Genomic DNA, 57,671 nt, shown 5'->3' on the forward strand with positions numbered 1-57,671 from the left:
ATAAACCTGATTTAAAAGGTGAAATCATCGGCCATAAACGCTTAAAAGTTTGCGAGGTTGAGAAATCTTTATCTTGCATAGTTTGTTCTTGCATCACATTGTCTTAATAAAAATTGGCTGCATTGTACCTGTTATTTCGGGGATAATCCAATTACACGGGCAAACCAAGGTGAAAAATCCCCTCTTGCCTTTTCAATTTCAATGCTTTTTTCAGTAAAATTTAACCTTATATGACCTGAAATAGCGGTATTTTCGACTGCACTTTGATAACGATTTAATCGTTCAATGACTGTTGGATGAGGGAAATTCCACGGATTCCATCGTCCGCTTGAAATTAAGGCAAGATCAGGTTTTGTCTGTGCCAGTAAAATCTCGCCTGTTGAAGTTTTACTACCATGATGCCCCACCTGCAACACATTAATTTTGCCTAGGTTTTCAGCAAAAGATCTTTCTGTTGCCACATCCGCATCACCGGTTAAAAGAATTTGATACTGTCTATCCGTGAATAAAATCACGCAAGATTGCGGATTCTCCGCCCTATCTGTTATTTGCGTTGGTGAAAGAACTTTAAAATCAAGCCCTCGCCACTGCCATTGTTTCCCCTGAAGACAAAAAGTGCGGTGCATTTCGCCATAGTTTTTACGAGAAGGTGTAATCAGTTCAATCTCTGGATATGCGGCTAAAATCGCTTTAGCACCGCCTGAATGATCGTTATCATCATGGCTTAAAATCAAGGTTTCAAGTTCAATGCCTTCTCGTTGAAGATAAGGTAATATCTCTAATTCCGCCATAGAAGAACCACCTATTCCACTCTGCCAAGCAGGCCCCGTGTCATACAACACACCTTTCCCCTCTTTCACAATTAAGGTTGCTAAACCTTGTCCAACATCTAACGTATCTAACTGCCATTTGGGTTTCGTGAAATATCGATATCCTAACGTACTCATACACATACTAAAAATAAGAATTACACCCAATAGATCTTGTTTATAATCTTTTGCTGATAAGATTTTTGTATGATTTAACGTGAAAAATCGACTCGATTTTAACGGTGTATTTTTTGTTTTCCCTTGAGATGCAAAATACAATCCATATAACACTCCGCCAAAAACAAGGCTTAAAAGTGCGGTCAGAATAAGAGATAAATTAATCGAAATCGGCACATACAAGCCTTGGAAAAAACTGAGGCATTGTGTAATACCTTGAGCAATCACATTTGCAAGATGCCAAGAAGAAAATGCACCATGGGTTAATACAGCAAAGAGAATCAATGGCACAAGTAAGAAACTATACAAGGGCACTGCGATTAAATTTGCTAAGAATCCATTTAATGCCAAGCCATTAAAAAAGAAAAGCTGAATGGGCGTGAATAAAACCAGCAGCCCAAGCTGCAAATGAAACAAACCAAAAATCCACCGCACTTTGCTGGATAATTTTTTATGTTGCCACTCTATTATTGATAAGGGAACATATCGGTACCATACAATCAAACAGGTAACAGCACCAACTGAAAGCCAAAAGCTGACCGAAAGTGGCATAAGCGGATCGCAAAACAACAAAAATGCCACTACCAAACACAGCATTTGCGAAGGCGCGTAGTATCGTCGAGAACATTGAAGGATTGCAATAAAAAGCAATGCCATCATTGCACGAAAGGTCGGTAAACTAAATCCAGCTAAATAGGCATAACCTAAAGCAATCAACACACCAAAGCAAAGCGGAAACCAGGGTGAAATAAAGCGTGTAGGCAGTGCAAGTTGCAAGAATCGAACAAAGAAAAAGCCTATCCCCATTGCTAAACCAATATGGAGCCCTGAAATGGCAATTAAATGTGCTGTATTCGTTTGTTGGTAAATCAGCCACGTTTTATTATCCAGCCAAGCCCGCTCACCAAATGCCAATGCAATAAGTAAACCTTGTAAAGAAATCCCTTCCGTCTGTTTGAGGCTATTTTGCAGAAAATGTGTGCGGAAAGAAAAATCGTCTCCAATTTTAACCGCACTTTTCACATTCCCTACGGCAATAATTCTTTTAGAAAAATACCATTGTTGTCGATCAAATCCTCCATGATTTAATCTCGCCGAAATAGGGCGAAGCTTTACATCCGCCCGCCAAACTTCACCTACTTGTGGCTTTTCTAGCGCTTTCCAATTAATAAAAATTTGTTGTTCTTTCCCATCAAATAAAGACGTCGTAGCAACCAACGTTTGATAATCTTGCTGATGAAGAATTTCTGAGATGTGAAGATCTAACGTGATTTTATTCGGTAAACTGGAGATTTTTTCTGCTTGTCCCAATAACGATAAAGCTGGTGAATGCGCATAAGCCAAAGTAATCAAAAACAAGATAGCGCTCATGCAAAAATTTCTGGCTTTAAAATAATTGAACCAATGGAAACAAAATACGGTCATAACCAACAATAAAATGCTCAGCCCCGCTCGTTGCCAGGTCAACAGTAAAAAATCAGGCACGATAAGCAAAGAAAAGGCTGAAATGATGAGCATGATACACAGTTGAAATAGCGTGAGTTTCATTTGGAGTGTGATTTATAGCGAGAAAATAAGGCAACCTAGCCTTAACCTCATAAATAAACAAATAATTACGCCATTTTTTGCGATCTCGATCTCAAAATTTAAATTTCCAGGCTAAATTTATTTGCTAAATAGATGAAGTTCTGCTATTTATATCGCCCTTAAAATAACTAGGTTCTTATGTCAGCTATTTTTAGTAATAAGAACTAATCACAAAAACAAGACAGGACGTCATTAAATTCTGTACTATTATTAGGAGTTATCAATGTCTAAGGCATCTCTAAGTTTGCTGGATTTAGCCGGTGTTACACCTTATCAACCTAAGAAAGATGAGGAATACATGAATGAAGATCAAATTCTTCATTTCAGAAAAATTTTAACTGCATGGCATGAGCAAATTGTGGAAGAAGCATCAAGAACTGTTGCTCATATGCAAGATGAAGCGTCAAACTTCCCAGATCCAGCTGACCGTGCGACCCAAGAAGAAGAATTCAGTCTTGAATTACGCAACCGCGATCGCGAGCGTAAATTAATGAAAAAGATTGAATATACATTGAAAAAATTGGACACCGATGATTTTGGTTATTGCGATTCTTGTGGGGAAGAAATTGGCATTCGTCGTTTAGAAGCTCGCCCTACTGCTGATCTTTGTATCGATTGTAAAACCCTTGCTGAAATTCGTGAAAAACAAGTCGCAGGTTAATTGATTCAAATAACCCAATGAAAAAGTGCGGTCAAAAACAACCGCACTTTTCGTGTTTTTATCAAATGTGCATTTAACACAGAGAATGGAGTAAATTATTCTTACTTATATAAAAAATTTATTTGGTAAAAAAACTAAAAAAGAAACTGAAACCAATATAAATTCGCCTGTCCCAAAAACGGCGCCAAAAACTGAAAAACCAAGCGTTTCAAAAGCAGAGCGTTCACAACCAAAGATCGCCCCGTCCTCTTCTCACCATAAAAAAACGAACACCCAAGCGCATCGTCACGACAAACATACCGTTAAAGCCTCTCATTTTGGTATTACCCCACGTATGTTTAGCCGTAATGCCATTACCGTGGTAGAAAAATTGCAACGTCAAGGTTATGACGCTTATATCGTTGGTGGTTGTTTGCGTGATTTATTGTTAGGTAAACACCCAAAAGATTTTGATGTAGCAACGAATGCGCGTCCCGACCAAATTCAAGCGGTATTCCAACGTCAATGCCGTTTAGTTGGTCGTCGTTTCCGTCTTGCGCACATTATGTTTGGTCGCGATGTGATCGAAGTGGCCACATTCCGTGCTAGCCATTCGGATGCGCGCAGCGAAAATCAAGCCAAACAAAGCGATGAGGGAATGTTACTGCGTGATAACGTGTATGGCACCATTGAACAAGATGCGGAGCGTCGTGACTTTACCGTAAACGCCCTTTACTACAATCCGCAAGATAATACGCTGCGTGATTACTTCAACGGAATTGATGACCTGAAAAACGGAAAATTACGTCTGATTGGCGATCCTGTAACCCGTTATCAAGAAGATCCTGTGCGTATGCTACGCTCTGTGCGCTTTATGGCGAAATTGGATATGTTCTTGGAAAAACCAAGTGAACAGCCCATTCGTGAGCTTGCACCATTGCTGAAAAATATTCCACCCGCACGTTTATTCGATGAAAGCTTAAAATTATTGCAGTCTGGCAATGGCGTAAAAACCTATAAATTACTGCGTCAATATGGCTTATTTGAACAGCTTTTCCCAAGCTTAACGCCTTATTTCACCGAAAAAGAAGACAGCCTTGCGGAACGCATGATTTTAACTTCGTTAAATTCAACGGATGAACGCATTGCCGATAAATTACGCATTAATCCAGCCTTCTTATTTGCGGCATTCTTCTGGTATCCATTGCGCGAAAAAGTGGATGTGTTGAAAAATGAAGGTGGCTTAAACAATCACGATGCTTATGCCCTTGCAGGCAATGAAGTGCTTGATCAATTATGCCGATCATTAGCCGCACCTCGTCGTCACACCTCTGTCATTCGTGATATTTGGATGTTGCAATTACAATTGCTTAAACGCACTGGTTCTCACCCTGCTCGCACAATGGAACATCAAAAATTCCGAGCAGCCTTTGATTTATTGGCGATGCGTGCTGAAGTGGAAGGCGGTGAAACCGTTGAACTCGCAAAATGGTGGCATGAGTACCAACTCAGCAATCAAGAACAACGTCGCCAGTTGGTTCAAGAGCAACAAAAATTGCATCCAGCGCCGAAGAAAAAATATTACCGCAGACGTAAACCTAAGGCGGCTAACTAATGGTTCAAGTGTATATCGCCCTTGGCAGCAATTTAAATACGCCTACAGAACAATTAAATTCGGCATTAGAGGCAATTTCTGCGCTTCCTAATACCGAATTAAAATCGGTCAGCGGATTTTATCAAAGCAAACCATTAGGTCCGCAAGATCAACCGGATTATGTGAACGCAGTGGCAATGATCGAAACCACTCGCCCACCTTTAGCTTTGCTCGATGAATTGCAACGCATTGAAAATGAACAAGGTCGCGTACGTTTACGTCGTTGGGGTGAGCGTACACTGGATTTGGATATTCTACTTTATGGCGATCAAATCATTCAAAATGAACGCTTAACCGTGCCTCATTACGATATGAAAAATCGCGAATTCGTGATTGTGCCGCTTAATGATATCGCACAAGATTTGGTTTTACCGGAAGGCGAGAAAGTCGCAGATTTGGTGAAAGCGTTTGAAAATCATCAAATGCATAAAATCAAAAACAGCGAGAAAATTGACCGCACTTAACTCAAAACAAAAGGGTTGATATTCACTATCAGCCCTTCTTTTTAATCTAAATAACGCTGCCAGAAGAAGTGTGCTACAGCAATCCCTAAAATCACAAAAATCGAAACTGGCAATGCGGTGCCAAAGGTAAACTCACCTTAAGGATTTTGGAGAGAAAGTGAGGTTGGTTTTTGGGATGTTTTTGGAGGTAGCAAATTTGATAGTCTCCTAAAGCATGTGCTCATTATTATAAGGAAACGTGTAGTATCTAGAAATCATTTATAATAATTTTTCAATAAAAATTTAGTATTTCTTAATAGTTTTCCCATTTTGTTCTGCCAATTTGAAAGCATGATGCAAAAGTGTTTATCTGTTAAACCAATAAATTTTAAAACTTGAATTAATAATATCACTTCTAATAATGAGCTTAATGCGATTAATTTCTTCGCCCTATCTATGTTTGTCTTTTTCATTGATGGATCATAATGAGTATAATAATTTCGATATCGAACAATATCACTAACAAACTTTCCAAATTCTTTATCCGAAAAATCGAGTTTTATCGAATGATAATCGTATGAGTGATTATTTAATATATTTCTTGTATCATCCAGCAAATCAGTTAATCTCGCTTTAAAACTTATTTCATTACCATACATTAGTCTTGGTTCTAACCAGGCCAGATACTCTTTAGGACAACACGCCCTTAGCCCCTTACACATCGTCTCATAATCAACCTCCGGATATTCCTTACGCTCATTTATTCGTCTATGTAACGCTTCTACGCTTTGAGCCATCCATAAAAAATTAATTTCAGAATATTTACTATTAATTATTTTATAAGTTCCATATAACTCAATACTAGGAGCAATTTTCTCAAATCTAGCCATCCAATTTGAGAAAAGTTTAACTTCTTCATTTAGTTTAATTACATCATTTAGACTAAAATTAATATCATGTCAACTTAAAGAAACCTGCTCTTTTAACAGAAAATCTCCTTGAAAAATAAAACGAGAATAACTACGTTTTTCCTTATTAACATGTATTGCATTCATTGAATTAATACATGTTTGTTCACCCAATAAGAGTGTCATTAATGATAAAAACTTGTGCAAATAGCTCCATAACTCATCTATGCTAAATATGCCTGCTTTTTTATTTATTTCTACATAAGGAGATTCTGATACTTTAGCATTTACAATAACAGGCCAACTTGTCCAACTATAAGAAAATACAACTGAAATAATTACAATATCGTCTTGATATAAAATAATATCATCCCTCATATTACAAATTATAGAAACTTTATTACTTTCTCGACATCGTTCTATGTTAAAAATATCGTTAGTGATTACCCATAAATCAAGATTATCAATACCAAAACGAATTCCATTAATTGCTATATCCTTTCCGCTTTGTAAGGCTTTTATCTCATTATCAAAAATATCATCGTCTACTTTTAATAAAGAGTAATTAAAAACTATGCTCACATCGCCATAACCAAATCCAGGCTGTGAAACAATAAAACAATCAGTAAAAATACAATTATTATTTGTATGAAGATTTCCAATCAGATTAAATTGTTCTCCTAAGTTGCAAGGCAATAACGAGGGATTAACCATAGAGAGAATAATTTTTCCTTTTCCTCCATCAAGAATCTCTAGCTGACCAAAGAAATCTGAAGATAGACCATCTTTAGTTATAAATCTAAATCTGCCAGATTCTGTAATTTCTTCTAATCTCATTGCTTATCTACCCCAATTGTGAAATCAAATTCAAAATCCGTTTATCCGACACCTGATACTTCGTGCCTAATTGCTGCGCAAATAAGCTCACACGTAATTCCTCAATCATATAGCGAATTTCTGCCACTTCATCGGAAATTGGTTTGGATTTTGGTAGTTTAGCCAGTAATTGTTGGTAAGCCTGTTGCACCTGTTCCACGCGTAGCATTGCGGCACGATCACGGTTCACATCTTGAGCTAATTTATCAATACGTTTATCAACGGCTTGCAGATAACGCTGTAAATCCGGTAGGCGATCATAACCGCTCTTTTGCACAAAACCTGGATAAATCAGCCCGCTTAATTGCGCCTTAATATCGGAAAAGGCAAAAGCCATGGTGAAATCCATTTTGCCTTTTAAACGTTGGTTTAAGGTATGGTTGAGGGAGAGAATTTGCTCCACTTTTTGCGCAATATCCACGGTCACGTCGTTAAGGTTTTCTCGAACGAAATCACGCAATTTTTCAAAGCCTACTTCATCCCAAACAAAACCGCCAAAATCGGCAATCAGTTTATCTACGGCACAAGCAATACAGTCGTCAATCAAATCCAACACACGACCGAACGGGGTAAAATACAGCCCCAATTTGGCTTTATTCGGCAATTTTTCATGCAGATATTTAATCGGTGACGGTACATTGAGTAACAACAAACGACGTAAACCTTGTTGCATCGCCACCGCTTGCTCAAATTCTGTTTCAAATAGTTTAATACCAACCGCATCTTTTTCATCTACGATGGCTGGGAACGCTTTGACGCTAAAACCACGTTGTTTTTGTTCGTAACATTGTGGTAAATCGGCAAAGCTCCAAATATGCAGCCCGCTTTGTTCAATACCATCATCTGCCACAGCAGAAATACTTTCCTGCACACGATCTTTTAAGTTAAATTTCAGCTCATCCAAATTCATAGATTCAGCAATTTTCTTGTCGTTTTCATCCACCACACGGAATGTCATTTTCAAATGACTTGGAATTTGTTCCCAATTCCAATGTTCCACTTCTACGGTGACGCCCGTCATACGACGTAATTCATAAATCAGCGTATCTAATAACGGTTTTTCCAACGGCACAGCACGACTTAAAAAAGCTTGAGCATAATTAGGTGCAGGTACGAAATTACGGCGATAAGATTTCGGCAGAGATTTAATCAATGCAATCACCAATTCTTCACGCAAGCCTGGAATTTGCCAGTCAAACCCGGTCATTTCCACTTGGTTAAGCAATGGCAACGGGATATGCACGGTCACCCCGTCCGCATCGGTACCCGGTTCAAATTGATAAGTTAATTTAAGTTTTAAATTGCCTTGATGCCAGAAATTCGGGAAATCCAACTTGCTCACTTGTTCCGCATCATCATTAATCAAGAATGAACGTTCAAAATTAAGTAATTCCGGATCTTTTTGCTGCGCCTTTTTCCACCAGGTATCAAAATGTTTTTGGGAAACCACTTCCGTACCAATACGCTGATCGTAAAATTCAAAAAGCGTGCGATCATCCACCAAAATATCGCGGCGGCGGCTTTTGTGTTCCAACTCTTCTACTTCTCGAACGAGTCGTTGATTTTCTTTGAAGAATTTATGCTTGGTATTCCAATCCCCTTCCACTAAGGCAGATTGAATAAAGATCTCACGGCTTACCGTTGGATCAATAGTACCGTAATTCACTGGCCGTACAGCCACAATCGGCACACCATAAAGCGTGACTTTTTCATCAGCAATCACAGCGCCACGAGATTTTGACCAACGCGGTTCTGAATAGGATTTTTTAATTAGATGCTCGGCAAGTGGCTCGATCCATTCAGGCTCGATTTCCGCCACCATACGCCCCCAAAGCTTGGAGGTTTCCACTAACTCTGCCGCCATCACCCATTTCGGTTGTTTTTTGAAAAGTACAGAATTGGGGAAAATTACAAAATGGGCATTACGTGCACTAAGATATTGTTGTTTCTCTGCTTCTTTTAAACCGATATGAGAAAGCAAACCGCTTAAAAGTGCGGTATGAATTTGCTGATATTCTGCTTTTTCGGAATTAATCGGCAAGCCAATTTCACGGACGGTTAAACGAATTTGATGATAAATATCTTGCCATTCACGAATACGTAAATAATTTAAGAAATCCTTTTGGCATTGACGGCGGAATTGGTTTTTACTCAATTCTTTTTGTTGTTCTTGTAGATAACGCCAAAGATTTAAAAACGCCAAGAAATCTGATTTTTTATCGGCAAAACGACGATGTTTTTCATCGGAAGCTTGTTGTTTTTCTTGTGGACGCTCGCGCGGATCTTGAATAGACAATGCAGCGACAATAATCATCACTTCATGCAACGCACCTTGTGCCATGGCACTGAGCAGCATTTTCGCTAAACGTGGATCCACAGGGAGTTGCGATAATTGACGACCTGCAGCCGTTAATTGACGCTTCTCTCCAGATTTGGTGCGAACGATTTCAAATGCACCCAATTCTTCCAACAGTTTTATACCATCTTGAATATGGCGTTTATCTGGAGCATCAACAAATGGGAACGCTTCAATATCATCCAAACCCAATGCCGTCATTTGCAAAATAACGGAGGCTAAATTGGTGCGTAAAATTTCAGGATCGGTAAACTCTGGACGAGAATTAAAATCCTCTTCCGAATATAAACGAATACAAATCCCTTCACTCACACGACCACAACGACCTTTACGCTGATTAGCAGATGCCTGTGAAATGGGTTCAATCGGTAAACGTTGTACTTTGGTGCGATAGCTATAACGGGAAATTCGCGCAGTACCTGGGTCAATCACATATTTAATGCCTGGCACGGTCAATGAAGTTTCCGCGACGTTGGTCGCCAACACGATGCGATTTAATCCGCTCGGATGGAAAATTTTATTTTGTTCTTGCGAAGACAAGCGTGCAAAGAGCGGTAGAATTTCCGTGTGTTTTAGATTTTGTTTTTGTAAAGCTTCGGCGGTATCACGAATTTCTCGCTCACCGTTCATAAAGATCAAAATATCGCCTCGACCTTCCGCTTGCAGTTCATTCACCGCGTTAAGAATGCCTTGTAGCTGATCTTGATCGTCTTCTTCCACTACGGGACGATAACGCACTTCAACAGGATAGGTTCTGCCCGAGACTTCAATAATCGGGGCATTGTTAAAGTGTTTAGAAAAACGTTCCACATCAATAGTCGCGGATGTGATGATAAGTTTTAAATCACGACGACGTGGTAAAAGCTGTTTCAGATAACCGAGAATAAAATCGTTATTTAGGCTTCGTTCGTGGGCTTCATCGATAATCAAACAAGAATATTGATTGAGAAAACGATCGTTTTGAATTTCTGCTAACAGGATCCCGTCAGTCATCAATTTGATTTGTGTATCATCACTGATTTGATCGTTAAAACGAACCTTATAACCGACTAAACCGCCAAGCTCCGTTTCCAGTTCTTCCGCAATACGTGCAGCCACCGAACGAGCGGCAATACGGCGTGGTTGAGTATGACCAATCATGCCCAAATTGCCGAAACCTAATTCCAAACACATTTTCGGCAATTGGGTGGTTTTACCCGAACCAGTTTCCCCTGCCACCACAATGACCTGATGTTCAGAAAGCAGTTTTTGAATTTCTGCTTTGCGTTGACTAACCGGCAAACTCTCAGGAAAAATAATCGGATTTTTGACCGCACTTTTCCGTTGTTCTACACGTAATTGAGCCTGTTCAATCTGCAACTGGATTTCTGCGGCAACGGCTTGTTGGGCCTCTTGGCTTTTAATTTTTCCAATACCATGAATGCGGGCGGATAAACGACGTTGATCCACCAGCATAATATCCTTGAATTTCGAAAAGAGAGATTGTTGTATCGGATTTAATTCACGTTTGACTGATTTGTTCTTCATACTGATTTACTTTTAAAACCACCGTAGGCCAAGCAAAGCCAACCAATTAAAAATAACGTGCCTCCAATCGGTGTCACCCAAACGAGGAATTTGCCTGCACCAAGCGCAAGTGCATAAAGACTACCGCTAAAGAGAAGAATACCGTATGCCCAAGTCCCTGCAGCAAGATTAACTATTTTGTTTGCAACCAATGCTTCACGGCATAATTGCAAAATGCCAATCGCTAAAATCGCAATGGTGTGAAACATTTGATATTTCACACCCGTTTCAATCCACGCTAATTCTTTAGGTTCTAAAACCTTGCTTAATCCATGTGCCGCAAAAGCACCAATCGCCACACACAAAAAACCACTCAATCCCGCGATAAATAACCATTTGTTTTTCATTTAAAATTTTCCTATTAATACCGCTAAAATCCCTGCAGCGATTAGAGGTCCCACCGGAATACCGCCTAAGAAAGACACACCAATAATCGTACCAATTAATAATCCTGTCACCAAAACAGGTTGTTCACTCATTAATGGCACGCCTTTCCCTGCGAGCCATGCGACGAATATTCCCGTTGCAATCGACACGCCCATTTTCCAGTTTAAAAATGAACTAAGATCGGGAAGTTGGATTTTTCCCGACACTAATGGAGCTAGGACACCAATCGTTAAAATGATGATCCCGATTTTGACACCGTATTGTTCGAGTATAGGAATGTATTTGGATAATAAGGTTTGCTGCATAATTAACAGCACGGCGGCTGAGATGGTAATCGCGCTATTTTGGCTAATTAAACCTAAAACAATTAAGAAAACCAATAACAACGCGACCATATTGAATTGTAATGTCATAATACCTCTAAAGTGCGGTCAAAAAAAACGTAGGTTTTTCAACGTTGGCTTTGCCAACGACCCCACAAGGGGTGAACAAGCGAACGAGTGAGCTTATGAATAAAAAACTGACCATTTTTATGCGTGTAAAGTTTTTGTAAATTATACCAATTTCTTGCTTTTCTGTGTTTTTTATTTAGTGAAAAAAGGCTAGAATACATGTCAACTTTCTTCTCATACTCCCTGTTTTTACTAAGGTTTTTTGCCCTATGTCGAATGTCGTCAGCCCTGAATTAATTAAAACTGTTGTCCTGCTTGCTACCAGTGTCACTATCGTGCCACTTTTTAAGCGTATTGGCTTGGGTAGCGTGTTGGGTTATTTAGTGGCAGGCTGTTTAATTGGTCCTTCCGTGTTCGGCGTAGTGAAAGATGCAGAATCGATTCTGCACATGGCTGAACTGGGCGTGGTGATGTTCTTATTCATTATCGGTTTAGAGATGCATCCAGAACGTTTATGGGCCATGAGAAAAGCGATCTTCGGACGGGGATTTCTGCAAGTCGGGCTATGTGGTGTTCTGCTTACCTTTGCGGGTATCTATATTTTAAATCTTCCGAAAGAAGTCGCATTTATTGCGGGTATGGGCTTTACACTCTCCTCTACTGCTATTGTGATGCAGGTATTAGAAGAACGCGGGATTACGAACACACCAAAAGGCCAACGAGTTATTTCTACCCTAATTTTTGAAGATTTATCCATTGTGCCATTATTGGCTTCGATTGCCTTTTTAACGCCTGAAACCAAACATATTGAACATCAAACCAACTGGACATCTATTGCTATTGCACTCGGCGCTGTTGTCGGTTTAGTCGTTGCGGGTAAATGGTTAATGAACCCAATTTTCCGTTTGATTTCCAAAGCTCATATTCGCGAAATGATGACAGCTGCCGCCTTACTTGTGGTGTTAGGTGCGGCATTGGCCATGGAAGCGAGTGGACTTTCAATGGCGATGGGCGCATTCGTTGCGGGTGTAATGCTTTCAGAATCCGCATTCCGCCACCAATTAGAAGCCGATATTGAACCATTCCGTGGTTTATTGCTCGGTCTCTTCTTTATGGGTGTAGGAATGTCGCTTGACCTCAGTTTAGTCTTCAATGATGCGGTTTGGTTGTTAGGTATCGTATGCCTTTACATCGTTGGCAAAGCCTTAGCCGTTTATACCGTGGCTCGTATTACGAAACTAGACCGTACCGAATCGGTTGGACGAATGACCATCATGGCACACGGTGGTGAATTTGCATTCGTACTCTTCTCTGCAGCGACTACTGCAGGCGTGATGACAAAAGATCAAAATGCGACCTTTACTGCCGCAGTCATTATCTCGATGTTATTCTCACCATTGATTGGCTTATTAATGCGTAAAATCAACCAACGCAAATCAGCGAATCAAGAGGAAAAAGTCGATACTAGCGATCTTGATCCAATTGTGGATTTAGAAGATAGCGTGCTCGTAATTGGTTTTGGTCGTTTCAGTCAAATCGTATGTCAATCGCTTCTTGTTCGTGGCATTAACGTCTCGGTGATTGACCGCAATATCGAAAACATTCGTGCGGCAGCTAAATTTGGTTTTAAAGTTTATTACGGTGACGGTATTCGCCTTGATGTTTTACGTGCAGCGGGTATCGAAAAAGCCAAATGTGTGGTCATCGGGATTAACGATACACAACGTATTGAAAACATCGTTCAGAATTTGAAAGATGCTTATCCGAAACTCCCAATTTTGGCGCGAACTTATGACCGCAAAACAACCGTGAGTCTTATTAAGCAAGATGTAGACTTTATTGTGCGCGAAACCTTTGAATCAGCCCTCACGCTCAGTCGTGCAACACTAATGCAATTAGGTATCAATAAAATTGAAGCTGATGAGGTCATTGCAGAAGTTCGTTACTTAGATCAAGAACGATTGAATGAAGAAGTTTTACATGGTTTTTCTACAGACATCATCCGAAAATATTGGATGCCAAAACCTTTCATTAAACCACATTCTGATGCTGAAGCACTCAATGAAGAAACGGCTGAGATCTTAGAAAAAGAAGATGACGACAATGACGAAGCAGCGGTTGAAACCCTTCTTCATGATGATTCAGAAACAGAGAAACAAAAAGAAGTCGAATAATAAAAAAGCCCGATAAATCATTATGGGGCTTTTTTGTTAGGCTTTCAGTGTTACAATCCAGCAATTATGAATTTGTTTATTACGCTCAAAATCAAGCGGTAAAGTTTTCGCTGAAATTTCGACCGCACTTAATCCCAATTCATCTAACGCCTCAAAATCCATTTTAAAACCACGTTTATTGTTCGAGAACACGATAGTACCGTTAGGACGTAAAATACGCTTAAGATTACGCATTAATTTGATGTGATCACGTTGTACATCCCAACTGTCTTCCATACGTTTAGAATTTGAGAATGTTGGCGGATCCACGAAAATCAAATCAAACTGACGATCACATTTCTCTAACCACTGCAAACAATCTGCCTGGATGAGCTTGTGCTGCTTGCCTTCAATATCATTTAAAATCAGGTTTTGTTCTGCCCAGTTTAAATAGGTGTTCGACATATCCACGGTCGTCGTCGATTTTGCCCCACCTAATGCCGCATGCACTGTTGCGGAACCGGTATAAGCAAAAAGATTAAGGAAATCTTTGCCTTTTGCCATCTCACCAACCATTTTACGGGTTAAGCGATGATCTAAGAATAATCCTGTATCCAAGTAATCCGTTAGATTCACCCAAAGCTGCGCACCGTATTCATTTACATAGAAATATTCGCCTTTATTGGCCAATTTTTCATATTGATTCGTGCCTTTTTGTTTTTGACGCACTTTCAAAATCAGTTTATTGGTTTCAATACCAGTGACTTGTAAGGTTGCTGTCACTGCATCTAATAAACGTTGACGCGCTTTGTTTTCATCAATATTTTTCGGTGCGGCATACTCTTGCACCACAATATGATCACCATAACGATCTACAGCCACGTTATATTCCGGTAAATCGGCATCATATAAACGATAAGCATCAAGGCCTTGCTGCTTCGCCCATTTTTCAATTTTCTTGATATTTTTCTGCAAGCGATTCGCAAAATCCACCGCTACCGTTGAAGTGCGGTCAAATTCAAGCGGATTTTCAGCCGCACTTTCTTTACGTTCTGAAATTTGATAATTCTTCTGAACACAATCTAACGGACCGTTTTTCGCTTTAAATTGACGATGAGAACGCATACGCAAACAATCAAGCAACGTAGATTCACTACTGAAAATCGACGCATTCCAACCACCAAATTCATTTTTAAGACGTTGTCCAAAGACTGAATATAGAGCAATCAACGCTGGAGTTGTACCTAAACGCTCACCATAAGGCGGGTTACAAATCACCGTTCCCACTTCATCTGGACTTGGATTTTTTAATGCGGCAACATCACCTTGTTTCCATTGAATTAAGTGTGCTACGCCTGCATTTTGTGCATTCTTTTGTGCTTTTTTCAGTACACGATGATCGAGATCGAAGCCATAAAAATGCGGTTTTGGATTTTGATTAAAATAAGTTTCAGCTTGCTGTACCGCTTCTGCTTTCACCTTATCCCAAGCATCTTGATTATGTCCTTTCCAGCAATCAAAGCCCCAATGTAAACGATGTAATTGCGGTGCAATTTGTGCTTCCATCTGTGCAGCTTCGATTAACAATGTACCCGAACCGCACATTGGATCCACTAATGGTGTCCCTTTTTTCCAACCTGAACGAAGCACTATCGCAGCGGCTAAGGTTTCACGTAAAGGCGCTTGCCCTGTATCTTCACGATAGCCACGTAAATGCAATGCTTCGCCACTTAAATCGAGTGAAACGACGAGTTCTTCTTTATTTAAATAAGCATGAATTCGCACATCTGGATAGTCTTTATCTACATTTGGACGCGCTTTCCCTTGGCGTTCAAAATAATCCACAATGGCATCTTTCACTCGCATCGCACCAAATTGGGTGTGACGAATTTCTTGGTTTGTCCCATTGAAATCAACAAAAAATGTGGCTTTCTCATCAAAATAACTTAACCAATCCTGCCCTGTCACAATTGAATACAAGTCTAAATCACTATATACCTTTCCATTTACAATCGGTAACAAAATACGTGAAGCTAAACGTGACCATAATAAGCTGCGATAAAGTGTTTCATCATCAGCCTGAAAATGTACGCCGCCTTGTGCAATTTTACATTCCGTTGCACCGAGCTCTATCAATTCGACTTTTAAGAGTTCTTCAAAACCACGAGCAGTTGTGGCAAATAGTTGTTTCATGTGTTTTCTCGATAGGGAAAAATTGGGCGGATTATAGCATAGTTTTTACTAGGATTTCGCCTAAGGCGACCTACTTTTCTTTGCTTGTGCAAAGCAAAGTAGGCAAAAGAAAACACACCCCAATTAAATCGCTAATCCTCATTCTTTTCAATTTTCTTTACAGAAATTTTCGAACTCGCTTCGCTCAAACAAGCGAAAATTTCTTAAAAATTGAAAATCATTCGGGCGATTTAGATAGGGACTATAAAAAAACAGCCTTAAAGGCTGTTTTTAAGATAGAAGCAAATTAGATTATTTACTTAAACATTGAGCATAGCTATCAGCAGTGGCTTGAAGGAAATTCGCATAGGAATTTGGGCCAATCTGTACGTTATCGCCAATAGGATCTAAACGACCGACATTAACTTTTGTACTTTGTGCAAGAGAGTCAATCACTTTTGGTGTGAATTGAGGTTCAGCAAAAAGACAATTTACATGGTGTTCTTCAATCTCTTCTTTGATGTGGGCAATGGTTTTTGCACCCGGAGCCACTAATGGATTAATGGTGAAATAACCGGTTTGATTTAAACCATACGCATCATTGAAATAGCTATAAGCATCATGGAACACAAAAAAACCTTTATCTTTGAGTGGGGCTAATTGTACTTTGATTTTATCGCTTTGCTCAGTCAAAGTGCGGTTAAAATCGGCTAAGTTTTTCGCAATGAGCTCTTTTTTATCCGGATGTTGTTCCGTTAATTTATCCGCCACTTTTTGTGCCACAATTTGACTGATGGCTGGTGAATACCATAAGTGCCAGTTCACGCTTAACCCATTTTCATCTACATCGTGGTGATGATGCTCATGGTCATGGTCATGACCATGCTCGTGCTTATGATCGTGTCCATGCTTATGATCATGCCCGTGCTCATCTTCATCGCCTTCATGATAATGTTCATGATGGACCTTGCTTAAAAGCGGTTTAATTTCTGGAATCTCAGAAATATTGATAACTTTTTTGCTATCAATTTGGCTAATTGGTTTTGCTAAGAAAGCGTCAATATCTTCACCAACCCAAAGCACTAAATCCGCCGATTTCACTTTTTGTACATCTGAAAGTTTTAAGCTGTAATCATGAGGAGAAGCACCTGCTGGCACTAAAATTTGCGTATCTGTTACACCATTAGCAATAGATGATGTAATAAAACCGAGAGGTTTCACGGATGCTAATACATCTGCATTTGCCATCATTGGAAGCGCTAAAAGTGCGCTAGAAATTGCACTCATTTTTAATACTTGTTTCATTTTTGTTTCCTTACTTTTATTGGGAATTATTCTCAAAGCTAACATAGACTACGCCTTTTTGATAAAATTGCAACATGTCAAATTAAAAAATGAAGTGATATTTCTTCATCTTATGTAATACTTTCATTCATAAAGAAAAAGCAACGTTTTCACGTTGCTTTTTATATTTATTTCAATAACTTATCTATTGCCCGAGAAACAGCAAAAAAACCAAAGGTTGCCGTTATCATGGTTGCTGCGCCAAAGCCATTTACACAATTCATAGTAGCGGATATTTCACAGCCCTCGCCCATTTTAGGGAAAATCAGAGGCTGACTGGAAAACACAGCATCAACTGCGAACTTACGTTGTGGATTTTGGCTAAAATTAAAATCCTTACGTAAAACTGACCGCACTTTCGCCAATAATGGATCTTGGATCGTTTTGCTTAAATCAGCAATTTGGATTTTGGATGGATCTGTCTGACCACCAGCGCCACCAATAGTAATAATTTTGATTTTATTACGTTTGCAATAGGCAATCATCGCTGCTTTAGTTTTTACATTATCAATGGCATCAATGACATAATCATAGCCACGATTTAGGTATTCCGCTTGATTATCCGGTGAAATGAAATCATCGATAATATTCACCACACATTCTGGGTTAATCAGCTGAACGCGCTTTGCCATTACTTCCGTTTTAAGCTTGCCAATATTGCCGCTTAATGCAGGAAGCTGACGATTAATATTGGTGACACAAATGTCATCCATATCAATCATGGTGATCTGCCCTACGCCACTTCGCGCAAGCGCTTCCACCACCCACGAACCTACGCCGCCAATACCAATAACGCACACATGAGCCTGACGCAGACGCGCCAAGCCTTCTGGTGTATAAAGGCGTCCAATGCCGCCAAAGCGTTGTTCGTAGTTATCGACACGATCCATTATTGTAGTACCCAAACTCGTCCATAGTGTTTTGATAAACCCGCGATATGGCCTGCTTGATCGCCAATACCACGGTATAAGTCAAAATGGTGACCCTTTACCGCACCGCCCACATCAAGCGCCACCATTAAGTGTAATTTGTGTGTACCCATCCAGTTACCATTGTTATCAATATCTGGTACTTCAACCAATAATACGGTTCCAGAAGGAATGACATTACGATCAGAAGCCACAGAAGCCATAGGTACTAAAGGCACACCGGCAGAACCTTTCACTTTACCTGTCGGATCGTTTTTAAAGAAAACATAAGATGGATTGCGTTCTAACAATTCTTGTACACGAGATGGATTTGCTTTGCCCCATTCACGAATTGCTTGAATAGACATTTTTTCTTTTGGAATTTCACCATCTTCTACTAACAAACGACCAACTGCTTGATATTTATAACCATTTTGACCTGCATAGGCTAAATAATTTAAATTGCCATCACCGTAATCAACATAGCCACTACCCTGCACGCCTAATAAGAAATTATCCATCATTGAATCACTGTAAGCGAGCTCTAAGCCTTTTCCTGCCAATGCACCATTATAAATTTCTGCCCGGCTATAACGTTTATAGCTTGGCATCGCATAAATTGGATGTTGATATTGACCTTGTGCAGTACGGCGTGCATGAATCACGGGTGAATAATAACCTGTCATTAACACGTTTTGATAACCATCAAAACCTTTCATAATCTGTGGGTTAATGCCGTATTGTGCTAATTCATTCACATTGGCTCCTGCAAGTACCCAGTTAGTGATTTTGCCATAATTAGCAGCAAAGCGATTTATTAATGAACTTGAATAATCACGAACATTCGTCAACTGCGTTAAAAAATCACCTTGGTTTACAATCGCACCTTTGTTCTCCACGGATGCCACTGGGCTTAAAATAGCTTGTTGATAATTACGTTCACTATACTTTGCCCCAAATTTTTGTGGATCGTCGCCTGTCGCAGTACGCGGCAAGCTAGAATTATTTTTTGAAGAGACTTTACTTGGTGCGGAACCACATGACGCAAGCACCGAAACTGCCGCCATTACAGAGAGAATTTTTACAGCGAGATTTTGACGAAATTTCATTCTTATTTTCCTAAATTAAACTAACTAATACAAAGTTGCATACGCTATCAAAAATTCCCTTTTAGGACTAGCACTATTTCATAAAATGGTTAATTAATATTCATTTTGTTTATTTTCTTAACAAACGGAAAGTCAAATTCCGTTTAAATCTTGCAATAATTATTGAAACGAGTATATTACGCGCCATCAGACGCGGGGTGGAGCAGCTTGGTAGCTCGTCGGGCTCATAACCCGAAGGCCGTCGGTTCAAATCCGGCCCCCGCAACCAAATTACAAAGCACCGAAATTTCGGTGCTTTTTTCATTTTTAGATAAAGGTAAATTTAATCGAAATAAAAAGGCACAATGTCGTGAAACATTATGCCTTTATCTATCAATCTTATTAGATTTGATACTTTGTCTTATCGCCAATATCAAAGTGCAATGGCATTCGCCATTTTTGAACCGCAAGAATCAATAATAATCCGCCGACAATCAACGATAAAATTAGAGTAATCCAACCCCCTTCAAATACCCAAGCAAACCAAAGTGCGGCTACAAATGCAGGTTGTAAATTTAATAGCGGTACTCTAAAACAGAAGTATTCTTTAAAACATAAACCGCCCAGTGTGACTAATGCACCACCTAACGCTAATTCATGCCAACCTAAAAGCGCACATAAGAGTGCAAGCCAGGTGGCAAATTGAAATGTTAAGCGGAAATGCTTCAAATAAATATGAAGCGATGAGGCACAACAAGTTGCCGCAATCAACACGGCAATTTGAGCCTGTTGAGGATACCAAGTTAAAGCGAAAGTACTAAATGCCGCAATGACAAAGCCTGTGCGATAAATAATGACGGTGAGTTTATCCCAAACATCCATTGGAGATTGAATATGTGGATCAGCCATGTGATTTCCTTATTTTTGATGATAAAAGTGCGGTTAAAAACACTCTTATTTCTGACAGCACTTTACATTGAGATTATTTTAATCGATCTAAAATCTTTTGATGAATGCCTCCAAAGCTACCGTTTGACATCACAAGAATCTGATCCGTTGGTTTCGCTTCAGCCACAATCATATCCACTAATTTATCAATATTTCCTGTGTAATGTGCTGGTTGAACACATTCTCCCGCAATTTCAGCCACATCCCATGGAATATTATCTGGTTGTAGCATAAACACCGCATCAGCTCGACCAAGTGCTGGTGCAATTTCATCTTTATGCACGCCCATTTTCATGGTGTTTGAACGAGGCTCTAATACGGCAAGAATACGTACGCCACCACCTACTTTATCGCGTAACGCAGTGAGTGTCGCCAGAATGGCTTCTGGATGATGAGCGAAGTCATCATAAACCGTAATACCGTTTACTTCCCCCTTCACCTCTAAACGACGTTTTGCATTGATAAAGCTACCTAATGCATGACATGCATCTTCAATTTTGACACCCGCATGGTAAGCCGCCGCAATCGCCATTAAAGCATTGTGCATATTGTGCTGTCCGACAATATTCCATTTCACTTCAGCGACTTTTTTACCCTGATGGAATACGGCAAATTCAGAACAATCATTAGTAATACGTTCCGCAAACCATTCTTTATCTTTACCGATACATTGCTGTTCTGACCAACATCCCATATTGAGGGTTTCTTTCACGCTCTGCTCATCTGCAAAAGAAAGTACACGCCCTGTGGAAGGAATTGTACGGATCATGTGATGAAATTGACGTTGGATCGCGTGAAGATCATCGAAGATGTCAGCATGATCGAAGCTGATATTGTTAATGATCAAGGTTTTCGGATTGTAATGTACAAATTTAGAGCGTTTATCAAAGAAGGCCGTATCGTACTCATCAGCTTCAATTACGAAAAACTCACTTTCTCCTAAACGAGCAGAAGTACCAAAATTCCCAGCAATACCACCGATCAGGAAACCAGGTTTTAGCCCATTTTGTTCTAAAATCCAAGTCAACATCCCCGTTGTTGTGGTTTTACCATGTGTACCTGAAATCGCTAACACCCAACGATTACGCAATAAATGGTCGTGTAACCATTGTGGACCTGATGTATAAGGCAATGCATTATCCAAAACATATTCCACACAGGAATTACCTCGTTTCATGGCATTTCCGACAATCACCATATCAGGGGCAGGCTGAAGTTGAGCGACATCATAATTAGGAATAATTTCAATGCCCTGCTCTTGTAAAAAAGTGCTCATCGGTGGGTAAACATTGGTATCGGAACCCGTTACTTTATAGCCCATTTGTTTGGCAATAATTGCAACGCCGCCCATAAAGGTCCCGCAGATACCTAAAATATGAATATGTTTCATTGTTCTTCTCTAGTTACTAAAAATGCTGACTATGATAAATCAACTCAAAGATTGAGTAAATAAGGGCTGTTTACATAAACAGCCCTCTTTCTTATTTGATTCGGTCAAAGCCCGCTTGAAGATCAGCAATTAATTCATCTGTGTCTTCAAATCCAATATGCAGACGAATTAATGATCCCGTTAATTTACGCTCAATACCTGGGCGAATTTTTGCAATTTCTTCTGGTTGATTGCATAAAATGAGCGATTCAAACCCACCCCAAGAATAAGCCATTGTGAAAAGATCAAAATGATCCATAAAGGCGGAAAGCTCTTCATCGTTTAAACGTTTATGTAATTCAAAAGAGAATAAACCGCTTGCGCCGGTAAAGTCACGTTTAAAGTTTTCATAGCCTAGACAGCTTGGTAGCGCAGGATGATACACTGCTTTCACTTGTGGTTGTTCACTTAACCATTTGGCCACTTTTAAACTGCTTTCATGATGTTGTTTTAATCGCACACCTAAGGTACGAATACCGCGTGCTGTTGTATAAGCAGAATCCGCATCAACCATTTGCCCCATTAAATAGGAATGTTCGCGCAATTTATCCCAAGTACGTGCATTAGCCACGGCTGTACCGATCATAATGTCAGAATGCCCTACTAAATATTTCGTTCCTGCTTGAATAGAAATATCAATACCATGTTCTAATGCTTTAAATAATACTCCTGCCGCCCATGTATTATCGATCATAATAACGATTTCAGGGCTTACAGCTCTAACCGCTTTAATAATCGCGGGGATATCTGGCACTTCCATTGTTAAAGAGCTTGGTGACTCTAAAAATAAGACTTTTGTATTTGGCTGCACGAGTTTCGCAATCTCTGTGCCTATTATGGGATCATAATAGGTCGTATCAATATGCATTTTTTTCAAAATCACATTGCAAAAATCTTGTGTCGGCTCATACGCCGCCCCTGTTATTAAGACATGATCGCCTGTTTCCACAAAGGATAAAATAGCATTGGTTACCGCTGCGGCCCCACAAGGATAAAGATAACAACCTGTCCCGCCTTCCATTTCACACATTAAATCTTGAAGAGCAAAGTGCGTTAACGTGCCACGACGACCGTAAAAAAGTTCTCCTTTGTAACGATTTTTTGTGCAATGTTTTTTATCCGCAATGGTCTCAAATACCAAAGAAGATGCACGTTGAACTACGGGATTAACTGAGCCTTGAGTAAAACGTTTTTTACGCCCTGCATGAACCAATGTGGTCGATAAGGTATGATGTTCTGACATATATTTCACCTGTAACTTAGATAATATTAATTAATTCAATAGATAAAAACAGCTATTAAAGTGCGGTTAATTTTTTTAAAATATTACTCCCATTTTGCATCCGCAAAATTTTTATTAACATTCATATAGGAATTATGACTATGGTATTAGTAACTCGTCAAGCTCCAGATTTTACATCCTCTGCAGTTTTAGGCAATGGTGAAATCGTTGATAACTTCAATTTCAAAAAACACATCGAAGGTAAAGCAGCGGTATTATTCTTCTACCCATTAGACTTCACTTTCGTTTGCCCATCTGAGTTAATCGCATTCGACCACCGCTATGAAGAATTCAAAAAACGTGGTGTTGAAGTTGTTGGTGTATCTATTGACTCTCAATTCACTCACAATGCATGGCGTAATACCCCAACTGAAAACGGCGGTATCGGTGCAGTTAAATATGCATTAGCAGCTGACGTTAAACATGAGATCGCGAAAGCATACGGTATCGAACATCCAGAAGAAGGTGTTGCATTACGTGCTTCATTCTTAATCGACAAAAACGGTGTTGTTCGTCACCAAATCGTAAACGATTTACCATTAGGTCGTAACATCGATGAAATGTTACGTATGGTAGATGCGTTACAATTCCACGAAGAACACGGTGAAGTTTGCCCTGCTCAATGGGAAAAAGGCAAAGAAGGTATGAAAGACAACCCAGAAGGCGTTGCTAAATACTTGAAACAAAACGCTGACAAACTTTAATTTTTAAGAAAAAGCCACATTAAGTGGCTTTTTTTATTTTTGTAGATCCTTTAGAATGAACGTATCTTTAACCAAAGTGCGGTTATTTTTATGAAATATAATATTCCTATTTTCCTGACGATTCTCCGAGTGATTTTAATTCCATTCTTCGTCGTGGCATTTTATTTGCCCATCCCTTCTGCTCCCTTTATTACAACGCTCATTTTCTTTATCGCAGGGGTCACCGACTGGTTTGATGGTTATCTTGCTCGAAAATTAAAACAAACAACACGTTTCGGTGCTTTCCTTGATCCTGTTGCCGATAAAGTAATGGTGATCACTGCGCTAGTATTAATTGTAGAATATCAAAACTCTTTCTGGATTACCATTCCTGCCATTATTATGATTTCACGTGAAATCATTATCTCTGCTTTACGTGAATGGATGGCTGAATTAGGCGAACGTAATAAAGTAGCCGTTTCATGGATGGGGAAAGTGAAAACCACCTCTCAAATGCTAGCTTTAGGTGGATTACTCTGGCGATATAATGTGTATATGGAAACGCTAGCAATTGTATTGCTCTATTTAGCTGCGATTTTAACGGTTTGGTCAATGCTCCAATACTTAAAAGCCGCAAAAGGCAGCTTGTTAGATAACATTGAATTATAGAATTGACTAAATTTTAAATAAAAGGTGCGGTTATTTTAATCGCATCTTTTATTTTTGAACTATTTTTAAGCAATCAAAAACTTTTTTTACGAATTTTATTTGACACAATGAGATAAATCCGTAAAATACGCCCCGTTGCTTGGCAACAAGCAAACGCGGGAATAGCTCAGTTGGTAGAGCACGACCTTGCCAAGGTCGGGGTCGCGAGTTCGAGCCTCGTTTCCCGCTCCAATTTGCCCGAGTGGTGGAATCGGTAGACACAAGGGATTTAAAATCCCTCGCCTTTCGAGGCGTGCCAGTTCAAGTCTGGCTTCGGGCACCATTTCAAAAATGATACCAGTGGGTCGTTAGCTCAGTCGGTAGAGCAGCGGACTTTTAATCCGTTGGTCGAAGGTTCGAATCCTTCACGACCCACCACTTAAAATCAGCACCTTAACAGGTGTTTTTTTATGTCTAAAATTTAGGATAAAGACTTTCCTACTCTCTTTTCTAAAAAACACATAAAAAAATAACCGCACTTTCGTACGGTTACTTACCTATATTCTTAAATGATTAGCCGTGATAACGTCCTACGCCTAATTCATCTTCTTTACGAGTACGGTTCATCACTTCTTGTGGCGATTGTGCAATACGTAATCCCATTTGATCTTCAGTACGCACTACTTCACCACGTAGAGAATTAGTATAAACATCTGTAATCTTGATATCGACAAACTTACCAATCATATCTGGGGAGCCTTGGAAATTCACAATACGGTTGTTTTCAGTACGTCCTGTTAATTCCATAATATCTTTCTTAGACGGCCCTTCCACCAACACGCGTTGTTCCGTGCCAAGCATACGACGGCTATATTGCGCGGCTTGTTGGTTGATGCGCTCTTGTAAAAGATAGAGACGTTGTTTTTTCTCTTCTTCGGTTACATCATCTGGCATATCTGCTGCAGGTGTACCTGGACGCGCAGAATAGATAAAGCTAAAGCTCATATCAAAATTTACTTGCGCAATTAGATTCATGGTTTGTTCAAACTCTTCATTGGTTTCACCTGGGAAACCCACAATGAAATCTGAGCTAATTTGAATATTTGGACGCACGGCACGTAATTTACGAATGATCGATTTATATTCTAACGCGGTATGACCACGTTTCATCATAGTTAAAATACGGTCTGAACCAGCTTGTACCGGTAAGTGTACGAAGTCCACCAACTCAGGCGTGTCGCGATACACGTCAATAATATCGTCAGTAAATTCGATTGGGTGACTGGTGGTAAAACGTAAACGGTCGATACCGTCAATAGATGCTACTAAACGCAATAATTCCGCAAATGTACAGATACCACCATCAAATGTCGGGCCACGATATGCGTTTACGTTTTGGCCTAATAAATTGATTTCACGTACACCTTGATCGGCTAACTGCGCAATTTCAAATAATACATCATCAACAGGACGGCTGACTTCTTCACCACGGGTATAAGGCACCACGCAGTAAGTACAATATTTATTACAACCTTCCATAATAGACACAAACGCAGTTGGACCTTCTGCGCGAGGTTCTGGTAAGCGGTCAAATTTCTCAATTTCAGGGAAACTCACATCCACCACCGAACTTTTACCACCACGGATTTGGTTAATCATTTCAGGCAAACGATGTAAAGTTTGCGGACCAAATACGATATCTACGTAAGGTGCACGATGACGAATATGCTCACCTTCTTGTGATGCTACACAACCACCCACACCAATCACTAGATTTGGATTTTGTTTTTTTAATTCTTTCCAACGACCTAATTGATGGAACACTTTTTCTTGCGCTTTTTCACGGATAGAACAGGTGTTAAGAAGCAACACATCGGCTTCTTCTGGAATATCAGTTAATTCTAAACCATGAGTATTTAAAAGAAGATCGGCCATTTTTGATGAATCGTATTCATTCATCTGACAGCCCCATGTTTTAATATGTAATTTTTGCGTCATATTGCTTAAAAATAAAGATTAGTTAAAAGATAAAATTGGTCGGCTATTGTACAGATTTGTGGGAATTCTGGCTAGTGTAAAATGGACTTTTACCCATTTCGGTATAGAAAAAGTGCGGTTAAAATCACCTGAATTTTAACCGCACTTTGTTTAGTATCCTTCTTCCTCCATATTTGGCAGGAACGTTTTGTGTTTGATTCTCTTCACTCTCGTTTCAATTCGCCCATCTGGATATAGCTCAATTTCACGCCAACCTGGTTGTAAGGTATCTAAAGCAAAATGATTACTGTCTGGCTTAAATTGAATACAAGTCGCAGGCGTTGCCATAGTTTGATAACCTTGCCAATAGCCATCGACTTCTTGATGAATATGACCGTATAAAATCCCTTTTACATTGTTGAATTGAGACAAAATCTCTGAGAATTCATGAGCATTACGTAAGTTATGCTGATCAAGCCATGCTGAATTTGTTGGCAATAAATGGTGATGCAATACAACTAAGCTATGACGTGCTGGATTTTCGGCTAATTTCATTTTTAACCAATCTAGCTGATAAGCACTCAATTCGCCATGAGGCGCAGTAGAAACTTGGCTATCTAACAAAATCACTTGCCAATGTTTGCCAAGAAGTAAATGTTTTGATGCGTTAATAGGTGATTGGCTTAAATGCTCGACCATTTTAGGTTGAAAATCATGGTTACCTGGAAGCCAAAATACTGATTTATTTAACGGTTTAACCATTTCGACAAATCGTAGATAGCCTTCGTCGCTACTATCTTGTACCAAATCACCTGTCGCAAGCACGACATCATAATCAAAAGACTCTGTCTGAATTTCTTTTAACACCTGAGAAAAGCTTTCGTGCGTGTTGATACCTAATAAGTCTTTGCTTGTATCCTTAAACAAATGAGGATCGGTGATTTGTAATAATTTGACGATCTCACTTGCAGGCTCGCATTCAAATGTATTATTCATGGGACTCCTCTTGCCAGCGTTGCTGCAATTGGGCGTAATTTAATTGAAGCCATTGCAAGCCCATTACTGCAATGCCATTATCAATTTTGCCATCACACATCCATTGATAGGCTTGCTCACGTTTCACCACATGAACACGGATGTCTTCATTCTCTTCAGCTAAACCATGAATACCTTTGGCTTGCGAGCTATCTACTCGACCGACAAACAAATGAATGCGTTCGACGACACCGCCCGGGCTATCCCATACACTTAAACAATGAGTAAGATCTTGAACTGAGACACCCGCTTCTTCTTCACTTTCGCGCAAAGCCACTTCTTCAGGTTGTTCCCCCGCTTCTACCATGCCGGCGATCAATTCTAATAACCAAGGGGAACGAGCTGATTCAGGTTGATATGCACCAATACGTACTTGCTCAACTAAAACTACAGCATCTTCTTCCGGATCGTAAGCAATCACTGCAGAAGCGGCACCTTTGACTAATAATTCACGTGTCACCACGCCACTTTCACCACCAGCAAAAAGCTTATGTCTAAACTGTACTTTCTTAAGTGTAAAAAAACCTTTATAAACAGTTTCTTCATTAAGAACTTCTATATCATGCTGACTAAACTGTTGAATTTCTGACATCATTACTCTCCTAGTATCGAGGTCGCATAATACTCCCATAAAAAAATAAAAAAAACTGAACCCTCTGTTTTTTTGTTGAAACTTTGAAGCTGGTCACAAAAAAGAAAACCGATGATAATTTCTTATTCATCCATAGGTTTACATTAAGAATCCAGTTGAATTAACAAACGCGGCTGATTATTTCCCCGTCAGCTACCTTTGTTTTAATCGTATCGCCTGTTTTGACTTGTTTCACACTCAAAATGGCATGTCCTTTGACATCTTCCGCAATGGAATATCCTCGCGCTAACACTTTCAATGGGCTTAACCCATCTAACTTGCCACACAATGTCGCCAATTTATTTTGACGTTCCGTGACTTGACGATTCGCCCCTAAATTTAACCGCACTTGTAACTGAGCTAAATATTGGGATTGTTTTTGCAATCGATAAGGCAACGGATTTTGTTTTAAGCGCGCGGAAAGTGCGGTCAATTTTTGCTGCGTTTTATCCATTTGGCGCTGCATCGCTAACAAGAGACGATGATGTAATTGCGCCGTTTTGGCTTTCTGCATCAATAATTGATTTTGCGGATGTTGGTTTTGCAGGCGTAAACGTAGCTGTTGTAAACGTTGTTGTTGATGACTAAAAATACGATCTAACGCCATCTCTAAATGCTGTTGTTTATAGGCTAACTGTTGAAGTAATTCCTGCTGATTACGACTTACTAACTCCGCCGCTGCAGACGGTGTCGGTGCACGTAAATCAGCCACAAAATCGGCAATGGTGACATCGGTTTCATGACCTACCGCGCTGATAATCGGTAAATTTGAACGAAAAATCGCACGTGCTACTTCTTCTTCATTAAAACACCAAAGATCTTCTAAAGAACCACCACCACGGCTGACAATCAATACATCCACTTCTTGACGCGCATTGGCGAGCTCAATCATTTGGACGATTTCAGCCATTGCTTCTTTGCCTTGCACTGCCGTTGGATAAATCACCACTTTTAAACTGGGATCGCGGCGAGCCAAAATATGCAGAATATCTTGTAAAGCCGCGCCTGTAGAAGACGTAATAATGCCCACTGCTTTGGCAAAGTCTGGCAAGCTTTTCTTCAGGTTTTGTGCAAACAATCCTTCAGCCGCCAATTTCATTTTTAGCGCTTCAAATTGCTGTTGCAATAATCCTTCGCCAGCAGGGTGCATGGATTCAATAATCAGCTGATAATCACCGCGAGGCTCATATAAACTGACATTCGCCCGCACCAAGACTTGCATGCCGTTTTGCGGACGAAACCCTACTCGCAAATTTTTCATGCGGAACATCGCACCGCGAACTTGGGCATTTTCATCTTTCAGCGTTAAATACCAATGCCCCGACACAGGTTGAGTAAAATTAGAAATCTCCCCTGTAAGCCAAATCTGTGAAAAATTCCCTTCCAACATTTGGCGGGTTGCGCTGTTAAGCTGGGAAACGGAGTAAATGTTTTCAGACATTATTCAATCAACACCCAACCATCATCTAGCCAGTTACAAATCGAATCGAGCAATAATTCCATCGTGCTTTCAAGATCTTCTGTATCATTCACTAAATTATTTAAGAATGCCCAATCTAGCGCTTCACCATCGGAAAGGCGTTTCAACACTTCCGCTTCAATGACATTCACCTCATCTAACCATTCGCCATTAGCATAAATGCGGAGTGGATTTTCGGTGTAAAGCAATTTGCAGTTATTGTCCTGCATTAATACACCTTGTTCCTCTTCTAAAATTGATCGCACTTCGTCAGGATCGGACATCTCATCGGATACTAACATTTCATAACGACGTGAGCTCACTGTACTAGCTACTGCTTGTTTGAACAAGACATCAAAGGCTTCTGACTCTGCCAATTTCGCTAAGAATTGTTTTTTCATTGCCTGAATATTTTCATCTGCCAATTTGCCCGTACGCTGCTCTGATTGCGTTAAGCGTAACGGTAATTGGAATTCGCTTAAATTCAATTCAGGATCTTGATGACAAAACGCTTTATTCACGTTATCGAAAATGTCTGCTAAATTCGGGTAAAGCAAACCGAAAGAAAAGGTCAAGCAATCATCTTCTGCCACACCGTAATGTGACATACGAGCTGGAATATAAAGAATATCACCTGGGTTCATCACTTCATCAATCACCAATTCACCCATATCGTCAAAAATACGAATCGGCTGATTCGGTTTAAATTCAGTGGATGAATCACACCATTTGCCTAACTGCCAACGACGGTGACCATAGCCTTGCACCAAGAACACATCATATTCGTCATAATGCTTACCAACGGAACCGCCTTTAGGTGCATAAGACACCATAATATCGTCGCGTTGCCATTGTGGGATAAAGCCAAATTTATTCCAAAGCTGACCGAGTTCAGTACTCCATTGTTCTAAATTTTGGACAAGCACCGACCATTTCTCGGGTACATCCGCAAAATCTTCTTCAGATAACGGACTAAAAAATACTTTCCAATTATCATCTGAAAAAGTTTTCACTAAACGTGCGGTCACATCTTCGCCTTGTGCTAATTCGATGATATCGTCAGGCTCAAATTGACCCACAATTTCAGGCAAACCATTACGAATAATTAATGGTTTTTTCTGCCAATAATCACGCAGGAAAATTTCAGGGGTAATGCCATCAGGCAGACAATATTGGTTGGAAAGTGCGGTCATTTTTTTACTCCTTTTCCTGTTTTTCTTGTTGAGCTTTTTCTTGTGCGGCTTTGGCTTGCTCTGCTGCACGTTTACGACGAATCTCTTTAGGATCGGCTAATAATGGACGGTAAATTTCAATACGATCGCCGTCTTTTAATTGATCGTTTAGTTTTGCTGGACGGGAATAAATCCCCACTTTATTTTCACGCAAATCGATCTCGGTAAATTGTTGCAAAATGCCCGATTGCAAAATAGCCGTTTGGATCATTGTGCCTTCATCCACTTTGAAGGATTTCAAATAATAGCGATCCGGCAAGGCATAGGCGATTTCAATATTAATTTGGTTCATATCTTATTCTGTCTTGATGAGTTTTCCGTTATTATAGCGGAAAAGTGCGCTCAATATTAACGATAAAATAGGAACACATCATGAATTGGGTATTTTTTGCTATTGGTTCAGCCTTTTTCGCTGGACTTACCGCTATTTTAGGCAAATTAGGGGTTGAAGGCATTAATAGCAACCTTGCGACTTTTATCCGTACGATTGTGGTTTTACTCGTTACAGCAGGTATCATTAGCTCACGTAACGAATGGCAACTGCCACAACATATTACTGCAAAACCGTTTACCTTTTTAATTCTTTCTGGTGTTGCTACGGGCCTATCTTGGCTTTGTTATTATCGTGCCTTGCAAATGGCGCCCGCCTCTTGGGTTGCGCCCATTGATAAACTCAGTGTGGTCATTGCCATTATTTTAGGCGTAGTTTTGTTAGGAGAACCCTTAAGCATAAAATTAATCATAGGAAGTCTATTAATTCTCTCAGGTGTTTTAGTCTTAGCCTTATAGATTGAGAAATTAGCCCTTTTTCGCTACAATACGCCACTATTTTTATTCAAGCAGAAAACTATGTCTGAAATTAAACTCATCGTGGGGCTGGGAAACCCTGGCGATAAATATGCGGAAACCCGCCACAATGCAGGTGAATGGCTGATTGAGCGTTTGGCTCGTCGCTTTAATGTTTCGCTTAATGCAGAAAATAAATTCTTTGGTTACGTAGGAAAAACGCTAATTAATGGCCAAGAAGTGCGTTTTTTAGTGCCAACCACGTTTATGAATTTAAGCGGAAAAGCCGTAGGTGCACTTGCTAATTTTTATCGCATCAAACCAGAAGAAATTTTAGTGCTACACGATGAATTAGATTTACCGCCAGGCACCGTAAAATTAAAACAAGGTGGTGGACATGGCGGACATAATGGTTTAAAAGATATCATGGCTCAGCTTGGTAACAGCAACAATTTCTATCGTTTACGCATTGGCATTGGCCATCCTGGACACCGTGATTTAGTTTCAGGTTTTGTGCTTAACAAACCCTCGCCTGCAGAAAGAGAAGCTCTCGATAAAGCGTTAGATGAAGCTACCGATTGCATTGAATTGCTTTTCAAAGAAGGCATGGTGAAAGCCACCAATCGCTTAAACAGTTTCAAAATTTAACTCAAAAGTGCGGTGAAAAAACATCATAAATTTTAACCGCACTTACGCTAACAATAAGGAAAACATCATGGGATTTAAATGTGGTATCGTTGGTTTGCCAAACGTCGGTAAATCTACCCTTTTTAATGCATTAACCAAAGCCGGGATCGAAGCGGCAAACTATCCGTTCTGTACAATCGAGCCAAATACTGGCGTGGTACCAATGCCGGATCCGCGTTTAGATGCGTTAGCGGAAATCGTTAAACCTGAGCGCGTATTACCCACCACCATGGAGTTTGTAGATATCGCTGGTTTGGTTGCAGGTGCAAGTAAAGGTGAAGGCTTAGGTAATAAATTCTTAGCTAACATCCGTGAAACTGATGCAATTGGTCATGTTGTTCGTTGTTTTGAAAATGATGACATCGTGCACGTTGCGGGTAAGATCGATCCATTAAGCGATATCGAAACCATCAATACCGAATTAGCCCTTGCTGACTTAGACAGCTGTGAACGTGCAATCCAACGTTTACAAAAACGTGCAAAAGGTGGCGATAAAGACGCAAAATTTGAGCTGTCTGTGATGGAAAAAATTCTTCCTGTACTTTCTGAAGCAGGCATGATTCGTTCTGTTGAGTTAGATAAAGATGAATTATTAGCAATTAAAAGCTATAACTTCCTCACATTAAAACCAACCATGTACATTGCGAACGTAAATGAAGACGGTTTTGAAAATAATCCGTATTTAGACAAAGTACGTGAGTTTGCAGAAAAAGAAGGCTCTGTAGTGGTGCCTGTATGTGCGGCGATTGAAGCGGAAATTGCTGAACTTGATGATGATGAAAAAATCGAATTCTTACAAGACCTTGGCATTGAAGAACCAGGCTTAAACCGTGTAATTCGTGCAGGTTATGCCTTATTAAATCTTCAAACCTACTTCACTGCAGGCGTGAAAGAAGTGCGTGCATGGACGGTTTCTGTGGGTTCAACCGCCCCTAAAGCTGCGGCTGTAATCCACACAGACTTTGAAAAAGGCTTCATCCGAGCAGAAGTCATTGCTTACGATGACTTCATCCAATTCAAAGGTGAAAACGGAGCAAAAGAAGCTGGTAAATGGCGCTTAGAAGGTAAAGACTACATCGTGCAAGATGGTGATGTCATGCACTTCCGCTTTAACGTATAAAAACACTTCAGACCGCATAACTATGCGGTCTTTTTGTATTTATAAAAGGAAAAAACAATGTCGGATAAATTAAATCAACTCATCGAATTGTTAAAATTAGAAAAAATTGATGATCTTATCTTTCGCGGAGCCAGTGAAGACTTAGGTTTTCGCCAAGTGTTTGGCGGTCAGGTTGTGGCGCAATCTCTTTCAGCTGCGATGCAAGTTGCCCCGCCTGAGCGTGTACTCCATTCTTGCCATGCTTACTTTTTAGCACCTGGCGACAGTCAACACCCGATTATTTATGATGTGGAAACCTTACGTGAAGGACGCAACTTCTCTGCATTACGCGTAAAAGCCATTCAACATAAAAATGTGATTTGTCATGTCACTGCTTCATTTCAAGTACCCGAAGAAGGCTTTGACCACCAATCAACCATGCCGCAAGTACCAGGCCCGGAACAATGCATTGATGAACACGAAATCATGTTAAAAGTGGCGCAAACTTTGCCTGAAAGCTTGAGTGAAAAATTTGCCCAAGAACGACCATTTCAGATTCATAGCCGATATTTGAACAATCCATTTGATGGTCGAAAACTGCCGCCAGAACAATATGCTTGGTTTAAAACCAATGGAGAGGCACCATTAGATTTGCAGACGCAACAATGTCTCTTAGCGTATTTTTCTGATTTCCACTGTATTTTGACCGCACTTCATCCACATGGGAAAGGCTTTTTACAAAAAGGGATGAAAGTGGCTACAATCGACCATAGTATTTGGTTCCACCGCCCTTTCAATTTAAATAATTGGCACTTACATGCCATTGAAAGTAGCAATGCTTTTGCGGGACGAGGTTTAGCGAGAGGACAAATTTTTGCTGCAGATGGCACATTAATTGCCACCACACAGCAGGAAGGGTTAATTCGTTATCAAGAATAACCGCACTTTAAAACCAGGTGCAGACTACCCTTCGTAACCGATATCTTCGAAGGTTGGGTTTTCTGCGCCTTGTTTCGCTAATTCATCACAAATTTCATTTTCACGATGGCCGGAATGGCCTTTCACCCACTGCCACTCAATGTTATGGGTTTGAATTGCCTGATCTAACGCAATCCATAAATCCTGATTTTTTACTGCTTTGCCCGTACTCGCTTTCCAATTGTTTTTCTTCCAATTGTAAATCCATTGTGTGATGCCATTTTTCATATATTGGCTATCGCTATAAAGCGTCACATGGCAAGGCTCTTTTAAGCTATTTAAAGCCTCAATCACTGCTCGTAATTCCATGCGATTATTGGTGGTTTTGAAATACCCTTTTGAAATATGTTTTTCATGCTGTTTATAGCGCAGGACAATCCCTATGCCACCGGCTCCCGGATTGCCGAGACAAGATCCATCCGTAAAAATTTCAATCTGTTTTTGCATAACTAATTCGAGCTTGTGTAAAATAGGAAGTATTTTAAAGGAAACAAATAGGTAGAACAATGATAAATCCGGATCGCCAAATTGTACTGGATACTGAAACCACCGGTATGAACCAAATTGGTGCGCATTACGAAGGACATTGCATTATTGAAATTGGCGCGGTGGAAATGATCAACCGTAAATATACGGGTAATAATTTTCACATTTATATCAAGCCGGATCGTTTAGTTGATCCTGATGCTATTAAAGTTCACGGTATTACGGATGAAATGCTGGCGGATAAACCGGATTTCAAAACGATTGCACAAGACTTTATTGAATACATCCGTGGTGCCGAACTACTGATTCACAACGCCCCCTTCGACGTGGGCTTTATGGACTATGAATTCCGTAAACTTGGGTTAGATATCAAAACAACCGACATTTGCCTGGTCACCGATACGTTGCAAATGGCGCGCCAAATGTATCCTGGAAAACGTAATAGCTTAGATGCGTTGTGTGATCGTTTAGGTATTGATAACAGCAAACGAACACTCCACGGTGCGTTGCTGGATGCGGAGATTTTAGCCGACGTTTATTTGTCCATGACGGGAGGGCAAACCAGCCTATTTGATGAAGAGCATGAGGATAGTTCAATTATCCAAACGACAGCCAATGTTCAAGATCTTCAATGTGCGGTCAATTTTTCGCAAAATTTAAAAGTGTTACAACCCACCGATGATGAACTCCAAGCTCATTTAAATTTCATTAAATTGGTCAATAAAAAAAGCGACGGCAAATGTTTTTGGTCTATTCGTACGGGTGACGAAACCTCACATTAATCGGTTATCTATTAATCAGATAGACATAAAAAAGAAAAAAAAGATTGACGGTTTTAACGTTCATCATTATTATACCCAGCAATTAGCGGAGTGGTAGTTCAGCTGGTTAGAATACCTGCCTGTCACGCAGGGGGTCGCGGGTTCGAGTCCCGTCCATTCCGCCAATTTAAAACTTGTCTTAATATACTCACGGAGTGGTAGTTCAGCTGGTTAGAATACCTGCCTGTCACGCAGGGGGTCGCGGGTTCGAGTCCCGTCCATTCCGCCAATTAAGCCGAGATAATGAAGCACCAGAAGGTGCTTTTTTTTATGCCCGAATTTTACCTACCAGCCAACATTCGCTATAATTAACCAAATTTACACTTTACAGAGATATTTTTTATGACAACTCCTGTCGTTGCCTTAGTGGGTCGCCCAAACGTAGGTAAATCCACCCTATTCAACCGTTTAACCCGTACCCGCGATGCGCTTGTAGCTGACTTCCCTGGTTTAACCCGAGATCGTAAATACGGTCATGCCAATATTTCTGGCTATGATTTCATTGTGATCGATACCGGCGGTATCGATGGCACTGAAGAAGGCGTTGAAGAAAAAATGGCAGAACAATCCTTATTAGCGATTGAAGAAGCCGATGTGGTGCTTTTCTTAGTGGATGCGCGTGCAGGTTTAACGGCTGCAGACATTGGCATTGCCAATTACTTACGCCAACGTACTAATAAAACAACCGTGGTTGTAGCAAATAAAACTGACGGTATTGATGCAGACTCACACTGTGCGGAATTTTATCAATTAGGCTTAGGTGAAATTGAACAAATCGCCGCATCACAAGGCCGTGGCGTGACTCAATTAATGGAGCAAGTACTTGCACCTTTAGCGGAAAAATTACAAGAAAATGAAGCGGAAAATGACCGCACTTCTGATGAAGAAGAAAAAGATGAATGGGATCACGAATTTGACTTCGATTCAGAGGAAGATACTTCATTAATTGATGAAGCATTAGACGAAGAGCTTGGAGAAGAACAAGATAAAAATATCAAAATTGCGATTGTAGGCCGTCCAAACGTCGGTAAATCCACATTAACCAATCGTATTTTAGGTGAAGATCGCGTGGTGGTTTACGATATGCCTGGCACAACACGTGACAGTATCTACATTCCAATGGAACGCGATGGGCAACAATACACCTTGATTGATACAGCGGGTGTGCGTAAACGTGGTAAAGTGCATTTAGCCGTTGAGAAATTCTCTGTCATCAAAACATTACAAGCGATTCAAGATGCAAACGTGGTGTTACTCACAATTGATGCGCGTGAAAATATTTCAGACCAAGATCTCTCTCTACTTGGCTTTATCTTAAATGCAGGACGCTCACTCGTGATCGTCGTGAATAAATGGGATGGCTTAGATCAAGATGTGAAAGATCGCGTCAAATCTGAATTAGATCGCCGTCTTGATTTCATCGACTTTGCCCGTGTGCATTTTATTTCTGCTTTACACGGCAGTGGCGTGGGTAATCTTTTTGATTCGATTAAAGAAGCTTATGCTTGTGCGACGCAAAAAATGACGACGTCCCTTCTCACCCGTATTTTACAAATGGCAACGGATGAGCATCAACCACCAATGATTGGCGGCCGTCGTATTAAATTAAAATACGCTCACCCAGGTGGCTATAATCCACCAATTATCGTGGTGCATGGTAACCAAATGGATAAATTACCGGATTCATACAAACGTTATTTATCTAATTATTATCGTAAGAGTTTAAAAATTATTGGTTCGCCAATTCGCTTGCTATTCCAAGAAGGTTCAAACCCATTCGCGGGTAGAAAAAATAAACTCACACCAAACCAATTACGTAAACGTAAACGCTTGATGAAGTTTATCAAAAAAGCAAAACGCTAATCTTAACAAACAAAGAGCGGTCAAAAATCACTGTGAATTTTGACCGCTCTTTTTATTGAAAAATAAATTATTCGTCTATAACGACTTTGCCAATATAGCCTAGATTACGATAACGTTGAGCGTAATCAATACCATAGCCGACAACAAATTCATCCGGAATAGAAAAACCAATCCATTCAACCAGTACTTCCACTTCTCGGCGAGAAGGTTTATCTAATAAGGTACAAATTGCCAAGCTTGCAGGATCGCGTAAATTTAAAATGCCACGTACTTTTTCGAGGGTATAACCTGTATCAATGATGTCCTCAACAATCAGCACGTGTTCATTACGAATATCGCCCTCGAGATCTTTCGAAATTTTAACATCGTGATTACTTGTCATCCCTGCACCATAACTTGATGTGGTCATAAACTCTACTTCTACCGGTAATTTTAATTCACGCACGAGATCGGCCATGAACATAAATGAACCACGTAAAAGCCCAACAACAATCAGTTTATCAATGGCTTGTTGTTGATAAAAATGCGTAATTTCTGCGCCAAGTTCAGTAATGCGGCTACGAACGTCCGCTTCTGAAATTAAAATATCGACGTGGTGTTTTTTCATGGTCTTTCCTTTTAATTTAATCGTTTGCGTATTCTACAATAAAAAAGGCTGAAGTTTAAACCTTCAGCCTTTTTAACCCTAACGAATTTACTTTCTACTCTACCTGTTGGAGCAATCTGCAATCGCTGCTAAACAGATGTGCGTATAGTAGCAGAAAGAAATTATATGTCAATAAGAATTATTATCATTTTAAGTAATTTATTAATTTCCTGAAATTTTCATCTTATCTAACAAGATTGAACCTGTTTGAATATTGGAACGATGTTCAACATCATCTGCTACTGCCACAATATTTTTTAACATATCCTGCAATTGACCAGCAATGGTAATTTCAGCAACTGGATATTGGATTTCACCATTCTCCACCCAGAAGCCTGCTGCGCCACGGGAATAATCCCCCGTCACAATATTTACGCCTTGCCCCATGACCTCTGTCACCAATAAACCGGTGCCCATTTGGCGTAAAAGTGCGGTCAATCCACCCGTTAAAGTTGGTTTCACGAGCCAGTTGTGAATACCACCTGCATGACCAGTACTTTGCATGCCCATTTTTCTACCACTGTAACTGGTGAGCAAATAGGTTTGCAATACGCCATCTTGAATAATTTCAAGATCCTGTGTTCGTACCCCTTCGCTATCAAAAGGTGTAGAGGCTAAACGTTTTAACAAATGCGGACGCTCACTAATTTGGAACCAATCTGGCAACACTTGTTTTCCAAGATGATCGAGCAAGAAACTGGATTTACGATATAAGCTGCCTCCACTAATCGCTCCCGTTAAATGGGAGATTAATCCTGTTGCCACATCATTTAAGAAAATCACTGGCACTTCACGTGTCGTTAATTTTTGTGGATTTAAACGCGCAATCACTTTTTTCGCACAATTCTGCCCTACCCAATCCGCTGAAGAAAGCTCATCAAACTCACGTGAAACCGTATATTCGTAATCATTTTCAAGTTGATCTAGCTCGCCACCAATCACCGAACAAGATAAAGAATAGCGGCTAGATAAGTAACTTTGTAGCATGCCATGTGTATTACCATAAACACGCACACCGGTATGCGAATTAAAGCTTGCGCCATTACTATTCACAATTTTATCATCGTATTCCAAAGCCGCGTTTTCAGCTTCTAAAGCTAATTTCGTAGCCTGTTCGACATCAACACTTGCCCCATGATAAAGCGCTAAGTCAGGTGCTTCAAAAGCCATTAGTTCTTTATCCGCTAGCCCTGTACAATCATCTGGCGAGGTATATTTTGCAATAGCAAGCGCTGCTTCAACGGTATTTTTAATGGCTTCATCGCTTAAGTCTGAGGTAGACGCATTGCCTTTTTGTTGGCCTAAATAAACAGAAATACCTAATGCCCCATCATTAGTAAATTCAACATTTTCAATCTCTTGCAGACGGGTTGAAACCGATAAACCACTCACTTTTGTCACACCGACTTCAGCGGTTGCCCCCGCTTTCTGCGCGGTTTCAATCGCAAAACTGACTGCATCACGCAATGTTTGCTCTTGAGATTTTAAAAGTGCGGTTAAATTTTCTGCTGTTTTCATAATGATAATCCTATTAAAAATTTGCGCCATTTTATCTTATTTTGAAAGTTTATGCTAAAATGCACCAAATTTTTCATAAGGTAATAGAATGGCAAAACGTAAGAAAAAAGAAGCCTTTGATTGGGAAGATGAAGACCAAGAAGAGATTATTTGGGTAAGTAAAAGTGAAATCAAACGCGACGCTGAGGATTTAAAACAGCTCGGCGAGAAATTGGTGAACTTAACCAAAGCAAATCTGACTAAGGTTCCACTAGACGATAGCTTGAAAGATGCCATTGGATTAGCGCAACGCCTGCAAAAAGAGGCGCGTCGTCGCCAATTACAATATATCGGTAAGCTCTTACGCTCAATTGATGCAGAGCCTATTCGTGAAGCTTTAGAAAAAATTGAAAACAAACATAATCAGCAGCAAGCGATGTTGCATAAATTGGAAATCTTACGTGATGAGTTGGTTGCGAAAGGTGATGTGGCACTGACTGATTTGTTAAATGAGCATCCTTCTGCAGATCGCCAACAATTACGTAATTTGATTCGTGCAGCACAAAAAGAAAAGGAACAAAATAAGCCGTCAAAAGCTTATCGCGAGATTTATCAGATCTTAAAAACACTCATTTTAGAAGACTAAAATACAGCTATTTTTGACCGCACTTTGTGTCAAAAAAGTGCTATGATTGGTTACCCTTTTAAGAAGGAAAGAACGTTATTTATGAATATTCGTTGGAATATTATTTTAGGTGTCATCGCCCTGGCTTTATTAGGCTGGTATTATTCGCTTAATCAAGATCATAGCGATTTACAAAGCCTCATTAAAAAGCCTGATAGCCCAGAATACGTCGGCAATAAAATGGAAACTACCGTATTCTCGCCTGAAGGTAAAAAGCAATATCTCGCGATTTCCGACAAAGTGGAATATTACACACAAGACGGTCATACGGATTTTATTTCGCCGTTAGTCTATCTTTTTGATGTCTCTTTAGATAATAAAGACAAAGAAGTGAAAACCGATAAAATTCAATTAGAAAAACAAAATTGGAAGCTTAGCGCGAAAAAGGCAAAATTAACAAAAGATCAAATGCTCTATCTTGAAGGCGGTGTAGTTGCCGAGAGCCTTGATCCTTTATCTCGCCTGCAACGCGTTGAGACCGAAGCGGCAGTGATTAATTTAAAAACACAAGACATTACTTCCGATACACAAGTAAAAATTAACGGATTAAACTTTAACTCAAGTGGATTAAAGTTGGTCGGAAATTTACGTCAGCAAGTTGCAACTCTAAAGGAACAGGTAAAAACATATTATGAAATCAACAAACAATAAAATTCTGCTTTTAACAGCGTTAATGATGACTTCCTTATCTGCTTTTGCGTTAAAAGACGATACCAATAAACCGATTAATATTGTCTCAGATAATCAATCTTTAGATATGGAAAACAGCGTGGTAACCTTTACGGATAACGTTGTGATTACACAAGGTTCCATTTTGATTAAAGCCAATAAAGTGGTCATTACTCGTCCGCCAGAAAATTCAGGTAAAAAAGAAACTGTTGAGGCTTTTGGCACCCCTGTTACCTTCCACCAACAACTTGATGACGGTAAACCGGTTGATGGTAAAGCGAATAATGTTCACTACGATTTAGGCACAGAATTCTTAACATTAACCGGTAAAGCTGAATTAAAACAATTAGATAGCAAAATTAACGGTGAACGCATCACTTATGATGTGAAAAAACAGCAGTTAAAAGCCAATGGTAATGGAAAATCACGAGTACAAACCGTCTTAATTCCAACCCAATTACAACAAAAAGGTAAAAAATAACAGATGTCTGTATTACAAGCTGAATTCCTCGCAAAAAGCTATAAAAGCCGAAAAGTGGTTTCTGATGTGAGTTTAACCGTAAACTCCAATGAAATTGTTGGCTTACTTGGTCCAAATGGTGCAGGTAAAACCACTACTTTCTACATGGTCGTCGGTTTAGTGCGTCACGATCAGGGAAAAATCACCATTGATGGAGATGATATTAGCGTATTGCCTATGCATGAACGTGCACGCCAAGGAATTGGCTATTTACCTCAAGAAGCCTCTATTTTCCGCCGTTTAACGGTGTATGAAAATCTTATGGCGGTATTAGAAATTCGTAAAGATCTCACTGCAGAACAACGCAGAGAGAGAGCGGATGAGTTAATTGATGAGTTCAATATTAGTCATATTCGTGATAGCCTGGGACAATCGCTTTCTGGTGGTGAACGTCGTCGAGTAGAAATTGCGCGCGCCTTAGCTGCAAATCCAAAATTTATTTTATTAGATGAACCTTTTGCGGGGGTGGATCCTATTTCGGTCACGGATATTAAGAAAATCATCACGGATCTCCGTAATCGTGGCTTAGGCGTGTTAATTACTGACCATAACGTACGCGAAACCCTTGATGTTTGTGAACGCGCTTACATTGTTGGTGAAGGGAAAATTATCGCGACCGGCACACCAGAAAAAGTCATGAATGATGAGCACGTTAAACGTGTCTATTTAGGCGAACAATTTAAACTATAACCTATGAAATTTACGACATTGCTCTCCCCTGATGATATTCGTCAGGGGGTTGCTTTTTCTAGCAAGAAACGATTATTTGAATCTATTGCCGCGTTCGTTGTGGAAAAACTTCACTGCGAAAATGGTGAACAGGCTTGTTTTGAATGTTTATTTGAACGGGAAAAATTAGGTAATTCAGGATTAGGCAATGGTGTTGCTATGCCTAAAGCCAAGTTACCTACTACGGTCTCAGATAAGATCCTAACGGTATTTATGCAATTAGAAACGCCTGTCGAATATGATGCGGCTGATAATAAACCCGTGGATATCGTTTTTGCAGTGCTCGTACCCGAAAATCACTGCCAAGAATATATTCCTGTTCTGGCAGAACTCAACAAAAAATTAACTGATAAAAACTTAATTAAACAACTTCGTTCAGCACAAAATGCGGATGAAATTTGGCAAATTTTTGAATGTGCCGATCATTCAGAGGAATCTGAGGATGACACAAATTTAGATAATATTGAACCTCAAGAGGTATAACCTAACCTACCAACCATAAGGAATCACGCAGATGGAAATTATTATTATCAGCGGTCGCTCCGGAGCTGGGAAATCTGTCGCATTACGAGCCTTGGAAGATATGGGCTATTATTGCGTGGATAACCTTCCTCTCAATTTACTTCCTCAACTCACGCAGATTCTTGCTAACACTCAATCGGCTGTTGCAATCAGCCTTGATATTCGAAATCTTCCTCATTCCAGTGCTGATTTAGACAAAATTTTGACTGATATTCAAGCCTCTTATTCCGTCAAAATCATCTTTCTAGACAGCGATCGTAGTACACTTATTCGCCGTTACAGCGATTCACGTCGTCTTCATCCGCTTTCAGCTCAAGATCTCCCACTTGAATCAGCGATTGATTTAGAATATCAGCAACTTGAGCCTTTAATTCAACATGCTAATTTTATTATTGATACTGCACCACTTTCGACTCATGCGTTATCTGAACGTTTAAGAGAAGTTTTACGTGGTAATACGGATAAAGAACTTAAGATAGTGGTTGAGTCATTCGGCTTTAAATATGGTATTCCACTTGATGCTGATTATGTCTTTGATGTGCGTTTTCTACCTAACCCGCACTGGAACCCAGAACTGCGCCCAATGACGGGGCTTGATGAACCTGTTGCACAATTTTTACTTGCACATGATGAAGTGAATAATTTTATCTACCAAACACGCAATTACATTGAAACGTGGTTACCGATGTTAGAGCAAAATAACCGAAGCTATCTCACTATTGCCATCGGCTGTACAGGAGGTAAACATCGTTCTGTTTACATTGCTCAACAAATTGGTGAATATTTCCAAGCCAAAGGCAAGAATGTGAAAATTCAACATAAATCCTTGGAAAAGAATAAAAAGAATTAATCAAACCATAAAAAAACGCAGCGACTTGCTGCGTTTTTTGTTAAACCACATACTGCTCAAAAATCTCTGACAAATGCGTAATTAACGTTTCTTTTCCAGCCACGGTTTCATGCTGCCAAACCTGCAATAACACATCTGGCGTAAATAATCGTGAGGCCTGCTCTGCCAACGGTAAATAGCTAATATGCCAAGGCTCTCGGCCTATTTTTTTACCTTCTGGTTGGCTGATAAATGGCAAAGCAAAATCAAAGTGCGGTAGATTTTCAGTGAGAAATTCACTTAACTCAAAGAAATAGCCACCGCGTTCATATTCCCAAGGTTCAAGTTGTAAAGATTGACCTTGCGGCAAAAGATCAGGATCAAAAATATCGATTTCTGTTCCCCAATGATGACGACTTCCCCCAGGAAGCGCTGACCAACGTAAAATGGCTTGTGCTTTTTGCCAATCATCGAACGACGTTAAATCTAATGGATTTCCCGCATCATCATGCACTTTGCGTTCGCCGTTAAATTTACCGTTCCAAATGAGTTGTTGACGTTCAAAATCACGAAAGCTACTCGCAGGTTGCAAATTAAAGCCATTTTTGACCGCACTTTGCTGCAATCCTTGAAACGCTTTCATTGCCTCTGCTTGCAAAAAATGATTCGGAGAATGAGGTGTAGGCAAATTGATCAAATGTTCACGAGATTTGCCAGTTAACATTTCAGGCGTTAATTTCATCTTACTTGTCCAATAAATTCACTAACATTTGATGATAAATCTGACCGCACTTGGCAAGATCATCTACACTGACACATTCATTTACTTTATGAATCGTCGCATTAAGTGGCCCAAATTCCACTACTTCAGCCCCCATTAACGCAATAAAACGTCCGTCAGAGGTACCACCGCCTGTTTCTGCTTGTGGTGTAATACCAGTTGTTTGCTCAATTGCCGTCGTTAACGCATCTAATAATTTGCCCGGTTTCGTCAAAAATGGTTTACCCGATAAATTCCAATCAATACGGTATTTCAAACCATGCTTTTCGAGCATTTCTGCCACTTTCTGCTTAATGCTTTCATCAGTCACTTCTGTACAATAACGTAAATTGAATTGCACATAAAGCTCACCAGGGATGACATTATTACTCCCTGTACCTGCATGAATATTCGCAATTTGCAAACTGGTCGGCGGGAAAAATTCGTTGCCGTTATCCCATGGATATGTGGTTAATTCCTGTAAGAACGGCGCTGCTTTATGGATTGGGTTTTCCGCTAAATGAGGATAAGCCACATGACCTTGAATGCCTTGAATGTAGAGGTTACCTGTAATCGAACCCCGACGACCATTTTTGACTACATCGCCTAATGTTTTTGAACTAGACGGCTCACCTACCATGCAATAAGTAATTTTCTCACCGCGCGCCATTAATGTCTCGACAACACGTACCGTACCATCTTTCGCAACGGCCTCTTCATCAGAAGTAATCAACAAAGCAATCGTGCCTTTATGATTAGGATTAGCTTTTACATATTCTTCCACCGCCACAATCATTGCTGCTAATGAGCCTTTCATATCTGCCGCACCACGACCATAAAGCATATCATCCACAATTTCGGCAGAAAACGGCAGATAAGTCCATTGTGTTTCATCTCCGGTCGGTACCACATCGGTATGCCCAGCAAAGGCGATGACTGGCTCACCACTACCATGCTTCGCCCATAAATTTAACGTATCGTTGAAAGGCATCCATTCAATTTGAAAGCCGCGTTTTTCCAAACGTTCCGCAATTAGTTGCTGACAGCCCTCATCATTTGGGCTAATAGAGAGGCGACGAATTAATGCTTGTGCAAGCTCAATAGTTTTTTGTTTCATAATATTCAGTGACGACTAAAAGTGCGCTCTAATTTAACAAAATTTTCCTTCAATTTAAATCTGTTCAAATAAAAAACGGACAAACTCGTTATCCGTTTTTATTAGTTTATGAAGAATACTAGAATTGAACTTGCAAACGTAACCAATATTGACGTCCTGGCTCATTCACTCGAACAGTTTGAAGTCCCGCTGAAGGATCAGTACCTTTACTCACAAACTCAGCATAGGATTTATTAAATAAGTTATCAATTCCGCCCTGCAAAGTGGCATATTTATTAATTTTCCACCCTGTATTAAAGGATAACGTTCCAAAGCCTGCTGAAGCACCAATGTCTTGCCCAATAATGTTGCCTTGTCCCGCTGTATAGCGTTTTTGAGCCGAAACCACTCGCCATAATATTCCCGCGCTCAAGGTTTCATTATCCCAAGTTAATGAGTTTTTCCATTCTAATGGCGGGGTTTGAGCGAGTGGACGGTCGTCCGTGCGATTTTTACCATAAGTATAAGCAAGACTACTACCGATTTCCCAGTGACGAGCAAATCTCCATTTGCCTTCAATTTCGCCGCCTAATCGGGTTGCCTTGATATTACTAGCTGAGACATTTTTACCCACTCGTTCTAACATAATAAAATCGTGAACATCACTACCAAATAACGATACAGAAAAATCAAAGGCATCATTTTTCCAAATTAATCCCGTATCAATTTGGCGGTTTTGCTCTTTATCTAAAACTTGACTTGCACGGCGTTCCCAATAATCTGGCGCTCGCTCTGCAATCCCTACACCGGCATAATATTTAATGCCATTGATTTCTTCTTCCCAACGGAAGAAACCTGAATGTAAACCATACGTATGGTTTTTATTTGGGGGATTTGCCATTAAAGTGTCGTATTCAGCTTTGACTTCATCATAACGATAACCAGAAATAAACTTACGACTATCACTTGCCGTCCAGGCCCCCTCAACAAATCCACCCCATTGAGTAAAGTTTTGCTGTGGTTGATAAGGTTTATGCGTGTAACCTTCCCCCTTCATTTCCATACGCGCAAGGTGTTTGTCGCGCATATAATCAATGCCAATCTGTAAATTAATATCCGGCCAATCAAAGGTTGCTTTCAAATGCCCTGTGTTGGTTTCACGTTTTGGATTCATCGCTTTTTTAACTTGATTTCCCATCATGCTTAAATAACGCATACTATAAGTATCCATCACATGATCAATCTTACTTTGACCGTAGCGTAATTCAAGTTCAGTGAACCACGGTGTAATATTTTGTTGTACAAACGTATATTCCATGCATCACGATCAAACTTACTCCCATCCATCATTCGATCCGCATAAGCCGCTTCGCCTCGACTACGTTCATAAGTTCCGGTCAATAAAGTGTTTTCTGTCGGAGTGAAACCAAGCTGTAACATTTGATTACGACGCTCAAAAGAAGAATGAACGCGATTACCATCACCATCTTTGTAATTACCTGCTTCATTATGTGACACACTGGTACGTAAATAACCATATTTGCCACCCGCCATCGCATCAAAATAAGCATCACGACGTTTATTTCCACCAAGGGTTACACTGCCATTTAAATAAGTGTTTTGCGTATCAAATTCAGGTTCTTTACGAACAAAATGTACGGCTCCAGCCACTAGACCTGTGCCTTGTGTTACTGTTTGAGGTCCTTTAGTAACAACGACTTCATCATAAGCTGATGGGAAAATATAGGCTGTTGGCGGATCCATTCGGTTGCTACACCCACCATAAATGAATTGGTCGTCTGCTTGAATATTCAAGCGAGAACCACCTAACCCGCGAAATAATGGATCACCCGAACTCCCACCTTTACGAATCACGCTCATATTTGCCACAGAGTGCAATAAATCTGCACCATCACCAGCAGGTAAAGGTTGAAGTGTTGTTTTAGGATTAAGTTTGACTGAATTAGTATTTGTCTGAGTAACACCTGTTACCACAATGGGATCCAATAATGTTACAGACTGTATATCCTCAGCAAAAGCATTAGATATAAAAAATGAAAGAGGAAGGAGGGCAAAATAAGATTTATTATGCATAATCAATCCTTTGCTTGGCAATTAATTAAGAAAATTTACAATTCAATCATATAAAAAACTCCAAACAAATAACCAACAGCTATGAAATATTTATCACATCAATGATTGAACTTGCAATAACATTATAATGAATCTTATTCTTATTAAAAACAAAAGGCAAGGTCAAAAATTGACATTTTGCGATACATTTATATCAGCTTAATAACAATACTTCAGATAGAACGCTAAAACCTATTTACTAATCTATTTTATCTAAATGCTAAATCATACTCTTCTTCATCATATCCAATCAATGCCTTACCATCTTGTAAAATAATCGGGCGTTTGATTAACGTTGGATTTTCAGCTAATACGGAAAGAGCGGTGGATTTCGAGAGTGTATTTTTCACATTTTCATCAAGATTACGCCAAGTTGTGCTACGTTTATTGACTAAATTTTCCCAACCAAATTGTGCTTCTGCTTGTTGTAAAAATTGAGTATCTAATCCATCAACTCGGTAATCATGTAATTTATATTCAATATTATGTTCAGTTAACCACTTCAATGCTTTTTTCACTGTATCACAGTTTTTAATGCCATAAACAATAATCATATTCTCACCTCTAAAAATAAAAAATCCCCGATTTCATTTAGAACGAGGATTCTAACTGCTACATAGATTAATCACAAATAATTAACCCGATACAAATTTTTACATCCAAAAGAAAAAGTGCGGTGAAAATCAACCGCACTTTCAAAAGGGAAATTAGAATTCGTAACCTACGCCCACTTTAGCGCCATAGTTATTCACTTTAGTATCGTCAAAGCTACCTAAACGGTTATATTCTAAACCACCGTTTGCATACACTTTGTCTGCTAATTTATATTTAGCACCCGCAACTACACCATAACCCACTTTAGTTTCAGAAGAACTTTTGTAACGTTGTTCTGCTCGGTCTTCAAATTTGAAACGGTTAGCCGCAAGACGAGCACCAACATAAGGTTCAATTTGAGAGTTGGTATCGAAGTCATAGAACACTGTTGCACCTAAGCCTTGAACTTTAGTGCCTTGGAAATTACCGTGATGAGTATAATCACCAGCTACACGTACATTACCTAATTTGTAACCTACTGCAACACGAGGCTCAATTTTGGTTTTGCTTGAACCACCATTACTTAATTTAGTTCTTGAAAGACCAAGATCGCCTTCTGCATATAAACCTGCATTTGCAGTTGAAGCAACCGCTAATGCACCGACAACGATAGCTAATAATGATTTTTTCATTGGATAACCCCTGTTATTTGATTGAAAACACTGGAAATATATCATACTGCTTATTAATTTTCACTATGAAAAACTAATTTCCCCTGACATTTTTGGCATAAATAGGCAATTTTATCGCGCTGAATACGATTATGCCGACGAATCGTTAAATAATGGGTCTGGCATTCGCATTGATAAGCAAACATTTTACCTTGCACACTTTCCACATCAAATTGGTGACAAGTATCAGCCGGAAGATTAAATAACTGTGTCATCACTGCTTGCCATTCCCGTCCATGCGGTTTCACCCGACCAAATACTTGATACACAATAAGGTGGGCTAATTCGTGTGGAACCACCTGACGAATAAATTCATCTGAGTTCTCGAGTAGCAAAGTGCGGTTAAATTTAATCTCATTTTTCTGCAAGTATGCAACGCCGGCCTTTACTCCTCGCAAGTCATAACTGATTATCGGAATAGGAAATTTCCGTTGAAAGTAATTTTCAGTGAGTTGTAATGTTTCTGCAAGTTTGCGCTGTACCTGCATTTTTAAATGCCGAAACTGAGTTTGAGATGACATCATCATGTTAAGTAAACAAAAACCGCTAATTTAGCGGTTTTTATCATACACATTTATTTACTTATTTAAGACCGGCTGCTGCTCGCAATTCTTCTGCACGATCCACTTTCTCCCATGGGAATTGTTCACGGCCGAAGTGTCCATACGCGGCAGTTTGGCGATAGATTGGTTGAATTAAATTTAGCATTTTAATTAAACCGTAAGGACGTAAATCGAAGAATTCACGCACTAACTTAACCAATACTTCGTTTGATACTTTTCCTGTACCAAAAGTTTCCAGCATGATAGAGGTTGGCTCTGCCACACCAATTGCATAAGAAAGTTGAATTTCACAACGATCTGCAAGACCTGCTGCAACAATATTTTTCGCCACATAACGCGCGGCATAAGCGGCTGAACGGTCTACTTTTGATGGATCTTTACCAGAGAATGCACCACCACCATGACGAGCAGCTCCGCCGTAGGTATCAACAATGATTTTACGACCCGTTAAGCCACAGTCTCCCATTGGACCACCAATCACAAAACGACCGGTTGGGTTGATGAAATATTTTGTTTGTTGAGATAACCATTCACTTGGCAAAATTGGCTTGATGATTTCTTCCATCACACCTTCATAAATTTCTTTTTGTGAAACTTCTTCACTATGTTGTGTAGAAAGCACTACCGCATCTACACCTACGATTTTGTTATCTTCGTATTTTAAAGTGACTTGGCTTTTCGCATCAGGGCGTAACCACGATAGTTTTCCACTTTTACGTACTTCCGCTTGTTTTTCCATTAAACGATGCGCATAAGTAATCGCTGCTGGCATCAAGACTTCGGTTTCATTTGTTGCATAACCAAACATGATCCCTTGGTCACCCGCACCTTGATCCAATGGATTCTCACGATCCACACCTTGATTAATATCCGATGATTGCTTACCAATCGCATTTAATACGGCACAAGAATTTCCATCAAAGCCCATCTCTGAATGTTTGTAACCAATATCACAAATCACTTGGCGTGTAAGGTTTTCAATATCAACCCATGCTGATGTGGTAATTTCACCACCGACTAACGCCATCCCTGTTTTTACATAGGTTTCACAAGCCACACGTGCTTTAGGATCTTGTTTTAAAATTTCATCAAGTACCGCATCAGAAATTTGATCGGCAATTTTATCTGGATGTCCTTCTGAAACAGATTCAGAAGTAAATAAATAGCTAGACATAAGTTCTCTTCTTTTTTGGATGTATTGACGTATAGACGTCTATAATACGCTTTTTTGACTAATACGCAAGCATTCCTATCAAGTATTTTTGAAATTTAACCAATTTTGTAACATTTGTTCACCGAATTCTGACATGTAAGACTCAGGATGAAATTGCACAGAAAAAATCGGTAAATTTTTGTGCTGTGTTGCCATCACGATTTCATCATCACAAACGGCTGTAATTTCTAATGTATCTGGCATACTTTCTGTTTGTACTGCCCAAGAATGATAAAGGCCTATTTCAAATTCGGCTGGAAGCCCTAAAAATAAGCCTGAATTTGACCGCACTTTTAAGCGGCGTTTCTGCCCATGGCGCACACTTGGCAAATTATAGAGTTCTCCGCCAAAGAATTCACAAAGGGTTTGATGTCCTAAACAAACTCCTAAAATAGACTTTGTTTGATAAAATCGTTCTAACATCGCAAATAATTGTGGATACGAGCTTGGAACATCTGGTCCTGGAGAAATTAAAATATGTGTATAACCTTCTACACAATCTAATGATAAATCTTCAATACTCACCACATCAAAACGCACCTGTAATTGGCGAATGAGATCCACTAAATTATAAGTAAAAGAATCATGGTTATTGATAACTAAAATTTTTTTCATACGGGCTAGTGCCATAATTCGGTGACTAAATTCATTTCAATATTATAGCGATTCTGCGTTAAAATCCTTTTTATTTTTTTATCTACAAGCCATGCAAACATTTATTCATCAAGCTAATGCTTATGGCGCATTACGCCAACCTTTTTTCTTCTTAATTGATTTTGAACAGAAGAAACCGCTTATTTGTTCTTTTGATGAAAGCACTGAAAAAGGGCTAATTTGGGGTATTCAAGGCGTAAAAAATATCCCTGAAAATCAACCGCACTTTGCTTTGTCTATCATTGATAAAAAGCCCATTACGTTACATCAATATGAACAAGGATTTCATCTTGTTCAACGCGAATTACAAAAAGGTAATTCCTATTTGCTCAATCTAACTTATCCTACCGAAATCAAATTAAATGGGGATTTAATCCAAATTTTCCATTCAGTTGAGGCGCCTTATAAATTACTTTTTAAGGAGCAATTTGTCTGCTTTTCACCTGAATCCTTTGTGCAAATTCGACAAAACAAAATTTACACCTATCCTATGAAAGGAACGATTGATGCGAGCCAGCCTAATGCCAAAGCTAATTTGTTAAAGGATGAAAAAGAGCAACGAGAACATTACACCATTGTCGATTTAATGCGTAATGATCTTGCAATGGTTGCCAAAAATATCAAAGTATCTCGTTTTCGCTACATCGATAGTATTTACACAGAACAAGGTGAAATACTACAAACCAGTTCAGAAATTTACGGTGAATTAGAAGATAATTGGCAAAATAAAATTGGCTCAATATTAGCCGCACTTTTACCTGCTGGCTCAATTAGCGGAGCACCTAAAGAAAAAACGGTTTCCATTATCCAACAAGCTGAAAAGCAAGAACGAGGTTATTACACTGGAATTTTCGGTATTTTTGATGGTGAAAACCTAAATAGCGCCGTAGCAATTCGCTTTATTGAACAAAAAAATGATAAATTTTATTTCCGTAGTGGTGGTGGTATTACCATTCAAAGCCAACTTGAAGACGAATATCAAGAGTTGATTGCCAAAGTTTACCTTCCAATCCAAAAGGAAAAGTAGTGTTCCCTTTATTTGAAACCATCGCTATTGAAAATAGCAAAATTAAAAATATTGCTCTGCATCAAGCACGCTATGAGCATAGCCTTATCACTTATTATGGAAAAAGTGCGGTCACTTTTTTTAATCTTTTAGATCTAATTCAAGCACCTAAGGAGCTACATAATAAGCTTGTTCGCTGTCGAATTGACTACAACGCTCATCAAACCCAAATTTCATACCTTGAATATACACCTAAAACACATCGTGTATTCAAGCCCATAGTCTGTAATGAAATTGATTATTCGCTCAAATATGCTGATCGTGAACTTATCAATGCGTTATTTGCACAAAAGGGAGAGGCTGATGAAATCATTATTATTAAAGATAGTTTTGTGACAGACTGCTCTATTGGTAATCTCGCCTTTAGAAAAGGGACTGAATGGTTCACACCTAATACCCCTTTATTAAAAGGCACACAAAGGGAATATTTACTACAATCCGGTCAACTTCAAGAAATTGAAATTAGACAAGAACAACTTGAGCAGTTTGACGAAATTCGAGTTATTAATGCATTGAATGAACTATAAAACGCCCATTCATTTGCCTCATTTTACTTGACTAAATCCAACATCTCTTGTGCATTCGCTAAAGCAAGATCCGTAATTTCACTGCCACCGAGTAATCTTGCAAGAGCAGGAACGCGTTCTTCTTGAGAAAGTGCGGTCATTTTAGTTTCTGTTTTATCACCAACGGTAAATTTCTCAACATTAAATTGATGATGTCCGTGACATGCTACTTGTGGTAAATGGGTCACACAAAGCACTTGGCATTTATCACCTAATTGACGCAATAATTTACCCACTACACTCGCGGTTTTTCCACTAATACCAACATCCACTTCATCAAAGATCAGCGTTGGAATCGACGATTGATCGGACGTTAAGACTTGAATCGCTAATGAAATACGAGACAATTCACCACCTGATGCCACTTTTGCTAGCGGTTGTGCCTGTTGTCCTAAATTACTGCGTAAAGTAAAGACGATATTATCTGCCCCATTTGCCGCAACTTTAGTTAAATCCGAATTCACTTCAATGAAAAACTCGGCATTTTCCATTGCAAGCCCTTTGATAGAATCTGTAACCTGTTGTGCTAATTTCTCTGCAGCTTGGCAACGGCTTTCGTGTAATTGTTTTGCCGTATGTTGCATTTTCTCAAAGGCGGATTTTTCTTCTAGAATCAGACGATCTTCACTTTCTGAAAAATCTAAAAGTGCGGTCAATTCTGCTTTTAATTTTTGATGCCATTCCACTAACTCTTCAGGTTTCACATTATGCTTGCGTGCAAGTTGTAAAGCTTGACCTAGACGTTGTTCAATCTCTTGTAATAACATCGGATCTTGCTCAATATGAGAAGCAAGATGTTGAACTTCACTTGTCGCCTCTTGCACTTGGATAAGTGCATCATTCAACATCGTTTGAACGGAAACATATCGAGGATCTAACTCACTTAATTCATCAATATACTGTGTCACACGATAAAGCATAGAGTCAATGCTCACCGTCTCATTTTCACTGAGTAGCTGTAAGGCTGATTGTGATAGCTGTGTCAGCTGTTCGCTATTTGATAGACGACGTTGATCCTCTTCTAATTCTAAGTATTCATTTGGACGAAGGGCAAACTCATCCAACTCTTCGACCTGATATTGTAAAAGTTGCTTCTTCGCTTCATTTTCGGCAACTTTTTGTTGGAAATTTTTAACTTGCAGTTGAAGATTTTTCCATGCTCGATAATCTTCTCGCATTTGTGCGAGTAAATCATTGTGATGTACAAATGTATCCACCAACTGAAGCTGATAATCATTTTTCAATAATAATTGTGAAGCGTACTGCCCATTAATATGAATAAGATATTGTCCTATTTCTTTTAATTGGGAAGCCGATACGGGCGTGCTATTGATAAAGGCTTTCGAACGCCCATCTGCATTAATGACACGACGTAGAATACAATCGGAGGGATTATCAGGATCTTGCAATTCTTGCTCTTGCAACCATTGATAAGCGGGGTTAGTTGGTTCAATAAAAAATGTCGCACAAATTTCAGCTCTTTCCTGCCCTTCTCGAACCATAGAGGTTTCAATACGCTGCCCCAAACATAATCCCAACGCATCAATAGCAATAGATTTCCCTGCGCCGGTTTCCCCCGTGATCACAGACATTCCTTTCGCCAATTCAATTTCTAATTGACGAACAATTGCAAAATTATTGATAGTAAGTTGGGTTAGCATAAAAAATCTCCTTAACTGTATATCCATATATTATAACTGATATAATATACAGTAAAGAAATTTTTAACTTTTTGGATTAGAAATTTTTAAGCCAGCCTAATTTCGTGCTTAATACATTGTAATAATTGTAATTTTTCAGGTGTAATAGGCGAAGTTTATGCGGACTTTTTTCAATATGAACGATATCATCTGGGCTAAAATCTAGTGCAATTTGACTATCACAGCCTAATTCCAACTGTGAAGTGTTATGTTCTGCAAAGCGAATTGAAATTTTACTGTCCCCATCAATTACTAATGGTCGAGAAGAAAGCGTGTGCGGGAACATCGGCACAAGGGCAATCGCATTTAAATTTGGCGTTAAAATTGGGCCGCCTGCGGAAAGCGAATAAGCCGTTGAGCCCGTTGGAGTGGAAACAATCAAGCCGTCTGAACGTTGAGAAAAGGCAAATTTATCATTGATATAAACATGGAAATCAATCATGTGCGCAATTTTAGCGGGGTGAATCACCGCCTCATTTACTGCATTACCACTAGAAATAATTTCACCATTGCGTTCAATTTTAGCTTCCAATAAAAAACGCTCTTCGACAAAAAACTCGCCGCGTTCCAAACAAGCTTCAAGCTGTGCATAAGCATTTTTTGGGTCGATATCGGTCAAAAAGCCTAAGTTACCTCGGTTAATACCAATCATTGGAATATGATATTTAGCTAAAATGCGAGCACGCCCTAGCATATTGCCATCACCACCGATCACAATCACAAGTTGTGCTTGCTCACCGATTTGTTCAACTGTTGCTAAAACCTCTTTGGGTAAACCAAATTTTTCACCGACCTCTTTTTCCACTAAAACTCGATAGCCTCGCTCTTTCAGCCATTGATACAAGTTTTTATGCATTTGCAAATTAATATCGCGACGTGGTTTTCCCATTAAAGCGATGATTTTAAATGATTTAACTAATTCATCCATAACTATGATTGCTCCCAAGTGCAAACTCACCGATTTCTGACCGCACTTGAATTTAAAATTTTAGCCATTATATTACATAGCAATTCAGTTTTGCTAAAATAGCGCTAATTTTTGATAAATGGAGAAAAAGATGTCAGAACAAGCACAAAACTTAAATGAAAATGAAGAACTTGTTGAAGAAGTTCAACAGGAAACCACTTCAACGGAAGATCCGTTAGAAGAAGCGATCGCTCGTGTACAAGAGCTTGAAGAACAATTAAAAGCACAAGTAGAAGAAACCTCTAAAAAAGAACAAGATTTATTGCTTCGCACGCGTGCAGAAATTGACAATATGCGTCGCCGTAGCGAACAAGATATTGAAAAAGCGCATAAATTTGCACTAGAAAAATTTTCAAAAGACATTTTAAATACCATTGATAACTTAGAGCGTGCGCTTGCAACGCCTGCTAATAAGGAAGATGAAAACATCAAAGCCCTATTCGCTGGTGTTGAGCTGACTTTAAAAGAGTTACTCTCAACGGTTTCTCGCTTTGGTGTCGAACCTGTTGGTGCAGTGGGTGAAACCTTTAACCCGGATCTCCACCAAGCCATCTCTATGCAACCAGCTGAAGGGTTTGAAAGCAACCAAATCACCACTGTTTTACAAAAAGGCTATACCTTAAATGGTCGTGTGATTCGCCCAGCAATGGTAATGGTTGCAGCTTAATTTCTTTTCTACGACTTAAAGAGCGGACGATTTTTCGTCCGTTTTTTATTGCTAAAAAACTTGATTCAGATCAAATTTATTAAAAAAATAATTTGAGAATAATTCTCAACAAAAAACACTCTTGCTTTCCAGATTTACCAAGGTTTCAACTCAATCTCAACCATCAAAAACACAAAATAACACTACATATTGTGTGTTGATCTATTAAATAAAACTATATATAGTGCTTTCAATTTTTTCATAGCTACCTTACAGGAGTCATAAAATGAACGCTTTCTTTGTGATTAAGCGTGATGGTTCACGAATTGGGTTTGACCTACAACGCATTACTAATGCAATCAAAAAAGCAGCAAGTGCGGTCAATATTGTTGATGAAATTTATATTCATGAGCTGAGCCAGCGAATTAATACTAAAATTTTTAGTCATTATCAGCATGAAATTGATATCAACCAGATTCAAAAAATTGTTGAAGATCACTTAATGACAAGCAAGTATCCACAAATTGCACGTGCTTATATTGAATATCGTCACGATCGCGACCTGGCACGTGAAAAACGCAGCCAATTAACCAAAGAAATTGAAGGACTGATTGAGCAAAGCAACGTGGAATTACTTAATGAAAACGCAAATAAAGATGCGAAAGTTATTCCTACCCAACGTGATTTACTAGCAGGTATTGTGGCAAAACATTATGCCAAACGTCATATTCTGCCAAGAGATGTTGTTGAAGCCCATGAAAAAGGGGAAATCCACTATCACGACTTAGATTATGCGCCATTTTTCCCAATGTTTAACTGCATGCTCGTTGATCTAAAAGGTATGCTTTCACATGGTTTTAAAATGGGTAATGCTGAAATTGAGCCGCCTAAATCTATCGGTACAGCAACAGCTGTTACTGCACAAATTATTGCTCAAGTCGCTAGCCATATTTATGGCGGTACAACCATTAATCGTATTGATGAAGTACTTGCACCTTATGTTCAACTCAGCTTTGAAAAACATCTGAAAAATGCCGCCCAATGGCAAATTCCGAATGCGGAAGGTTATGCGAAAGCGCTAATTGAAAAAGAATGTTTTGATGCGTTCCAATCCCTTGAATATGAAGTCAATACGCTCCATACATCAAATGGTCAAACGCCGTTTGTTACCTTTGGTTTTGGCTTAGGTACAAATTGGCAAGAACGGTTAATTCAGCAATCGATTTTGAAAAACCGTATTCGTGGCTTGGGTAAAAATCATAAAACGCCCGTCTTCCCTAAACTGGTCTTTACCATTAAAAAAGGCGTGAACCAAAACGAACAAGATCCAAACTATGACATTAAAAAACTGGCATTAGAATGCGCGTCAAAACGCATGTATCCAGATATTTTAAACTATGATCAAGTGGTTAAAATCACTGGCTCATTCAAAGCCCCAATG

56 protein-coding genes and 6 tRNA genes (2 of these 62 cut by a window edge) are annotated in these 57,671 nt (G+C 39.5%); 28 read left to right on the forward strand and 34 right to left on the reverse strand.

Going from position 1 to position 57,671, the window contains the following annotated elements:
- Together msbA and DPV97_RS00270 are read right to left on the reverse strand one after the other, a co-directional pair.
- Window positions 1-94 carry the start of a lipid A ABC transporter ATP-binding protein/permease MsbA gene (gene msbA / locus DPV97_RS00265; protein ID WP_070714250.1) on the reverse strand. It extends 1,670 nt beyond the left edge of the window, so 94 of the gene's 1,764 nt are visible here — the first part of the coding sequence; the start codon lies at window positions 92-94; the stop codon falls past the left edge of the window.
- A gap of 37 nt (window positions 95-131) precedes the next feature.
- On the reverse strand, window positions 132-2,534 hold the full coding sequence (locus DPV97_RS00270) for a DNA internalization-related competence protein ComEC/Rec2 (protein ID WP_070714247.1): 2,403 nt from the start codon (window positions 2,532-2,534) through the stop codon (window positions 132-134).
- Window positions 2,535-2,796: 262 nt separating this feature from the next.
- Here DPV97_RS00270 and dksA point away from each other — a divergent pair, with 262 nt between their 5' ends.
- The 3 genes from dksA to folK all read left to right on the forward strand — a co-directional run bounded on the left by dksA (window position 2,797) and on the right by folK (window position 5,331).
- On the forward strand, window positions 2,797-3,234 hold the full coding sequence (gene dksA, locus DPV97_RS00275) for an RNA polymerase-binding protein DksA (protein WP_014065107.1): 438 nt from the start codon (window positions 2,797-2,799) through the stop codon (window positions 3,232-3,234).
- A gap of 235 nt (window positions 3,235-3,469) precedes the next feature.
- Window positions 3,470-4,828: a polynucleotide adenylyltransferase PcnB gene (pcnB, locus tag DPV97_RS00280; RefSeq protein WP_083313298.1), complete on the forward strand. Its 1,359-nt coding sequence runs from the start codon at window positions 3,470-3,472 to the stop codon at window positions 4,826-4,828.
- The gene (gene folK / locus DPV97_RS00285) at window positions 4,828-5,331 is read left to right on the forward strand and encodes a 2-amino-4-hydroxy-6-hydroxymethyldihydropteridine diphosphokinase (protein ID WP_014065105.1); all 504 of its coding nucleotides are present in this window, start codon (window positions 4,828-4,830) and stop codon (window positions 5,329-5,331) included. Before pcnB ends, folK begins: the two co-directional genes overlap by 1 nt.
- Before the next feature lie 254 nt (window positions 5,332-5,585).
- On the opposite strand, the gene DPV97_RS09700 is transcribed toward folK, so the two are convergent.
- The 5 genes from DPV97_RS09700 to DPV97_RS00310 all read right to left on the reverse strand — a co-directional run bounded on the left by DPV97_RS09700 (window position 5,586) and on the right by DPV97_RS00310 (window position 11,816).
- Window positions 5,586-6,200, reverse strand: coding sequence for a HEPN domain-containing protein (locus tag DPV97_RS09700; protein ID WP_070714243.1), 615 nt, complete (start codon window positions 6,198-6,200; stop codon window positions 5,586-5,588).
- Window positions 6,201-6,269: 69 nt separating this feature from the next.
- Window positions 6,270-7,055: an ApeA N-terminal domain 1-containing protein gene (locus DPV97_RS09705; protein WP_070714241.1), complete on the reverse strand. Its 786-nt coding sequence runs from the start codon at window positions 7,053-7,055 to the stop codon at window positions 6,270-6,272.
- 7 nt (window positions 7,056-7,062) lie between these two features.
- Window positions 7,063-10,977 carry an ATP-dependent RNA helicase HrpA gene (hrpA, locus tag DPV97_RS00300; protein WP_070714237.1) on the reverse strand — a complete coding sequence of 1,305 codons (3,915 nt, stop codon included), beginning with the start codon at window positions 10,975-10,977 and terminating at the stop codon, window positions 7,063-7,065.
- On the reverse strand, window positions 10,974-11,363 hold the full coding sequence (locus DPV97_RS00305; protein WP_070714233.1) for a DUF423 domain-containing protein: 390 nt from the start codon (window positions 11,361-11,363) through the stop codon (window positions 10,974-10,976). Before DPV97_RS00305 ends, hrpA begins: the two co-directional genes overlap by 4 nt.
- The gene (locus DPV97_RS00310) at window positions 11,364-11,816 is read right to left on the reverse strand and encodes a DUF441 domain-containing protein (RefSeq protein ID WP_070714231.1); all 453 of its coding nucleotides are present in this window, start codon (window positions 11,814-11,816) and stop codon (window positions 11,364-11,366) included. It lies immediately after the preceding gene.
- Between the two features lie 248 nt (window positions 11,817-12,064).
- Here DPV97_RS00310 and DPV97_RS00315 point away from each other — a divergent pair, with 248 nt between their 5' ends.
- The gene (locus DPV97_RS00315) at window positions 12,065-13,969 is read left to right on the forward strand and encodes a monovalent cation:proton antiporter-2 (CPA2) family protein (RefSeq protein WP_070714223.1); all 1,905 of its coding nucleotides are present in this window, start codon (window positions 12,065-12,067) and stop codon (window positions 13,967-13,969) included.
- A 36-nt stretch (window positions 13,970-14,005) separates the two neighbouring features.
- On the opposite strand, the gene rlmKL is transcribed toward DPV97_RS00315, so the two are convergent.
- From rlmKL to mltA, 4 genes are all read right to left on the reverse strand, one after another.
- Window positions 14,006-16,141 (reverse strand): bifunctional 23S rRNA (guanine(2069)-N(7))-methyltransferase RlmK/23S rRNA (guanine(2445)-N(2))-methyltransferase RlmL, encoded by a 2,136-nt coding sequence (rlmKL, locus tag DPV97_RS00320; RefSeq protein ID WP_070714222.1) that lies wholly within the window; start codon window positions 16,139-16,141, stop codon window positions 14,006-14,008.
- A gap of 291 nt (window positions 16,142-16,432) precedes the next feature.
- The gene (gene znuA / locus DPV97_RS00330; protein WP_070714221.1) at window positions 16,433-17,425 is read right to left on the reverse strand and encodes a zinc ABC transporter substrate-binding protein ZnuA; all 993 of its coding nucleotides are present in this window, start codon (window positions 17,423-17,425) and stop codon (window positions 16,433-16,435) included.
- A gap of 167 nt (window positions 17,426-17,592) precedes the next feature.
- Window positions 17,593-18,354 (reverse strand): tRNA cyclic N6-threonylcarbamoyladenosine(37) synthase TcdA, encoded by a 762-nt coding sequence (gene tcdA, locus DPV97_RS00335; protein ID WP_070714219.1) that lies wholly within the window; start codon window positions 18,352-18,354, stop codon window positions 17,593-17,595.
- Window positions 18,354-19,481, reverse strand: a complete 1,128-nt coding sequence (gene mltA, locus DPV97_RS00340; protein WP_070714216.1) for a murein transglycosylase A — start codon at window positions 19,479-19,481, stop codon at window positions 18,354-18,356. The genes tcdA and mltA overlap by 1 nt, the downstream gene beginning before the upstream one ends.
- Window positions 19,482-19,672: 191 nt before the next feature.
- On the opposite strand from mltA, the gene DPV97_RS00345 reads away from it, so the two are divergent.
- Window positions 19,673-19,749, forward strand: a tRNA-Met gene (locus tag DPV97_RS00345).
- A 113-nt stretch (window positions 19,750-19,862) separates the two neighbouring features.
- Here DPV97_RS00345 and DPV97_RS00350 read toward each other — a convergent pair.
- From DPV97_RS00350 to metC, 3 genes are all read right to left on the reverse strand, one after another.
- On the reverse strand, window positions 19,863-20,369 hold the full coding sequence (locus DPV97_RS00350; protein WP_070714214.1) for a DUF2301 domain-containing membrane protein: 507 nt from the start codon (window positions 20,367-20,369) through the stop codon (window positions 19,863-19,865).
- Window positions 20,370-20,442: 73 nt separating this feature from the next.
- Window positions 20,443-21,798 (reverse strand): UDP-N-acetylmuramate:L-alanyl-gamma-D-glutamyl-meso-diaminopimelate ligase, encoded by a 1,356-nt coding sequence (gene mpl, locus DPV97_RS00355; protein WP_070714212.1) that lies wholly within the window; start codon window positions 21,796-21,798, stop codon window positions 20,443-20,445.
- A gap of 91 nt (window positions 21,799-21,889) precedes the next feature.
- Window positions 21,890-23,080 (reverse strand): cystathionine beta-lyase, encoded by a 1,191-nt coding sequence (gene metC, locus DPV97_RS00360; protein ID WP_070714209.1) that lies wholly within the window; start codon window positions 23,078-23,080, stop codon window positions 21,890-21,892.
- A gap of 140 nt (window positions 23,081-23,220) precedes the next feature.
- Here metC and DPV97_RS00365 point away from each other — a divergent pair, with 140 nt between their 5' ends.
- From DPV97_RS00365 to DPV97_RS00385, 5 genes are all read left to right on the forward strand, one after another.
- Window positions 23,221-23,823 carry a peroxiredoxin C gene (locus tag DPV97_RS00365; RefSeq protein WP_049363646.1) on the forward strand — a complete coding sequence of 201 codons (603 nt, stop codon included), beginning with the start codon at window positions 23,221-23,223 and terminating at the stop codon, window positions 23,821-23,823.
- Between the two features lie 90 nt (window positions 23,824-23,913).
- Complete coding sequence (gene pgsA / locus DPV97_RS00370; protein WP_070714207.1) at window positions 23,914-24,471, forward strand: CDP-diacylglycerol--glycerol-3-phosphate 3-phosphatidyltransferase; 558 nt, start codon at window positions 23,914-23,916, stop codon at window positions 24,469-24,471.
- A 155-nt stretch (window positions 24,472-24,626) separates the two neighbouring features.
- Window positions 24,627-24,702: transfer RNA gene (locus DPV97_RS00375), tRNA-Gly, on the forward strand.
- 4 nt (window positions 24,703-24,706) lie between these two features.
- Window positions 24,707-24,793 (forward strand) — tRNA-Leu (locus DPV97_RS00380).
- 19 nt (window positions 24,794-24,812) lie between these two features.
- Window positions 24,813-24,888, forward strand: a tRNA-Lys gene (locus DPV97_RS00385).
- Between the two features lie 135 nt (window positions 24,889-25,023).
- Here DPV97_RS00385 and miaB read toward each other — a convergent pair.
- The 6 genes from miaB to DPV97_RS00415 all read right to left on the reverse strand — a co-directional run bounded on the left by miaB (window position 25,024) and on the right by DPV97_RS00415 (window position 31,076).
- Window positions 25,024-26,448: a tRNA (N6-isopentenyl adenosine(37)-C2)-methylthiotransferase MiaB gene (gene miaB, locus DPV97_RS00390; RefSeq protein WP_049371534.1), complete on the reverse strand. Its 1,425-nt coding sequence runs from the start codon at window positions 26,446-26,448 to the stop codon at window positions 25,024-25,026.
- A 150-nt stretch (window positions 26,449-26,598) separates the two neighbouring features.
- A complete protein-coding gene (gene cpdA, locus DPV97_RS00395; RefSeq protein WP_070714205.1) occupies window positions 26,599-27,423 on the reverse strand; it encodes a 3',5'-cyclic-AMP phosphodiesterase in 825 nt (274 codons plus the stop codon).
- The gene (gene nudF / locus DPV97_RS00400; protein WP_070714202.1) at window positions 27,416-28,054 is read right to left on the reverse strand and encodes an ADP-ribose diphosphatase; all 639 of its coding nucleotides are present in this window, start codon (window positions 28,052-28,054) and stop codon (window positions 27,416-27,418) included. Before nudF ends, cpdA begins: the two co-directional genes overlap by 8 nt.
- 160 nt (window positions 28,055-28,214) lie before the next feature.
- Window positions 28,215-29,534 (reverse strand): exodeoxyribonuclease VII large subunit, encoded by a 1,320-nt coding sequence (xseA, locus tag DPV97_RS00405; RefSeq protein WP_070714199.1) that lies wholly within the window; start codon window positions 29,532-29,534, stop codon window positions 28,215-28,217.
- Entirely contained in the window at window positions 29,534-30,745 is a 1,212-nt protein-coding gene (locus tag DPV97_RS00410; protein ID WP_070714196.1) for a ribosomal protein uL16 3-hydroxylase, read from the reverse strand. The genes xseA and DPV97_RS00410 overlap by 1 nt, the downstream gene beginning before the upstream one ends.
- A gap of 4 nt (window positions 30,746-30,749) precedes the next feature.
- Window positions 30,750-31,076 carry an RnfH family protein gene (locus tag DPV97_RS00415; protein ID WP_049364381.1) on the reverse strand — a complete coding sequence of 109 codons (327 nt, stop codon included), beginning with the start codon at window positions 31,074-31,076 and terminating at the stop codon, window positions 30,750-30,752.
- A gap of 80 nt (window positions 31,077-31,156) precedes the next feature.
- On the opposite strand from DPV97_RS00415, the gene DPV97_RS00420 reads away from it, so the two are divergent.
- The 4 genes from DPV97_RS00420 (at window position 31,157) to tesB (ending at window position 34,295) form a co-directional block, all read left to right on the forward strand.
- Window positions 31,157-31,573 (forward strand): EamA family transporter, encoded by a 417-nt coding sequence (locus tag DPV97_RS00420; protein WP_070714194.1) that lies wholly within the window; start codon window positions 31,157-31,159, stop codon window positions 31,571-31,573.
- Window positions 31,574-31,633: 60 nt separating this feature from the next.
- Window positions 31,634-32,218, forward strand: a complete 585-nt coding sequence (gene pth, locus DPV97_RS00425) for an aminoacyl-tRNA hydrolase (protein WP_070714190.1) — start codon at window positions 31,634-31,636, stop codon at window positions 32,216-32,218.
- 67 nt (window positions 32,219-32,285) lie between these two features.
- The gene (ychF, locus tag DPV97_RS00430) at window positions 32,286-33,377 is read left to right on the forward strand and encodes a redox-regulated ATPase YchF (protein ID WP_070714187.1); all 1,092 of its coding nucleotides are present in this window, start codon (window positions 32,286-32,288) and stop codon (window positions 33,375-33,377) included.
- 57 nt (window positions 33,378-33,434) lie between these two features.
- Window positions 33,435-34,295: an acyl-CoA thioesterase II gene (gene tesB, locus DPV97_RS00435; protein ID WP_070714183.1), complete on the forward strand. Its 861-nt coding sequence runs from the start codon at window positions 33,435-33,437 to the stop codon at window positions 34,293-34,295.
- A 24-nt stretch (window positions 34,296-34,319) separates the two neighbouring features.
- Here the strand turns inward: tesB and rnhA are convergent, their stop codons facing one another.
- The gene (gene rnhA, locus DPV97_RS00440; RefSeq protein ID WP_070714179.1) at window positions 34,320-34,781 is read right to left on the reverse strand and encodes a ribonuclease HI; all 462 of its coding nucleotides are present in this window, start codon (window positions 34,779-34,781) and stop codon (window positions 34,320-34,322) included.
- A 59-nt stretch (window positions 34,782-34,840) separates the two neighbouring features.
- On the opposite strand from rnhA, the gene dnaQ reads away from it, so the two are divergent.
- The 4 genes from dnaQ to der all read left to right on the forward strand — a co-directional run bounded on the left by dnaQ (window position 34,841) and on the right by der (window position 37,504).
- A complete protein-coding gene (dnaQ, locus tag DPV97_RS00445) occupies window positions 34,841-35,602 on the forward strand; it encodes a DNA polymerase III subunit epsilon (RefSeq protein ID WP_070714176.1) in 762 nt (253 codons plus the stop codon).
- Between the two features lie 87 nt (window positions 35,603-35,689).
- Window positions 35,690-35,766: transfer RNA gene (locus DPV97_RS00450), tRNA-Asp, on the forward strand.
- Window positions 35,767-35,793: 27 nt separating this feature from the next.
- Window positions 35,794-35,870: transfer RNA gene (locus DPV97_RS00455), tRNA-Asp, on the forward strand.
- Between the two features lie 113 nt (window positions 35,871-35,983).
- Window positions 35,984-37,504, forward strand: coding sequence for a ribosome biogenesis GTPase Der (der, locus tag DPV97_RS00460; protein WP_070714174.1), 1,521 nt, complete (start codon window positions 35,984-35,986; stop codon window positions 37,502-37,504).
- 67 nt (window positions 37,505-37,571) lie between these two features.
- Here der and hpt read toward each other — a convergent pair whose 3' ends face one another.
- On the reverse strand, window positions 37,572-38,111 hold the full coding sequence (gene hpt / locus DPV97_RS00465; protein ID WP_070714171.1) for a hypoxanthine phosphoribosyltransferase: 540 nt from the start codon (window positions 38,109-38,111) through the stop codon (window positions 37,572-37,574).
- A gap of 201 nt (window positions 38,112-38,312) precedes the next feature.
- Window positions 38,313-39,668 (reverse strand): metalloprotease PmbA, encoded by a 1,356-nt coding sequence (gene pmbA, locus DPV97_RS00470; protein WP_070714167.1) that lies wholly within the window; start codon window positions 39,666-39,668, stop codon window positions 38,313-38,315.
- Window positions 39,669-39,756: 88 nt separating this feature from the next.
- On the opposite strand from pmbA, the gene yjgA reads away from it, so the two are divergent.
- The 6 genes from yjgA (at window position 39,757) to rapZ (ending at window position 43,622) form a co-directional block, all read left to right on the forward strand.
- Complete coding sequence (yjgA, locus tag DPV97_RS00475; protein WP_070714164.1) at window positions 39,757-40,293, forward strand: ribosome biogenesis factor YjgA; 537 nt, start codon at window positions 39,757-39,759, stop codon at window positions 40,291-40,293.
- 81 nt (window positions 40,294-40,374) lie between these two features.
- Window positions 40,375-40,983 (forward strand): LPS export ABC transporter periplasmic protein LptC, encoded by a 609-nt coding sequence (gene lptC / locus DPV97_RS00480; RefSeq protein WP_111382833.1) that lies wholly within the window; start codon window positions 40,375-40,377, stop codon window positions 40,981-40,983.
- The gene (lptA, locus tag DPV97_RS00485; protein WP_070714158.1) at window positions 40,964-41,482 is read left to right on the forward strand and encodes a lipopolysaccharide transport periplasmic protein LptA; all 519 of its coding nucleotides are present in this window, start codon (window positions 40,964-40,966) and stop codon (window positions 41,480-41,482) included. The genes lptC and lptA overlap by 20 nt, the downstream gene beginning before the upstream one ends.
- 3 nt (window positions 41,483-41,485) lie before the next feature.
- Window positions 41,486-42,211, forward strand: a complete 726-nt coding sequence (gene lptB / locus DPV97_RS00490) for an LPS export ABC transporter ATP-binding protein (protein ID WP_070714156.1) — start codon at window positions 41,486-41,488, stop codon at window positions 42,209-42,211.
- 3 nt (window positions 42,212-42,214) lie between these two features.
- Complete coding sequence (gene ptsN, locus DPV97_RS00495; protein WP_070714153.1) at window positions 42,215-42,733, forward strand: PTS IIA-like nitrogen regulatory protein PtsN; 519 nt, start codon at window positions 42,215-42,217, stop codon at window positions 42,731-42,733.
- A 31-nt stretch (window positions 42,734-42,764) separates the two neighbouring features.
- A complete protein-coding gene (gene rapZ / locus DPV97_RS00500) occupies window positions 42,765-43,622 on the forward strand; it encodes an RNase adapter RapZ (protein WP_049381709.1) in 858 nt (285 codons plus the stop codon).
- A 40-nt stretch (window positions 43,623-43,662) separates the two neighbouring features.
- On the opposite strand, the gene DPV97_RS00505 is transcribed toward rapZ, so the two are convergent.
- From DPV97_RS00505 to DPV97_RS00540, 9 genes are all read right to left on the reverse strand, one after another.
- The gene (locus DPV97_RS00505; protein ID WP_049381708.1) at window positions 43,663-44,343 is read right to left on the reverse strand and encodes a M15 family metallopeptidase; all 681 of its coding nucleotides are present in this window, start codon (window positions 44,341-44,343) and stop codon (window positions 43,663-43,665) included.
- Between the two features lies 1 nt (window position 44,344).
- The gene (gene dapE / locus DPV97_RS00510; protein WP_070714151.1) at window positions 44,345-45,478 is read right to left on the reverse strand and encodes a succinyl-diaminopimelate desuccinylase; all 1,134 of its coding nucleotides are present in this window, start codon (window positions 45,476-45,478) and stop codon (window positions 44,345-44,347) included.
- Window positions 45,479-45,596: 118 nt separating this feature from the next.
- Window positions 45,597-46,775 (reverse strand): TonB-dependent receptor domain-containing protein, encoded by a 1,179-nt coding sequence (locus DPV97_RS09620; RefSeq protein WP_243585029.1) that lies wholly within the window; start codon window positions 46,773-46,775, stop codon window positions 45,597-45,599.
- A complete protein-coding gene (locus DPV97_RS09625; protein WP_243585031.1) occupies window positions 46,688-47,551 on the reverse strand; it encodes a TonB-dependent receptor plug domain-containing protein in 864 nt (287 codons plus the stop codon). Before DPV97_RS09625 ends, DPV97_RS09620 begins: the two co-directional genes overlap by 88 nt.
- A 248-nt stretch (window positions 47,552-47,799) precedes the next feature.
- Window positions 47,800-48,144 carry an ArsC family reductase gene (locus tag DPV97_RS00520; RefSeq protein ID WP_070714148.1) on the reverse strand — a complete coding sequence of 115 codons (345 nt, stop codon included), beginning with the start codon at window positions 48,142-48,144 and terminating at the stop codon, window positions 47,800-47,802.
- Window positions 48,145-48,297: 153 nt separating this feature from the next.
- Entirely contained in the window at window positions 48,298-48,816 is a 519-nt protein-coding gene (locus DPV97_RS00525; RefSeq protein WP_049380058.1) for an opacity family porin, read from the reverse strand.
- Window positions 48,817-48,869: 53 nt separating this feature from the next.
- Window positions 48,870-49,382: a SprT family zinc-dependent metalloprotease gene (locus DPV97_RS00530; protein WP_070714144.1), complete on the reverse strand. Its 513-nt coding sequence runs from the start codon at window positions 49,380-49,382 to the stop codon at window positions 48,870-48,872.
- Between the two features lie 55 nt (window positions 49,383-49,437).
- A complete protein-coding gene (gene metK / locus DPV97_RS00535) occupies window positions 49,438-50,592 on the reverse strand; it encodes a methionine adenosyltransferase (RefSeq protein ID WP_070714141.1) in 1,155 nt (384 codons plus the stop codon).
- Window positions 50,593-50,670: 78 nt separating this feature from the next.
- Window positions 50,671-51,246, reverse strand: coding sequence for an anthranilate synthase component II (locus DPV97_RS00540; RefSeq protein WP_521684742.1), 576 nt, complete (start codon window positions 51,244-51,246; stop codon window positions 50,671-50,673).
- A 91-nt stretch (window positions 51,247-51,337) separates the two neighbouring features.
- Here DPV97_RS00540 and DPV97_RS00545 point away from each other — a divergent pair, with 91 nt between their 5' ends.
- Window positions 51,338-52,312, forward strand: a complete 975-nt coding sequence (locus DPV97_RS00545) for an aminodeoxychorismate synthase component I (protein WP_070714137.1) — start codon at window positions 51,338-51,340, stop codon at window positions 52,310-52,312.
- Window positions 52,312-52,878: an aminotransferase class IV family protein gene (locus DPV97_RS00550; RefSeq protein WP_070714136.1), complete on the forward strand. Its 567-nt coding sequence runs from the start codon at window positions 52,312-52,314 to the stop codon at window positions 52,876-52,878. Before DPV97_RS00545 ends, DPV97_RS00550 begins: the two co-directional genes overlap by 1 nt.
- A gap of 23 nt (window positions 52,879-52,901) precedes the next feature.
- Here the strand turns inward: DPV97_RS00550 and recN are convergent, their stop codons facing one another.
- Window positions 52,902-54,578, reverse strand: a complete 1,677-nt coding sequence (gene recN / locus DPV97_RS00555; RefSeq protein WP_070714133.1) for a DNA repair protein RecN — start codon at window positions 54,576-54,578, stop codon at window positions 52,902-52,904.
- A gap of 76 nt (window positions 54,579-54,654) precedes the next feature.
- Window positions 54,655-55,545: an NAD(+) kinase gene (locus DPV97_RS00560; RefSeq protein ID WP_070714131.1), complete on the reverse strand. Its 891-nt coding sequence runs from the start codon at window positions 55,543-55,545 to the stop codon at window positions 54,655-54,657.
- Window positions 55,546-55,675: 130 nt separating this feature from the next.
- Between DPV97_RS00560 and grpE the strand changes: the two genes are divergently transcribed.
- Both grpE and nrdD read left to right on the forward strand, forming a co-directional pair.
- A complete protein-coding gene (gene grpE, locus DPV97_RS00565) occupies window positions 55,676-56,251 on the forward strand; it encodes a nucleotide exchange factor GrpE (protein WP_083313296.1) in 576 nt (191 codons plus the stop codon).
- A 265-nt stretch (window positions 56,252-56,516) separates the two neighbouring features.
- On the forward strand, window positions 56,517-57,671 hold the 5' portion of the coding sequence (gene nrdD / locus DPV97_RS00570; RefSeq protein ID WP_070714122.1) for an anaerobic ribonucleoside-triphosphate reductase. It continues 972 nt past the right edge of the window; only the first 1,155 of its 2,127 coding nucleotides appear in the window; its start codon is at window positions 56,517-56,519; the stop codon falls past the right edge of the window.

The organism is Haemophilus parainfluenzae, from assembly GCF_003253005.1.
GTDB classification, from domain to species: domain Bacteria; phylum Pseudomonadota; class Gammaproteobacteria; order Enterobacterales; family Pasteurellaceae; genus Haemophilus_D; species Haemophilus_D parainfluenzae_M.

Coding starts and splice junctions, on each gene's coding strand:
- dapE (WP_070714151.1), bottom strand. CDS start 45,478: ATGAAACAAAAAACTATTGAGCTTGCACAAGCATTAATTCGTCGCCTC.
- pth (WP_070714190.1), top strand. CDS start 31,634: ATGTCTGAAATTAAACTCATCGTGGGGCTGGGAAACCCTGGCGATAAA.
- dnaQ (WP_070714176.1), top strand. CDS start 34,841: ATGATAAATCCGGATCGCCAAATTGTACTGGATACTGAAACCACCGGT.
- hpt (WP_070714171.1), bottom strand. CDS start 38,111: ATGAAAAAACACCACGTCGATATTTTAATTTCAGAAGCGGACGTTCGT.
- DPV97_RS09620 (WP_243585029.1), bottom strand. CDS start 46,775: ATGGAATATACGTTTGTACAACAAAATATTACACCGTGGTTCACTGAA.
- DPV97_RS00415 (WP_049364381.1), bottom strand. CDS start 31,076: ATGAACCAAATTAATATTGAAATCGCCTATGCCTTGCCGGATCGCTAT.
- lptB (WP_070714156.1), top strand. CDS start 41,486: ATGTCTGTATTACAAGCTGAATTCCTCGCAAAAAGCTATAAAAGCCGA.
- xseA (WP_070714199.1), bottom strand. CDS start 29,534: ATGTCTGAAAACATTTACTCCGTTTCCCAGCTTAACAGCGCAACCCGC.
- hrpA (WP_070714237.1), bottom strand. CDS start 10,977: ATGAAGAACAAATCAGTCAAACGTGAATTAAATCCGATACAACAATCT.
- recN (WP_070714133.1), bottom strand. CDS start 54,578: ATGCTAACCCAACTTACTATCAATAATTTTGCAATTGTTCGTCAATTA.
- metK (WP_070714141.1), bottom strand. CDS start 50,592: ATGTCTAGCTATTTATTTACTTCTGAATCTGTTTCAGAAGGACATCCA.
- ychF (WP_070714187.1), top strand. CDS start 32,286: ATGGGATTTAAATGTGGTATCGTTGGTTTGCCAAACGTCGGTAAATCT.
- DPV97_RS09625 (WP_243585031.1), bottom strand. CDS start 47,551: ATGCATAATAAATCTTATTTTGCCCTCCTTCCTCTTTCATTTTTTATA.
- pgsA (WP_070714207.1), top strand. CDS start 23,914: ATGAAATATAATATTCCTATTTTCCTGACGATTCTCCGAGTGATTTTA.
- DPV97_RS00410 (WP_070714196.1), bottom strand. CDS start 30,745: ATGACCGCACTTTCCAACCAATATTGTCTGCCTGATGGCATTACCCCT.
- DPV97_RS00530 (WP_070714144.1), bottom strand. CDS start 49,382: ATGATGATGTCATCTCAAACTCAGTTTCGGCATTTAAAAATGCAGGTA.
- znuA (WP_070714221.1), bottom strand. CDS start 17,425: ATGAAACAAGTATTAAAAATGAGTGCAATTTCTAGCGCACTTTTAGCG.
- mpl (WP_070714212.1), bottom strand. CDS start 21,798: ATGAAACATATTCATATTTTAGGTATCTGCGGGACCTTTATGGGCGGC.
- rnhA (WP_070714179.1), bottom strand. CDS start 34,781: ATGCAAAAACAGATTGAAATTTTTACGGATGGATCTTGTCTCGGCAAT.
- DPV97_RS00560 (WP_070714131.1), bottom strand. CDS start 55,545: ATGGATGAATTAGTTAAATCATTTAAAATCATCGCTTTAATGGGAAAA.
- grpE (WP_083313296.1), top strand. CDS start 55,676: ATGTCAGAACAAGCACAAAACTTAAATGAAAATGAAGAACTTGTTGAA.
- metC (WP_070714209.1), bottom strand. CDS start 23,080: ATGTCAGAACATCATACCTTATCGACCACATTGGTTCATGCAGGGCGT.
- yjgA (WP_070714164.1), top strand. CDS start 39,757: ATGGCAAAACGTAAGAAAAAAGAAGCCTTTGATTGGGAAGATGAAGAC.
- DPV97_RS00310 (WP_070714231.1), bottom strand. CDS start 11,816: ATGACATTACAATTCAATATGGTCGCGTTGTTATTGGTTTTCTTAATT.
- ptsN (WP_070714153.1), top strand. CDS start 42,215: ATGAAATTTACGACATTGCTCTCCCCTGATGATATTCGTCAGGGGGTT.
- lptC (WP_111382833.1), top strand. CDS start 40,375: ATGAATATTCGTTGGAATATTATTTTAGGTGTCATCGCCCTGGCTTTA.
- DPV97_RS00365 (WP_049363646.1), top strand. CDS start 23,221: ATGGTATTAGTAACTCGTCAAGCTCCAGATTTTACATCCTCTGCAGTT.
- tesB (WP_070714183.1), top strand. CDS start 33,435: ATGTCGGATAAATTAAATCAACTCATCGAATTGTTAAAATTAGAAAAA.
- mltA (WP_070714216.1), bottom strand. CDS start 19,481: ATGAAATTTCGTCAAAATCTCGCTGTAAAAATTCTCTCTGTAATGGCG.
- miaB (WP_049371534.1), bottom strand. CDS start 26,448: ATGACGCAAAAATTACATATTAAAACATGGGGCTGTCAGATGAATGAA.
- DPV97_RS00315 (WP_070714223.1), top strand. CDS start 12,065: ATGTCGAATGTCGTCAGCCCTGAATTAATTAAAACTGTTGTCCTGCTT.
- dksA (WP_014065107.1), top strand. CDS start 2,797: ATGTCTAAGGCATCTCTAAGTTTGCTGGATTTAGCCGGTGTTACACCT.
- pmbA (WP_070714167.1), bottom strand. CDS start 39,668: ATGAAAACAGCAGAAAATTTAACCGCACTTTTAAAATCTCAAGAGCAA.
- DPV97_RS00545 (WP_070714137.1), top strand. CDS start 51,338: ATGCAAACATTTATTCATCAAGCTAATGCTTATGGCGCATTACGCCAA.
- DPV97_RS00305 (WP_070714233.1), bottom strand. CDS start 11,363: ATGAAAAACAAATGGTTATTTATCGCGGGATTGAGTGGTTTTTTGTGT.
- tcdA (WP_070714219.1), bottom strand. CDS start 18,354: ATGGATCGTGTCGATAACTACGAACAACGCTTTGGCGGCATTGGACGC.
- DPV97_RS00540 (WP_521684742.1), bottom strand. CDS start 51,246: ATGAAAAAAATTTTAGTTATCAATAACCATGATTCTTTTACTTATAAT.
- DPV97_RS00505 (WP_049381708.1), bottom strand. CDS start 44,343: ATGAAATTAACGCCTGAAATGTTAACTGGCAAATCTCGTGAACATTTG.
- rapZ (WP_049381709.1), top strand. CDS start 42,765: ATGGAAATTATTATTATCAGCGGTCGCTCCGGAGCTGGGAAATCTGTC.
- der (WP_070714174.1), top strand. CDS start 35,984: ATGACAACTCCTGTCGTTGCCTTAGTGGGTCGCCCAAACGTAGGTAAA.
- DPV97_RS09705 (WP_070714241.1), bottom strand. CDS start 7,055: ATGAGATTAGAAGAAATTACAGAATCTGGCAGATTTAGATTTATAACT.
- DPV97_RS00420 (WP_070714194.1), top strand. CDS start 31,157: ATGAATTGGGTATTTTTTGCTATTGGTTCAGCCTTTTTCGCTGGACTT.
- DPV97_RS00525 (WP_049380058.1), bottom strand. CDS start 48,816: ATGAAAAAATCATTATTAGCTATCGTTGTCGGTGCATTAGCGGTTGCT.
- folK (WP_014065105.1), top strand. CDS start 4,828: ATGGTTCAAGTGTATATCGCCCTTGGCAGCAATTTAAATACGCCTACA.
- DPV97_RS09700 (WP_070714243.1), bottom strand. CDS start 6,200: ATGGCTAGATTTGAGAAAATTGCTCCTAGTATTGAGTTATATGGAACT.
- DPV97_RS00270 (WP_070714247.1), bottom strand. CDS start 2,534: ATGAAACTCACGCTATTTCAACTGTGTATCATGCTCATCATTTCAGCC.
- DPV97_RS00520 (WP_070714148.1), bottom strand. CDS start 48,144: ATGATTATTGTTTATGGCATTAAAAACTGTGATACAGTGAAAAAAGCA.
- nudF (WP_070714202.1), bottom strand. CDS start 28,054: ATGTCAGAAATTCAACAGTTTAGTCAGCATGATATAGAAGTTCTTAAT.
- cpdA (WP_070714205.1), bottom strand. CDS start 27,423: ATGAATAATACATTTGAATGCGAGCCTGCAAGTGAGATCGTCAAATTA.
- DPV97_RS00350 (WP_070714214.1), bottom strand. CDS start 20,369: ATGGCTGATCCACATATTCAATCTCCAATGGATGTTTGGGATAAACTC.
- lptA (WP_070714158.1), top strand. CDS start 40,964: ATGAAATCAACAAACAATAAAATTCTGCTTTTAACAGCGTTAATGATG.
- rlmKL (WP_070714222.1), bottom strand. CDS start 16,141: ATGAAACAACTATTTGCCACAACTGCTCGTGGTTTTGAAGAACTCTTA.